The organism is Aeromonas sp. ANP5, assembly GCF_963870295.1.
GTDB lineage: Bacteria > Pseudomonadota > Gammaproteobacteria > Enterobacterales > Aeromonadaceae > Aeromonas > Aeromonas veronii.
The window spans coordinates 1-57,671 of the sequence record NZ_CAWMRY010000012.1; the positions used below are offsets into that span (position 1 = coordinate 1).

At 58.6% G+C, this 57,671-nt stretch carries 49 protein-coding genes, 1 tRNA gene and 1 pseudogene; 32 read left to right on the forward strand and 19 right to left on the reverse strand.

The genetic code is table 11. From position 1 onward, the window contains the following. From AACT07_RS08900 to AACT07_RS08910, 3 genes and pseudogenes are all read left to right on the forward strand, one after another. Nucleotides 1-275 (forward strand): annotated as a pseudogene (locus AACT07_RS08900) (hypothetical protein); the annotation flags it as partial. Between the two features lie 182 nt (nt 276-457). Then, complete coding sequence (gene sbcB, locus AACT07_RS08905) at nt 458-1,885, forward strand: exodeoxyribonuclease I (protein WP_069527297.1); 1,428 nt, start codon at nt 458-460, stop codon at nt 1,883-1,885. A 155-nt stretch (nt 1,886-2,040) separates the two neighbouring features. After that, nucleotides 2,041-2,541 carry a hypothetical protein gene (locus tag AACT07_RS08910; RefSeq protein WP_005360277.1) on the forward strand — a complete coding sequence of 167 codons (501 nt, stop codon included), beginning with the start codon at nt 2,041-2,043 and terminating at the stop codon, nt 2,539-2,541. A gap of 78 nt (nt 2,542-2,619) precedes the next feature. Here AACT07_RS08910 and AACT07_RS08915 read toward each other — a convergent pair whose 3' ends face one another. Next, entirely contained in the window at nt 2,620-4,329 is a 1,710-nt protein-coding gene (locus AACT07_RS08915; RefSeq protein WP_069527299.1) for a glycoside hydrolase family 36 protein, read from the reverse strand. A 165-nt stretch (nt 4,330-4,494) separates the two neighbouring features. On the opposite strand from AACT07_RS08915, the gene AACT07_RS08920 reads away from it, so the two are divergent. The 3 genes from AACT07_RS08920 to cdd all read left to right on the forward strand — a co-directional run bounded on the left by AACT07_RS08920 (nt 4,495) and on the right by cdd (nt 6,616). Beyond that, a complete protein-coding gene (locus tag AACT07_RS08920) occupies nt 4,495-4,851 on the forward strand; it encodes a CidA/LrgA family protein (RefSeq protein WP_005333279.1) in 357 nt (118 codons plus the stop codon). Next, nucleotides 4,848-5,534 (forward strand): LrgB family protein, encoded by a 687-nt coding sequence (locus AACT07_RS08925; RefSeq protein WP_005333281.1) that lies wholly within the window; start codon nt 4,848-4,850, stop codon nt 5,532-5,534. The genes AACT07_RS08920 and AACT07_RS08925 overlap by 4 nt, the downstream gene beginning before the upstream one ends. 197 nt (nt 5,535-5,731) lie before the next feature. Beyond that, entirely contained in the window at nt 5,732-6,616 is an 885-nt protein-coding gene (gene cdd / locus AACT07_RS08930; RefSeq protein WP_005333283.1) for a cytidine deaminase, read from the forward strand. Nucleotides 6,617-6,751: 135 nt separating this feature from the next. Here cdd and AACT07_RS08935 read toward each other — a convergent pair whose 3' ends face one another. Continuing rightward, nucleotides 6,752-8,137 carry a tryptophanase gene (locus AACT07_RS08935; protein ID WP_069527301.1) on the reverse strand — a complete coding sequence of 462 codons (1,386 nt, stop codon included), beginning with the start codon at nt 8,135-8,137 and terminating at the stop codon, nt 6,752-6,754. Nucleotides 8,138-8,596: 459 nt separating this feature from the next. Here AACT07_RS08935 and AACT07_RS08940 point away from each other — a divergent pair, with 459 nt between their 5' ends. The 4 genes from AACT07_RS08940 (at nt 8,597) to asd (ending at nt 13,174) form a co-directional block, all read left to right on the forward strand. Beyond that, entirely contained in the window at nt 8,597-8,761 is a 165-nt protein-coding gene (locus tag AACT07_RS08940) for a DUF2256 domain-containing protein (protein ID WP_082187509.1), read from the forward strand. Continuing rightward, a complete protein-coding gene (locus AACT07_RS08945) occupies nt 8,761-10,281 on the forward strand; it encodes a cryptochrome/photolyase family protein (RefSeq protein WP_069527304.1) in 1,521 nt (506 codons plus the stop codon). The genes AACT07_RS08940 and AACT07_RS08945 overlap by 1 nt, the downstream gene beginning before the upstream one ends. 154 nt (nt 10,282-10,435) lie before the next feature. Continuing rightward, the gene (locus tag AACT07_RS08950; protein ID WP_339373779.1) at nt 10,436-11,743 is read left to right on the forward strand and encodes a D-amino acid dehydrogenase; all 1,308 of its coding nucleotides are present in this window, start codon (nt 10,436-10,438) and stop codon (nt 11,741-11,743) included. A 318-nt stretch (nt 11,744-12,061) separates the two neighbouring features. Next, nucleotides 12,062-13,174 carry an aspartate-semialdehyde dehydrogenase gene (asd, locus tag AACT07_RS08955; protein WP_069527309.1) on the forward strand — a complete coding sequence of 371 codons (1,113 nt, stop codon included), beginning with the start codon at nt 12,062-12,064 and terminating at the stop codon, nt 13,172-13,174. 101 nt (nt 13,175-13,275) lie between these two features. On the opposite strand, the gene fdhD is transcribed toward asd, so the two are convergent. From fdhD to AACT07_RS08980, 5 genes are all read right to left on the reverse strand, one after another. After that, nucleotides 13,276-14,136: a formate dehydrogenase accessory sulfurtransferase FdhD gene (gene fdhD / locus AACT07_RS08960; RefSeq protein WP_253182238.1), complete on the reverse strand. Its 861-nt coding sequence runs from the start codon at nt 14,134-14,136 to the stop codon at nt 13,276-13,278. After that, nucleotides 14,133-16,265 (reverse strand): sigma 54-interacting transcriptional regulator, encoded by a 2,133-nt coding sequence (locus AACT07_RS08965; protein ID WP_005360246.1) that lies wholly within the window; start codon nt 16,263-16,265, stop codon nt 14,133-14,135. Before AACT07_RS08965 ends, fdhD begins: the two co-directional genes overlap by 4 nt. A gap of 440 nt (nt 16,266-16,705) precedes the next feature. Beyond that, nucleotides 16,706-17,104: a hypothetical protein gene (locus AACT07_RS08970; protein ID WP_069527402.1), complete on the reverse strand. Its 399-nt coding sequence runs from the start codon at nt 17,102-17,104 to the stop codon at nt 16,706-16,708. A gap of 96 nt (nt 17,105-17,200) precedes the next feature. After that, nucleotides 17,201-19,345 carry a formate dehydrogenase subunit alpha gene (fdhF, locus tag AACT07_RS08975; RefSeq protein ID WP_083249939.1) on the reverse strand — a complete coding sequence of 715 codons (2,145 nt, stop codon included), beginning with the start codon at nt 19,343-19,345 and terminating at the stop codon, nt 17,201-17,203. Nucleotides 19,346-19,391: 46 nt separating this feature from the next. Beyond that, nucleotides 19,392-19,991 (reverse strand): 4Fe-4S dicluster domain-containing protein, encoded by a 600-nt coding sequence (locus AACT07_RS08980; RefSeq protein WP_005351580.1) that lies wholly within the window; start codon nt 19,989-19,991, stop codon nt 19,392-19,394. Nucleotides 19,992-20,525: 534 nt separating this feature from the next. Between AACT07_RS08980 and AACT07_RS08985 the strand changes: the two genes are divergently transcribed. From AACT07_RS08985 to hypA, 21 genes are all read left to right on the forward strand, one after another. Further along, nucleotides 20,526-20,726, forward strand: coding sequence for a hypothetical protein (locus AACT07_RS08985; RefSeq protein ID WP_069527312.1), 201 nt, complete (start codon nt 20,526-20,528; stop codon nt 20,724-20,726). 89 nt (nt 20,727-20,815) lie between these two features. Next, nucleotides 20,816-21,937 (forward strand): ThiF family adenylyltransferase, encoded by a 1,122-nt coding sequence (locus AACT07_RS08990; RefSeq protein ID WP_069527313.1) that lies wholly within the window; start codon nt 20,816-20,818, stop codon nt 21,935-21,937. Beyond that, nucleotides 21,930-23,018: a HesA/MoeB/ThiF family protein gene (locus AACT07_RS08995; RefSeq protein ID WP_069527314.1), complete on the forward strand. Its 1,089-nt coding sequence runs from the start codon at nt 21,930-21,932 to the stop codon at nt 23,016-23,018. Before AACT07_RS08990 ends, AACT07_RS08995 begins: the two co-directional genes overlap by 8 nt. Further along, the gene (locus AACT07_RS09000) at nt 22,999-25,113 is read left to right on the forward strand and encodes an ATP-binding cassette domain-containing protein (RefSeq protein ID WP_069527316.1); all 2,115 of its coding nucleotides are present in this window, start codon (nt 22,999-23,001) and stop codon (nt 25,111-25,113) included. The genes AACT07_RS08995 and AACT07_RS09000 overlap by 20 nt, the downstream gene beginning before the upstream one ends. 326 nt (nt 25,114-25,439) lie before the next feature. Then, nucleotides 25,440-27,308, forward strand: a complete 1,869-nt coding sequence (gene kup / locus AACT07_RS09005; RefSeq protein WP_047435273.1) for a low affinity potassium transporter Kup — start codon at nt 25,440-25,442, stop codon at nt 27,306-27,308. Nucleotides 27,309-27,913: 605 nt separating this feature from the next. Continuing rightward, complete coding sequence (locus AACT07_RS09010) at nt 27,914-28,579, forward strand: 4Fe-4S dicluster domain-containing protein (RefSeq protein WP_069527317.1); 666 nt, start codon at nt 27,914-27,916, stop codon at nt 28,577-28,579. Beyond that, nucleotides 28,579-30,450 carry a hydrogenase 4 subunit B gene (hyfB, locus tag AACT07_RS09015; RefSeq protein ID WP_069527318.1) on the forward strand — a complete coding sequence of 624 codons (1,872 nt, stop codon included), beginning with the start codon at nt 28,579-28,581 and terminating at the stop codon, nt 30,448-30,450. Before AACT07_RS09010 ends, hyfB begins: the two co-directional genes overlap by 1 nt. Before the next feature lies 1 nt (nt 30,451). After that, on the forward strand, nt 30,452-31,405 hold the full coding sequence (locus AACT07_RS09020) for a respiratory chain complex I subunit 1 family protein (RefSeq protein WP_069527319.1): 954 nt from the start codon (nt 30,452-30,454) through the stop codon (nt 31,403-31,405). Nucleotides 31,406-31,485: 80 nt separating this feature from the next. Beyond that, the gene (locus AACT07_RS09025; RefSeq protein WP_069527320.1) at nt 31,486-33,204 is read left to right on the forward strand and encodes a hydrogenase large subunit; all 1,719 of its coding nucleotides are present in this window, start codon (nt 31,486-31,488) and stop codon (nt 33,202-33,204) included. Nucleotides 33,205-33,213: 9 nt separating this feature from the next. After that, a complete protein-coding gene (locus AACT07_RS09030; protein WP_069527321.1) occupies nt 33,214-33,771 on the forward strand; it encodes a formate hydrogenlyase complex iron-sulfur subunit in 558 nt (185 codons plus the stop codon). Next, nucleotides 33,771-34,586, forward strand: coding sequence for an NADH-quinone oxidoreductase subunit B family protein (locus AACT07_RS09035; RefSeq protein ID WP_005333324.1), 816 nt, complete (start codon nt 33,771-33,773; stop codon nt 34,584-34,586). The genes AACT07_RS09030 and AACT07_RS09035 overlap by 1 nt, the downstream gene beginning before the upstream one ends. Further along, a complete protein-coding gene (locus AACT07_RS09040; protein ID WP_069527323.1) occupies nt 34,579-34,992 on the forward strand; it encodes a formate hydrogenlyase maturation HycH family protein in 414 nt (137 codons plus the stop codon). Before AACT07_RS09035 ends, AACT07_RS09040 begins: the two co-directional genes overlap by 8 nt. Further along, on the forward strand, nt 34,992-35,483 hold the full coding sequence (gene hycI / locus AACT07_RS09045; protein ID WP_069527324.1) for a hydrogenase maturation peptidase HycI: 492 nt from the start codon (nt 34,992-34,994) through the stop codon (nt 35,481-35,483). The genes AACT07_RS09040 and hycI overlap by 1 nt, the downstream gene beginning before the upstream one ends. A gap of 213 nt (nt 35,484-35,696) precedes the next feature. Further along, a tRNA-Sec gene (locus AACT07_RS09050) sits at nt 35,697-35,788 on the forward strand. Nucleotides 35,789-36,102: 314 nt separating this feature from the next. Then, nucleotides 36,103-37,566 (forward strand): L-seryl-tRNA(Sec) selenium transferase, encoded by a 1,464-nt coding sequence (gene selA / locus AACT07_RS09055; protein ID WP_069527326.1) that lies wholly within the window; start codon nt 36,103-36,105, stop codon nt 37,564-37,566. A gap of 4 nt (nt 37,567-37,570) precedes the next feature. Further along, nucleotides 37,571-39,454: a selenocysteine-specific translation elongation factor gene (gene selB, locus AACT07_RS09060; protein WP_069527327.1), complete on the forward strand. Its 1,884-nt coding sequence runs from the start codon at nt 37,571-37,573 to the stop codon at nt 39,452-39,454. Beyond that, the gene (hypF, locus tag AACT07_RS09065) at nt 39,451-41,889 is read left to right on the forward strand and encodes a carbamoyltransferase HypF (RefSeq protein WP_069527328.1); all 2,439 of its coding nucleotides are present in this window, start codon (nt 39,451-39,453) and stop codon (nt 41,887-41,889) included. The genes selB and hypF overlap by 4 nt, the downstream gene beginning before the upstream one ends. Before the next feature lie 5 nt (nt 41,890-41,894). Continuing rightward, nucleotides 41,895-42,146: a HypC/HybG/HupF family hydrogenase formation chaperone gene (locus AACT07_RS09070; RefSeq protein ID WP_033115859.1), complete on the forward strand. Its 252-nt coding sequence runs from the start codon at nt 41,895-41,897 to the stop codon at nt 42,144-42,146. After that, complete coding sequence (gene hypD / locus AACT07_RS09075) at nt 42,140-43,252, forward strand: hydrogenase formation protein HypD (RefSeq protein WP_069527329.1); 1,113 nt, start codon at nt 42,140-42,142, stop codon at nt 43,250-43,252. Before AACT07_RS09070 ends, hypD begins: the two co-directional genes overlap by 7 nt. Further along, entirely contained in the window at nt 43,249-44,253 is a 1,005-nt protein-coding gene (gene hypE, locus AACT07_RS09080; protein ID WP_069527330.1) for a hydrogenase expression/formation protein HypE, read from the forward strand. The genes hypD and hypE overlap by 4 nt, the downstream gene beginning before the upstream one ends. 69 nt (nt 44,254-44,322) lie before the next feature. Then, nucleotides 44,323-44,664, forward strand: a complete 342-nt coding sequence (hypA, locus tag AACT07_RS09085; protein ID WP_024944968.1) for a hydrogenase maturation nickel metallochaperone HypA — start codon at nt 44,323-44,325, stop codon at nt 44,662-44,664. Here the strand turns inward: hypA and AACT07_RS09090 are convergent. Further along, nucleotides 44,642-45,016 (reverse strand): hypothetical protein, encoded by a 375-nt coding sequence (locus AACT07_RS09090; protein ID WP_339373778.1) that lies wholly within the window; start codon nt 45,014-45,016, stop codon nt 44,642-44,644. The two genes, hypA and AACT07_RS09090, sit on opposite strands and share 23 nt — an antisense overlap. On the opposite strand from AACT07_RS09090, the gene hypB reads away from it, so the two are divergent. After that, a complete protein-coding gene (hypB, locus tag AACT07_RS09095) occupies nt 44,903-45,745 on the forward strand; it encodes a hydrogenase nickel incorporation protein HypB (protein ID WP_216093286.1) in 843 nt (280 codons plus the stop codon). The genes AACT07_RS09090 and hypB overlap by 114 nt on opposite strands. Nucleotides 45,746-46,112: 367 nt before the next feature. Here the strand turns inward: hypB and AACT07_RS09100 are convergent, their stop codons facing one another. The 11 genes from AACT07_RS09100 to hybO all read right to left on the reverse strand — a co-directional run bounded on the left by AACT07_RS09100 (nt 46,113) and on the right by hybO (nt 57,164). Next, nucleotides 46,113-46,754: an ATP-binding cassette domain-containing protein gene (locus AACT07_RS09100; RefSeq protein WP_069527333.1), complete on the reverse strand. Its 642-nt coding sequence runs from the start codon at nt 46,752-46,754 to the stop codon at nt 46,113-46,115. Then, nucleotides 46,754-47,542, reverse strand: a complete 789-nt coding sequence (locus AACT07_RS09105) for an ATP-binding cassette domain-containing protein (RefSeq protein WP_069527334.1) — start codon at nt 47,540-47,542, stop codon at nt 46,754-46,756. Before AACT07_RS09105 ends, AACT07_RS09100 begins: the two co-directional genes overlap by 1 nt. Then, on the reverse strand, nt 47,536-48,351 hold the full coding sequence (locus AACT07_RS09110) for an ABC transporter permease (RefSeq protein ID WP_069527335.1): 816 nt from the start codon (nt 48,349-48,351) through the stop codon (nt 47,536-47,538). Before AACT07_RS09110 ends, AACT07_RS09105 begins: the two co-directional genes overlap by 7 nt. Beyond that, nucleotides 48,341-49,351, reverse strand: coding sequence for an ABC transporter permease (locus tag AACT07_RS09115; protein ID WP_069527336.1), 1,011 nt, complete (start codon nt 49,349-49,351; stop codon nt 48,341-48,343). Before AACT07_RS09115 ends, AACT07_RS09110 begins: the two co-directional genes overlap by 11 nt. Further along, nucleotides 49,336-50,946 carry an ABC transporter substrate-binding protein gene (locus AACT07_RS09120; RefSeq protein WP_069527337.1) on the reverse strand — a complete coding sequence of 537 codons (1,611 nt, stop codon included), beginning with the start codon at nt 50,944-50,946 and terminating at the stop codon, nt 49,336-49,338. Before AACT07_RS09120 ends, AACT07_RS09115 begins: the two co-directional genes overlap by 16 nt. A gap of 131 nt (nt 50,947-51,077) precedes the next feature. Beyond that, nucleotides 51,078-51,593, reverse strand: coding sequence for a hydrogenase-2 assembly chaperone (hybE, locus tag AACT07_RS09125; RefSeq protein ID WP_069527338.1), 516 nt, complete (start codon nt 51,591-51,593; stop codon nt 51,078-51,080). Next, on the reverse strand, nt 51,575-52,105 hold the full coding sequence (locus AACT07_RS09130; RefSeq protein WP_069527339.1) for a HyaD/HybD family hydrogenase maturation endopeptidase: 531 nt from the start codon (nt 52,103-52,105) through the stop codon (nt 51,575-51,577). The genes hybE and AACT07_RS09130 overlap by 19 nt, the downstream gene beginning before the upstream one ends. Next, a complete protein-coding gene (hybC, locus tag AACT07_RS09135) occupies nt 52,105-53,808 on the reverse strand; it encodes a hydrogenase 2 large subunit (RefSeq protein WP_069527340.1) in 1,704 nt (567 codons plus the stop codon). Before hybC ends, AACT07_RS09130 begins: the two co-directional genes overlap by 1 nt. Next, nucleotides 53,805-54,992, reverse strand: a complete 1,188-nt coding sequence (gene hybB, locus AACT07_RS09140; protein ID WP_021230238.1) for a Ni/Fe-hydrogenase cytochrome b subunit — start codon at nt 54,990-54,992, stop codon at nt 53,805-53,807. The genes hybC and hybB overlap by 4 nt, the downstream gene beginning before the upstream one ends. Further along, entirely contained in the window at nt 54,985-56,028 is a 1,044-nt protein-coding gene (gene hybA, locus AACT07_RS09145; RefSeq protein ID WP_069527342.1) for a hydrogenase 2 operon protein HybA, read from the reverse strand. The genes hybB and hybA overlap by 8 nt, the downstream gene beginning before the upstream one ends. A gap of 2 nt (nt 56,029-56,030) precedes the next feature. After that, a complete protein-coding gene (gene hybO, locus AACT07_RS09150; RefSeq protein WP_069527343.1) occupies nt 56,031-57,164 on the reverse strand; it encodes a hydrogenase 2 small subunit in 1,134 nt (377 codons plus the stop codon). Nucleotides 57,165-57,671 lie beyond the last annotated feature (507 nt).

Sequence of the window (57,671 nt, forward strand, 5' to 3'; positions counted from 1 at the left end):
ATGTGGAGCCAATAATGGCCATTCAAATAAACAAAATAGCCATGAGCCTTGCCTTAATGGCCACCGCTGGTAGTGCCACAGCAGCCGCCAAGCCCAATATTCTTGCCATCATGGACGATGACATCGGCTACTGGAACATCAGTGCCTACAACCAGGGGATGATGGGCTACCAGACCCCGAACCTGGACAGGATCGCCAATGAGGGTCCTCTTAACCGGTCACTACAGATATCACTAAACAATCATCATATCCTGAGAGATAGATTGGCCTTATAGTCCCGGTGAGCAAGACAGAAGTGCCTAAGATATCGGGAACAACCGCCCAATAAACCGCCACCTGCGCGGCTCGCCCTTCGTTCTGCCTGCGCTATGGTTTACCATGCACACAATTGTGGTGCCTGGCACCGCCCACCCTAGCGCCAGGCGCTACCGTCATCGGATACCTCATCTCGAGCAACATGAGCAAAACAGCACACGCGGGCAACGAGCCAACCTTCTACTTCCACGACTACGAAACCTTCGGCATCAGCCCCGCCAAGGACAGGCCGTCGCAGTTTGCCGGTATTCGTACCGATGCGGATTTCAACCTCATTGGCGAGCCGCTGGTCATCTATTGCAAGCCTCCGGCAGACTACCTGCCGGATCCGGAGGCGTGCCTGATTACCGGTATCACGCCGCAAAAGGCGATGAAGGATGGGCTGTGCGAGGCGGATTTCATTCGCCAGATCCACGAGCAGTTCGCCACGCCGAATACCTGTGTGCTTGGCTACAACAGCATCCGCTTCGATGATGAAGTGACCCGCTATACCCTCTATCGCAACTTCTATGACCCCTATGCCTACAGCTGGCAGAACGGCAACTCCCGCTGGGACATCCTCGACATGCTGCGGGCCTGCTATGCCCTGCGCCCGGAGGGGATCGAGTGGGCCTTTGACGATGAGGGGAAACCGAGTTTCCGGCTGGAGAAGCTGACGGTCGCCAACGGCGTGGCCCACGCCAATGCCCACGACGCACTCTCTGACGTACTGGCCACCATCGAGATGGCCAAGCTGGTAAAAAAGGCCCAACCCAAGCTATTCGGGTACCTGTTTGACCTTCGCAACAAGAATAAAGTGAAGGCGCTGATTGACGTGGTGACCATGAAGCCGCTGGTGCACGTCTCCGGCATGTTCTCCCCCTGGCAGGGTTGTGCAAGCTGGGTCTCGCCGCTCGCCTGGCACCCCACCAACCAGAACGCGGTGATCATGGTCGACCTGACCCGTGACCCCACCCCGCTTATCGAGCTCACCAGCGAGGAGATCCGCGAGCGCCTCTATACCAAAAAAGAGGAGCTGGGGGATCTGGCGGGCATTCCGGTCAAACTGGTGCACATCAATAAGTGCCCGGTGCTGGCACCGGCCGCCACCCTGACGGCGGAGCGTGCCGACGAGCTCGGCATCAATCGGGAGCAGTGCCGCAAGAGCCTGGATCTGCTGCGCGCCCATCCCGAGGTGCGGGAAAAACTGGTGGAAGTGTTCAATCAAGAGTTCGCCGGCAGCAATGACAGCGACCCCGATACCCAGCTCTACGCCGGATTCTTTGGCCATGGCGACAAGTCCACCATGGATCTGGTGCGTGCCACCCCCGCGGATCTGCTGGGTGAGCGGGAGTTCGCCTTTACCGACTCCCGGCTGCCGGAGATGCTGTTCCGCTACCGCGCCCGCAACTGGCCACACACCTTGAGCGAAGCAGAGCAGAAGCGCTGGCGCCTGCACTGCAGCGACTACTTCAGCCGCCGTCTGCCGGACTACGTGCCCCGTCTCGAGGCACTGGCCGAGCAGAACCAGAGTAACGAACGGAACTTTACGATTCTAAAGAGTCTCTACCACTATCTGGAAGATTTATGAGTTGTGAGTAGTTTCACAATAAATCCTTCCCGCCCATCCCCTTCTTCAGGTCATAATGAAGAAGGGGATTTCCCCAAAAACCAATATCTTGCAACATCCTGAGCGGATGTCTCCCAAGCAAGAGATCTCTTTGGCCGAACGGAAGCCATTTGCTGATGCCTCGTCACCACGCACTGCTCGGATTACTGGCCCTGCTGCCGCTGGCAGCCAACGCCGCATACCGGTTCGATGTGCCGGATTATCTTGCTCGCCTGCCCGAGCAGACCTATCGCATCGTAGAACAGAACTTCAATACCCTTTATCAGCAGACTGATTTCACTCCCCTGATCACCAACAGCTACTTCAACGGCTCCCATCTCTACAAGTTTGTCGGGGTACCGCTGGCCATCAGCGCCCAGTCAGGTTTCCAGCTGGAGGTGTTTGGTCAGGTCTATAACCGCGCTTCGCAAGCCTATATGCACCTGAGCGAGGATATGTCCCTCTATCGGGTGATGCGGGTCGATCTGATGGGGAACCCCAATGATCAGCTGGCCATCGGTTTTGGTCTGGGGGTGCCCATCACCCCGTTGCTGACCCTCAAGGCGATCGCCTCCGGCAGTGATATCCCGGGCTATGGCTCCGCCAAATACGCCGTCGGTTTTGAGTGGCGTTACTAAAAAACGTGGCTGATAACCGCTGATTGAAACAATTCAGGCTCCGTGATGGAGCCTGAATTGTGTATGGTGACGCTGTGATCAGGTGTAGCGGATCACCCGCCCCGCTCCCCCTTGCAGGGTGACAGCCGTGCCGACTGCCTGTCCCTGCCAAAAATCGGTTCCCCCTTCCGGCAGCAGAAACTCCTGTGGTTGCCCCTCCCAGTTGAACAAGCAGAGCAGAGTACCGCCCTCGGGCAGGCTTACTTCGCCGCAGGCAAAGTCCATCGACTCGAAACGGGCAGAAGGTGTCCGAGCCGCGCAGAGCGTCAACAACTTGCACAGTTGCACCGCCTGCTCCTCATCGAGATCTTGCAGTCGATCACCGGCCAGCATCATGCCGCCGCTCGCCACCAGCGCTGCCAGATGGAAGCTGTAATCCGCCTTACTTGCCTGCTGGGTCGGCAGATCGCGCAGACAGATGCAGTCGGGATCGAGGGCCCAGAGCTTGTCATTCTGCCAGGCACGGCAGAAGGCCTCGCGAGCGATCTGGCGATAGCGATGACCACTGCGCTCCACATCATCGCTCACCCGCATGCCGTGCACCAGCCCGAGGCTTGGCCAGATGGGGGCGTTGCAACCGAGCAGGAAAGCGCCTTCACCAGCACCGCGCAGGATGGCCGCCATACCGCGTCGATAAGCTTCAACCCGGGTGGCGGCCGGATCGTGGAAACGGCCACCGTGGATGGCGCCCCAGAAGTTGGCATCGAGCTTGAAATAGTGGATGCCCCACTGCTCACGCAGGGTACGGAACACCCGCTCAAGGTGCGCCTGTACCTCGGGGTGGGTACCGTCCAGCACATACCAGGGAGTGCAACGCCAACCGCCATAAGTCACTCGTTCGGAAGGGAGCGGCAGGCCGTCATCCCCCTTCACAAACCAGTCGGGATGATCCTGAAACACCTGCGAGCTTGGTTCGGCAATAAAGGGAGCAACCCAGAGAGCGGGCTCGCAGCCAGCCTGTTTGATCTCGGCAGCCAATGAAGCAACACCTTGCTCGAACTTGGCCGATGGAGTGAGCCAATCGCCCATTTTAGCCTGATAGCCGTCGTCGATCTGCACGTAACGCAGGGCCGGGAAACGCTCGGCACGGACCTGCAGGTTCTCGCGAATATCGGCAGCGTTCACCTCGGCGTAGTAGTGATACCAGGAGCACCAACCGCTCGGGCGATCACTCACCTTGCCGATCAGCGAGCCGTGCTCGGCCTCGATCAGCCGTGCCAACTCGGCCAGCAGATCCTCGCGCTCAGCCCCTTCGAGGCAGATCAGCGCCTCGCTCTGCCAGTGCTCACCGGCTGCAAGTTTTCGCCCTTCACAGTTCATCAGGATCTGCAAGCGGCCATCGGGATAGAGACGAAACTCCCCGCCAAAACGGTGGCAGCTGGCAAAGGCGAGCAGCAGCCACCCCTTGCCATGCTCCACCAGCAACAGGTTGTGAATGGTGTGATAGTCATTGTCATCAGTGATGCGATAGACGCTGGCATCGGGACAACGACCGACATGTTGCGGTGATTGCCAGCTACCCATGGTCTGGGCCAGCATCTGGAATCCTTCGCCATAGATGGCGCTCTCCACCGGCAAACCAAGCTTGCCGTCAAACAGCACCCAGCGGTCAACCGAGGTGGCATCAGAACCGGTGTTGTCGAGTCGCACCCGACACAGGGGCCCTTCCCACTGACGGGTTTGCAGCAGATGGGGTGGCAACGCATTATCATTCGCCAGCTGGCGAACTCGGGACAAGAGGGATGTCATCACTACTCCTTGTAGTTCGAAAAAGGGTTCTATCAGACGATGCTCAACAGATAATCTGCATACAAATCAGCTTCAAACGAACTGATTTCAGTTGTTATTGTTTTAATGCCGCGACCCAGCCTCTCTGGTAAACTGCGATTTTTCTTCCCAGTCGATGAGGTTCACGTGATCGCGCAACGCGCCTTGCTGTACTTTCGTGACTTTATGGTCATCGTCGCCTGCCTGCTGGCAGGTAAATCCGTGGCAGCCATCCTGCCTTTCGCCTTTCCCGGCAGCATCATCGGTATGCTGCTGCTCTTCGTGCTGCTCTCCCTGCAACTGATCAAGCTGCACTGGGTCGAGCTGGGCGCAGGCTTGCTGCTGCGCCACATGGGCGTTTTGTTCGTGCCGGTCGCGGTCGGGCTGGTGGCCTGGCTAGAGCCCCTGCGCCAATCCTTCGGCGTCATCATGCTCTGCATCGTGCTCGGGATCGTGCTGATCCTCGCCACCGTCGGTCGGCTCTACCAGAGGATGAACAAATGATCTTCTGGCTAGCGATCCCTCTGACCCTGGCGCTCTATTTCGCCACCCGCGCCCTCTATCGCCGCCTGCCCTGGCCCATCATCAATCCGGTACTGGTGCCGACTGCGGTGATCATCGGCCTGCTGCTCTGGTTTGATCTGCCCCTTGAGCAGTACGAGCGCGGCAGCAGCCCCATTACCATGCTGCTGGAGCCCGCAGTAGTGGCGCTGGCGCTGCCGCTCTATCAGCAGGCGCGCCAGATCCAGGCCAAGCTCAAGCCCATCCTAATCTGTACCCTCGCCTCCGTCTTGATCTCGGTGTGTACAACCCTGCTGATCGGTCACTTTATGGGCACAGATCCGGCGCTGCTCGCCTCATTGGCTACCAAATCCATTACCACCCCGCTCGCCATGAGCGTCAGCCAGTCCATCGGCGGCATTCCCGCCATCGCGGCCGCCGTGGTGGTGGTGGTGGGGATTGTCGGTGCCCTGATCGGCTACCCGCTGCTCAAACTGCTCAAAGTGACCGATCCGGAAGCGCAAGGGCTCGCCATGGGGGCCTGTGCCCACGCCATCGGCACGGCTACTTCCGCCGAGAAAGGGATCACCCAGGGCGCCTTTGCATCGCTCGCCATGGTGGTGTGCGGGATCCTCACCGCGGCCGTCGCCCCGCTGCTGTTTGCCATCTATCACTGGCTGATCTGATCACCCCATTGACCACCTGTTGACCATTCCGGGGGGCCTGCTGGCCTCTCGGGGTGCGACCTGCCGCACAATTTGCACAAGACAAACGTTTCTATTACCATCCCTCTCCGTTTGCCCGTCAGGGCGTGAGCCTGCTCACACATTTACCCGAGCTTGCTCCCTACAATGGCCGCCCAATTGGCCTTTGAGGACACACTATGCATCCCCGTTTTGCCAAGCCATTCGATACCCTCTCTGCCCCGCTCAAAGCAGCCGTGCAGCCCATGCTGGATAGTGCCGACTTCAACGCCCGCTTCACGCCGGAGCAAGTCGCCACCCTGAAAGCCGCCACAGGTCTCGATGATCGCGCCCTGCGCCTCGCCCTGTTACCGCTGGCCGCCGCCTGCTCGGTAGCGCCCATCTCCAAATTTTACGTCGGTGCCATCGCCTGTGGCCTTAGCGGCACCTGGTACTTCGGTGCCAACATGGAGTTTGCAGGGCAAGGGTTGTTCCACTCGGTCCACGCCGAGCAGTCCGCCATCTCCAACGCCTGGCTGGGTGGCGAGACCGGGATCTCTGAAATCACCGTCAACTACACTCCCTGCGGCCACTGCCGTCAGTTCATGAACGAGCTGAGCACCGCCAAGATCCTGAAGGTCTCTCTGCCCGATGACCTGAGCGCCCTGCAATCCTTCCTGCCCCACTCGTTTGGCCCAGCGGACCTCGACATCACGGATGCGCTGATGAGCCCGCAGGATCACGCAGAGCTTGAGCTTCAAAGCGAAGACCCACTGTGGCAGGCTGCGCTGGCCGCCGCCCGTCAAAGCTACGCCCCCTACAGTCAGGGCTATGCCGCGGTGGCGCTGCAGTTTGCCGATGGCCGCATCTTCTCTGGCCGCTACGCCGAGAACGCCGCCTTCAACCCCAGCCTGCCGCCGATGCAGATGGCCTGCGCCCATGCGGTGCTTAACGGTGAAGATCTCGCCACCATCCGCCGCGCCGTGCTGCTGGAGAACAAAAACGGCCAAATCAGCCAGCGTGACTCCGCCCAGTCCACCCTCAAGGCGCTGGGCTCGGTCGAGCTGGAGTATCAGGCGGTCTGACCCCCGGCTTTGCTTCGATAAACGAAAGCCCCCGCACCTTGGTGCGGGGGCTTTTTTACTGTGCCGTTTAACCGGGAGCAGCCGGTGATCCTCACGGCTTGGCGCGGTTGATCACTCCGTCTGACCGGTTGCTGATCAGACCGGTTTCAGCCGCGCGGTGAAGTGGCGCAGCAACGGCGGCTCGTAGTCAAAGGTGAGCCCGCGAATGTCGCTGGCCCGCGCTTTCAGCGCGATCAGGCAGTCGGCCACATAGTCCATGTGATCCCGGGTGTAGACCCGGCGCGGAATAGTGAGGCGCAGCAACTCAAAGTCCGCCGCCTCCTGCTTGCCGGTAGCGGGATCGCGCCCCAGCAACAGGGAGCCAATCTCCACCCCGCGCACGCCCCCTTCCAGATAGAGCTCGCAGGCGAGCGCATGGGCAGGAAACTGCTCGGCCGGAATATGGGGCAGCAGCTTTTTGGCATCGACAAACACCGCATGACCGCCAGTGGGGGTCTGGATGGGGATGCCCGCCTCGGCCAGCCGCTCGCCGAGATAGGCCACCTGACTGATGCGATAGGTGAGATACTCCTCATCCATCCCCTCGCGCAGGCCGATGGCAAGCGCCGCCATGTCTCGCCCGGCGAGGCCGCCATAGGTGACAAACCCCTCCATCGCCACACAGCGCACCTGCACCGCACGGAACAGGTCGAGATCCTCTTTAAAGCAGCAGAGCCCGCCGATATTGACCAGCCCGTCCTTCTTGGCCGACATGGTGAAGATGTCCCCCAGCGCAAACATCTGGTGCACTATCTCCTTGATGCTGCTCTTGGCATAAGCCGGCTCCCGCTCCTTGATAAACCAGGCGTTCTCGGCAAAACGGGCGGCGTCGATCACCACCGGAATCTGGTGACGACGAGCCAGCTCGGAGACTGCCTCCATATTGGCCATGGAGACCGGCTGACCACCGGCGCTGTTGCAGGTCACCGTGATGATGACACCGGCCACGTTGTCGGCCCCCAGGGTTTCGATGGTGTCGGTCAGACGAGGGAGATCAAAATCCCCCTTCCAGGCATAAGGAGCCGTGGTGTCGAGGGCTTTCGGGGTGAGCAGGTTGATGGCTCGTGCGCCAGCCAGCTCCACGTGGGCCTTGGTGGTGTCGAAGTGGTAGTTGGAGATAAAGACCGGCGCCTTGCCCTTGCAGCGCTTGACCAGCTCGGGGAAGAGGATCTGCTCCGCCCCGCGCCCCTGGTGAGTGGGCATCACATGCTGGTAGCCAAAGATCTCGCGCACCGCGCGCTCCAGCTCGACGAAGTTGCGGCTGCCCGCATAGGCCTCATCCCCCATCATGATGCCGGCCCACTGGCGATCGGACATGGCACCGGTCCCACTGTCGGTCAGCAGGTCGATATAGACATCCTCGGCCAGCAGCAGGAAGGGGTTCCAGCCAGCGGCCTCGAGGGCGGCGCGGCGCTCGGCGCCAGTGGTCTGTTTGATGGGCTCGACCATCTTGATACGAAACGGCTCGGGTATACGACGCATATAAGACTCCTCACCGGCGCTGGGCCAGTGCGTTTGAAATCGGAATTGGCAAATAGGCCGGGACGATCAGGGTCGTCCGGCTGACAAATTCAAACGGCGGGTGCCGCCAATCAGCGGTGAGGAAAGTCGAAGGTGAGAATGGGATCCCGGGTATACCAGTGGGCGAGCAGGCAAGCTGCCCGGGGCGTAGCTGTCATGATTGGCATCACTCCCCTCCATATCGGTTGTAGACAGTCGGTGGCCAACAAGATCCATTGATGGATGCTGCCAACGGCAGCCTCGCCACGTTAACGGCTGGTTAATTTGCAAACAAGGGGCGCACCGACGGGCTGTGCGCCCGCTCACAAAGTGGGCATCTGCGCGGCAAACCGGCAGCGAGGTTGATCCGTCCACGCCCCCGCTTCGTTATTCTCCCTACCCACACGCCACATACCCCATCAGCCAAGGCCGGAAGCCATCATGCATCGCAAACCCCATCTGCCCGAGAAGATCTGCCCCGTCTGCCAGCGCCCCTTCAGCTGGCGGCGCAAGTGGGCGCGCAGTTGGGAGGAGGTTCGCTACTGCAGCGAACGCTGTCGCCACGCTCGTCACCACAGCTGCCAACATAACGGGGAGCCAGTGTGATGGAGCTGCGCCTGATTCTCGGCGATCAGCTGAACGCCGCTCACAGCTGGTTTCGCACCCCGGATCCGGCAATCTGCTACCTGATGGCGGAGCTGCGTCAGGAGACCGACTACTGCCGCCACCATCGCCAGAAGGTGTTGGCCTTCTTTGCCGCCATGCGCGCCTTCGCGGCAGCACTCACCCAAGCGGGCCACCGCGTCTGTTACCTGACCCTCGATGAGAGCGCCCGCTGGCCCGACTTGCCCGGCTTGCTGGAGGCTCAACTCGAAGCACATCAGGCCAGCAGCTTTGCCTGGCAGAGCACGGACGAGTGGCGCCTCGCCAGCCAGTTGCAAGCATGGGCGGCGGGCCTTGCCATCCCTGCTACCGAGGTGGAGAGCGAACATTTTCTCACCCCCCGCGATGGCTGGCAGCGCTATCCCCACAGCAGGATGGAGTTCTTCTACCGCGCCCTGCGCAAGCAATATCAAGTGCTGCTCGATGAGCGCGGCCAACCTCTTGGCGGGCGCTGGAATTTTGATGATGAGAACCGAGCCAAACTGCCGGCTAGCCAGCCAATCCCGGCCCCCCTCACCTTTGCCAACGAGGTGAGCGAGATTGACGCCATGCTGACCCGCCACGGGGTCTGCACCATCGGCGAGGCAGATGCCAGCAAACTGCCGTGGCCTATCACAAGACGTCAGAGTCGCGAGCTGCTGGCCCATTTTCTGGCGTACTGCCTGCCCCACTTTGGGCGCTATCAGGATGCCCTGAGCGAGCGGGGCTGGAGCCTGTTTCACAGCCGCCTGTCGTTTTCCCTCAACAGCAAGATGCTTCATCCGCTTGAGGTGATCCGCGCCGCCGAATCCCACTGGCAGGCCAATCAGGCCACTATCACGTTGGCACAGGTGGAGGGCTTTATTCGCCAGATCCTCGGCTGGCGCGAGTTTGTCCGCGCCCTCTACTGGGAAAAGATGCCCGACTATCAGCGCACCAATTTTCTGGGGGCCAACCGGCCGCTGCCCGGTTTCTTCTGGAGCGGCGAAACCAGGATGACCTGCGTGCGCCACGCCATCAACCAATCCCTTGAGCACGGTTACGCCCACCATATCCAGCGGCTGATGGTGACCGGCAACTTTGCCCTGCTGGCGGGGATCGATCCTGATGAGGTTGATCAGTGGTATCTCGGCATCTATGTGGATGCCATCGAGTGGGTCGAGCTGCCCAACACCCGCGGCATGAGCCAGTTTGCCGACGGCGGCCTGATGGGCAGCAAGCCCTACGCCAGCAGCGGCGCCTATCTCGAGCGGATGGGCCACTACTGCAAGGGGTGCCACTATCAGGTCAAAGCGCGCCACGGCGACGGAAGTTGCCCCTTCAACAGCCTCTACTGGCACTTTCTCTGGCGCAATCGCGACAAACTGGGCGGCAATCCCCGCCTCGCCCTCCCCTATGCCAACTGGGATGGCCAAGCCGCAGAACAACAGCAGGCCATTCTGGCCACCGCGGAGCAGTACCTGATCCAGCTGGAGCAGTTGTAAGCGGGCCATAGCCCCTGACACTGCCTTGAAAACAGCGCAGCGATTTACGCTGGCAATCAGGCGCATCATCGCACCAAACACCAGCCTGTGACTGGCAGACAGACGGAGATCCCAATCCTGCGCAGAGCGGTTGAATATCCTGTGGCGGCTGATTATGGTGGTGGCCACATCAGGAGATCAGTCAAGGAAAGACGATATGGAGATAGTGGTTCTCGGTGGTGGCGTAATTGGGGTAACCAGCGCCTGGTATCTGGCCAAAGCGGGTCACAAGGTGACCCTGCTGGAGCGACAAGGTGGCGTCGCCCTTGAAACCAGCCATGCCAACGCCGGGCAGATATCCCCCGGCTATGCGGCCCCCTGGGCGGCCCCCGGCATCCCCCTCAAGGCCGCCAAGTGGATGTTGCAAAAGCATGCCCCCTTCACCGTGCGCCCCACTGCCGACCCCTTCCAGCTACGCTGGATGCTCAGAATGCTCGCCAACTGCACCCCGACCGCCTATGCCACCAACAAGGGGCGCATGGTGCGTCTGGCCGAATACAGCCGCGACTGCATGAAGGCACTTCGCGACGAGCTCAACATCGATTACGAAGGGCGCCAGCTCGGCACCCTGCAGCTGTTTCGCAGCCAATCCCAGCTCGATGCCAGTCAGCGCGATATCGAGGTGCTGGAGGAGTACGGCGTCCCCTACCAGTCGCTGGATGCCAGCGGCTGCGAAGCGGCAGAGCCTGCGCTGGCGCGGGTGCGCGGCAAAATCGTCGGCGGCTTGCGTCTGCCCGGCGACGAGACCGGCGACTGCTTCCGCTTCACCAAGGCCCTTGCCCTTGAAGCCGAGAAGCTCGGGGTCAAGTTCGTCTTCAACTGCGACATCGACGAGATTGAGCAAACCCGCGGCCGCGCCGTGGCGGTGCGGGCGAGCGATCAGCGCTATCGCGCCGATGCCATCGTCTGTGCGCTCGGCAGCTATGCCACCGGCTTTTTGCGGCCGCTGCTGCGCCCGCTCGGGCTGGAGCTGCCGGTCTATCCGGTCAAGGGCTACTCCCTCACCCTGCCGATGATCAATGCCGAGGCCGCGCCGCGCAGTACCGTGCTCGACGAGACCTACAAGGTGGCCATCACCCGCTTTGACGAGCGGATCCGGGTAGGCGGCATGGCGGAGCTGTCGGGCTACAACCTCGCTCTCAACCCCAGACGTCACGACACCCTGGCGATGGTGGTGGGGGATCTTTTCCCCGAGGGGGGCGATATCAGCCAAGCCGAGTTCTGGACCGGCCTGCGCCCCATGACGCCGGACGGCACCCCGCTGGTGGGGCCCAGCCCCATTCCCGGTCTCTGGCTCAATACCGGCCACGGCACCCTGGGCTGGACCATGGCGGCCGGCTCGGGTCAGCTGTTGTGCGATCTTATCAGCGGCAGCGAACCCGCTATCAGCGATGAGGGGCTCACCCTGGCCCGTTACGGCTAAGCGCCCAAGCTGTCGGGCGTTTCACCCGCTTTATTGACAGGCCACCGCCATAAACGGTGGCCTTTTCGTCTGATGTTGACCTTCTCCCTGCCCGTCTGCCTGAGCGGTGCTCTGGCTGCCGGTTAATGCAGCAAACGGCACAGAATATTGCGCAATTCGACTTGCGCAAGCCGTCACAATCCGTAATGTGGATAGACGCATTTTTCGCAGCGCATCTTTTTTAAATGGCCTGTAAACCGCTTGTAAACAGGCGTCGCCAGACAAGGGGTTACGGGTGTCATCGCAAGTTTCTTTAGCAGCAATCCAGGGTAGGACAATATGAAAAAAGTAGGTTTGGTCGGTTGGCGTGGCATGGTGGGATCGGTTCTGATGAGCCGGATGCAGGAAGAGCAGGATTTCGCCCATATTCAACCCACATTCTTCACCACCTCCCAGGCCGGTGAGGCCGCTCCCAACTTCGGCGTCGATGCCGGTACTCTGCAAGATGCCTTCAATATCGAGGCACTGGCCAAGCAGGATATCATCATCACCGCCCAAGGCGGCGACTACACCAAGGATGTCTATCCGCGCCTGAAAGCCGCCGGCTGGCAAGGTTACTGGATTGACGCCGCCTCCTCCCTGCGGATGGAGAAAGACGCCGTCATTATTCTGGATCCGGTCAACGGCGACGTTATCGAGCAGGCCCTGAACGATGGCATCAAGACCTTCGTTGGCGGCAACTGCACCGTCAGCCTGATGCTGCTGGCCCTCGGTGGCCTGTTCAAGGCCGATCTGGTGGAGTGGGTGAGCGTGGCGACCTATCAGGCCGCCTCCGGTGGCGGTGCCCGCCATATGCGCGAGCTGGTCACCCAGATGGGGATGCTTCTGGATGAAGTGGCGGTCGAGCTTGCCGATCCCGCCTCCGCCATTCTCGACATCGAGCGCAAGATCACCGAGAAGACCCGCTCCGGCACCCTGCCGGTAGACAACTTCGGCGTACCGCTGGCCGGTGGCCTTATCCCCTGGATTGACACCAAGCTCGACAACGGCCAGAGCCGTGAAGAGTGGAAGGGTCAGGCCGAGACCAACAAGATTTTGGGTATCGAGAACGCCGTCATTCCGGTGGATGGTCTCTGCGTGCGGATCGGTGCCCTGCGCTGCCACAGCCAGGCGTTCACCATCAAGCTGAAAAAAGATGTGCCGCTGGCGGAGATCGAATCCCTGCTGGCTGCCCACAACGACTGGGTGAAAGTGATCCCCAACGATCGCGACATCACAGCCCGCGAGCTGACTCCAGCGGCCGTTACCGGCACCCTCAGCATTCCGGTCGGTCGTCTGCGCAAACTCAATATGGGCCCTGAGTATCTGGCCGCCTTTACCGTGGGTGACCAGCTGCTGTGGGGCGCCGCCGAGCCGCTGCGCCGCATGCTGCGTATCCTGCTGGCGCGCTAATCCGCCACAGAAGCAGATACAACAAGGGCGGGGAGTCACACTCCCCGCCCTTTTTCATTGCCTGTTTTTATGACCCGTTTAACGAGTTCACGGCCTTGCCATTACTTGAGCAGGATTCGCTGGCAGCCGCTGTAGATCTCGGCCCGTCCGGGGCGGCAAAAGCCCACCAGGGTGAGCCCGGTCTGCTCGGCCCGCTCGACCGCAAGCTCGGTAGCGGCCGAGATGGCGAGCAGGATCTCCACTCCGGCACTGGCGCACTTTTGCACCATCTCGAAGCTGGCGCGGCTGGTCACCAGAATGGCACCGTCACGGCGGCCCGTGCGGCACAAGTGGCCCACCAGCTTGTCCAGCGCAATATGGCGCCCCACATCCTCGCGGATGGCGAGAATGTTGCCTGCACCATCCAGATGCACAGCTGCATGGGTGGCGCCGGTGCGCTGACCCAATAGCTGAAGCGGGCGCAGTGCGCTCAATACCTTGTCGATATGCCCTACCGCCAGACGCTGACTGTCGGGCAAGCTTGGCTGGGTGCGGATCACCTGCTCCAGACTCTCGCTGCCGCAGATGCCGCAACCGGTGCGCCCCGCCAGGGTGCGCCGCTTCTCTTTGAGGCGATGAACGCAGCGATTGGCCAGGGTGATATGCAGCTCAATCCCCTGACAGCCATCGATCTGCTCGATGTCATGGATATCGAGCAGGCTGTCGATGATCCCCTCGGATAGCGAGAAGCCGATGGCAAAATCCTCCAGATCGGAGGCCGAGCACATCATCACGCTGTGGGCGATACCGTTGTAGACCAGCGCCACCGGCGTCTCGGAGGGGAGCGCCATCTCGCTGTCGCAGGTCAAGGTATCGGCGCGGTAGTGCACCACCTCGCGGTGGATGGCGCAGCGGGCCAGCTCGTTCTGTTCGCTCTGCTCGCTAAGCTCGTCACGCGCCTCAAGATCAATTGCCTCTCTCATGGTGCGACCCCGTCAATGATCTCGGGATCCCGGGCCGAAATGCCGAGCCGCTTCATTTTCGAGAGCAAGGTGGTGCGCTTCATGCCGAGGCGGTTGGCCGCCCCCCGCTCACCTGCGACGATGCCGTTGCAGTCACGCAGGGCAGCGATGATCGCCTCGCGCTCATCAATCGGCCCCTCCTCGGCAAAGAGCGGCGTGGCGGGCTCGTCATAGACCAGGGTCTCAATCTTGTGGTAGCCCTTGAGGGGCATCAGCTCATCGGGCGAGAGGTTGAGCACATGGCCGCGGGTCATTACCACGGCGCGCTCGATGACGTTCTCCAGCTCGCGGATATTGCCGTACCAGGGCAGTGACACCAGCATTTTCATGGCATCGGCGGGGATCGAGGTGATGGTGCGGCGCATCCGCTTGGCGATCTTCTTGATAAAGAAGTTCACCAGCAGCGGAATATCCTCGCGCCGCTCGCGCAGGGGTGGCAGCTCTATGGGAAAGACATTGAGACGGTAGTAGAGATCGCTTCTGAAACGCTTGTTCTTGACCATTGAGAGCAGATCGCAGTTGGTGGCGGCCACCAGCCGCACATCCACTGCGATGGGGTTGCTGTTGCCCACCCGCTCCAGCTCGTGCTCCTGCAATACCCGCAACAGTTTGGGCTGCAAGTCCAGCGGCATATCCCCCACTTCGTCGAGGAACAGGGTGCCCTTGTGGGCCCGCTCGAAACGGCCGATCCGCTGGGTCAGGGCACCGGTAAAGGCCCCCTTCTCGTGGCCAAAGAGATCGCTCTCGATAAGGCCGGTCGGAATGGCGGCGCAGTTCACCTTCACCATCTCGTGGTCGTGGCGGGCACTCAGGGCGTGAATGGCCTGGGCGATCAGCTCCTTGCCGGTGCCGGTCTCGCCGAGGATCAGCACGGTACTGTCGCTCTCGGCCACCAGCCGCACCTTCTCCAGCACGCTCTCCATCACCGCGCTCTGGTAGATGATGTGGGGGAACTCCCCCTGCATCTGCGGCTCGTTGATGCGAATGGTCTTCTCTTTGGCACCGTTGGTGTTGGAGATCTCCTGCTGCGCCTGCACGTTGTTCATGGCAATGGCCGTACGCGCCGCCACCTGCTCCAGCAAGGAGATATCGATATCGGCAAAGAAGTCGGCGTTGGGGTGCGAGAGGATCAACACCCCCAGCAGGTTGCCCCGATAGCGCAGCGGCAGAATGCAGGAGCTGTCGGCCTCGGGCGGCAGGATCTGGGAGGTAAACCGGCAGCGATTGCTGCAGCCGTGACCGTGTTCGCGATAGACAAAAAACGGCTCGCTATGACCAAGGGCCCCCTGCAGACACTTCTTTTCAAAACAGGAGTGATCGATGATGCCCGGCTGCTCGCTCTGGTGCTGATTGACCAGATAGCTCTTGAAGCTGTCGGAGGTGGCGTTGTACTCCGCCAGACACAAGCTGCTGATGCCAAAGTGGTGGTGCAGGATGGCAAACAGGCTCTTGGGCAGCTCGGCGATGCGCACCAGTTTGATTACCGCGTTGGTCACATCCACCAGAATTTTGCAGCTGTCGCGCTCAAGGCGCAGAGAGTTGGCCTGCTCCAGGGTGCGCTCCTTGTCGAGTACGTTCTCCAGCGCAATGGCGATAATGGCCGCCAGCTGGGTCAGCTTGGCGAGTGTCTCCATGGTGAAGCTGTCGAGCTGGGTGTTGATAAACTCGACCCCGCCAAGGTGGCTGCGGGCGGTGGTGATGGGGAGCTGGCAGTAGGAGCGCAGCCCCCCGTAGACCCCTTCGCGATCCAGCGCCGGGCAGCGATTCTCAAAGCGGGCGGCAGCGAGAATGATGGCCTGTTCCGGGGTCTCTTTGGTAGGTCGGGGGGAGAGGTGCAGCTCTGCCTTGGGGCAGACCAGATGCTTTGGGCCGGAATGTCCCATGAAGTAGAAGATGGCCTCCTCGTCCGCACCCATGTTGAGGATCAGGTTGACCCGGGTCACGCCGCCGAAGCTGGCATCTATCTTGTTGAGTTTGTGGATAAAATCATCGAGCGTCACGGCCGACAGGAGGGATTTGGAGAGCAGGAGGAAACCGTCGTCCCAGATGGGAGAGATCTCGTCCAGGGGGATGGCACTCACATTTAGCATTGCGGCCTCACGTTATATCGATTTAGTCACCAGTCAGGCTGTCCATGCCATCGCATCACGACAAGCACCCGTCACCAAAATAAATAGCCGCAGCCCGTAAAAGTGGCTGCCAATAAGAAAAGCGGTGACGAAAATTGTCGCATGTTGCAATTCCAGAGTTGTTATTAACGACCGACAACAAAAAGTAACATCGTTATCGGGGGATATATTGGAATGGCGACTCATCATAGATGAGCTCAAATTTCATTACAATCCGATTTAATATATCTGATGGCCATATTTAACCGGTTATTTCATCAGTTCTTGATCTCAATTAAGGCGCCCGAAAAGTGGGCCGCCGTCAACTGTCAGATCTGCCTCTCCTCTTCGCTGGCTGCTTCACTGGCTGCTTCACTGGCTGCGGGTTTCAAGATGGCGTTTGCTGCCCATTCATCGGCAGTTTATGAGGTGATGATCCGGCTGTGGCAGCACTTCAGGCCACCGAAGATAAAGATGGCTGACAGGCTCTGGAAGGCCATCAGCAGCCAGCTGGCGTTGTCGGCAAGCTCGGCGGTGACGCTCTGGTGAGTGAGGTAGATCAGCATGGTGATCACCCCCAGCAGCAGGCAGTTGATCAAGGTGGTGGAGATAAACCCGATCAGCCAGGCACTGGAAATACTCAAGGCGGAAAATACGCTGCCCATGGCGAGCCTTGCTGCCATAAAACAGCCGAAAAAACCGAAGCCCAGCAGAAATATCATCTCGTCGCGCCAAATATAGCAACCTATTCCCAGCAATATCGCCGCCAGATAGGTGCCAATATAGAAAAGTCCGAATAAGCGACCAATTTCATGTTGCATCATTTACTCCCCTTTCTTTGGGTAATAAAAGGGTGCCCGACTCGATAAATCCGAGTCGGGTTCCCTTATTTGTGCAGAACCTCTTTTTTAGGGTGATCAGCCCTTGGCTGCGCTGCGCAATTTCGCCTTGAGCGCGCTGTATTCAGTCTGAACGTACACTTCCGCCTCAGGCTGATTGTCGATACGCTCTATCTTAACCGCGCAGTACTTGTACTCCGGCGTGTGGGAGACGGGATCGACGTGCTCGATGGTGAGCTCGTTACAGGCCCCGATCCACCACTGGTAGGTCATGTAGACCACCCCGGCGTTGACCCGGTCGTTGTAGTTGGCCCGGGTGATCACCTTGCCACGGCGTGACGAGATCCAGACCAGCGCCTGATCCTTCACCCCAAGCTTTTTGGCATCGCTCGGGTGGATCTGCACATAGCCCGGTTCATCGGCCAGGGTTTGCAGCGCCGAGCAGTTGCCGGTCATGGAGCGGCAGGAGTAGTGACCTACCTCGCGCACGGTGGAGAGCACCAGCGGGTACTCGGCACAGGGCTGCTCCAGCGGCGGCCGCCACTCGGAGGCAATCAGCTGACCCTTGCCGCTCGGGGTGGTGAACACGTTCCCCTCGAACAGAGTGCTGGTGCCCGGGTGATCCTCGGTCGGGCAAGGCCACTGCACGCTCTTGAGATCGGCCATCTTGTCGTAGCTGACCCCGGCATAGAGCGGGCAGAGCGCACGCATCTCGTCCCAGATCTCTTCGGTGTTGTGGTACTCCATGGGATAACCCATGGCGGTCGCCATCAGCGAGAAGATGGCCCAGTCCGGTTTCACGTTCTCGGGGGGCGTCACCGCCTTGTAGATACGCTGGAAGCCGCGATCTGCCGAGCTGTAGACCCCTTCGTGCTCGCCCCAGCTGGTGGCGGGCAGAATGACGTCGGCCATCTCGGCGGTCTGGGTCATGAAGATATCCTGCACGATCACCAGCTCCATCCCCGCCAGAGTGCGGCGGAACTGACCGAGATCTGCCTCGGTCTGGGCCGGATCTTCACCGAAGATGTAGAAGGCCTTGCACTTGCCCTCCTCCACCTTGTGGCCAAGCTCCGTCAGGCGATAGCCGGGCTTTTGGGAGAGTGACGCCACGCCCCACGCCTTGGCAAACTTGGCGCTGATCTCGGGATCGGCCACCGACTGATAACCCGGGAACTGGTGGGGCAGCATCCCCATATCACAGGTGCCCTGCACGTTGTTCTGACCGCGAACAGGCCCGCAACCGGTACCGCGACGACCAAAGTTGCCGGTCAGCAGCGCCAGACCCGCCAGCCCCTTGACCACGTCCACCGCCTGACCGTACTGGGTCACCCCCATGCCCCACAGGATCATGGAAGCTGGCGACTCGGCATAGGTGCGAATGGCGGCGCGGATATCGGCGGCTTTCAGGCCGGTGATCCCCTCCACATATTCCGGGGTGTACTTGGCCACCGTCGCCTTGAAGGTCTCGAACCCTTCGGTGTAGTTGGCGACAAATGCCTTGTTGTAGAGCCCTTCATTGATCAACACGTTGGCGAAGGCGTTAACCAGCGCCATGTTGGAACCGTTTTTGAGCGGCAGCCACTGATCGGCGATGCGGGCGGTCTCCACCATACGGGGATCACACACAATCACCTTGGCCCCGTTTGCCTTCGCCTTGAGGATATGGCGGGCTACGATGGGGTGAGAGTCAGCAGCGTTGTAACCAAATACCAGCAGGCACTTGGTCTCTTGAATTTCGGGAATGGCGTTGCTCATGGCGCCGTTGCCTACAGTTGTCTCCAGACCGGAGACTGAGGGTGCGTGTCACACCCTCGCGCAGTGGTCGACGTTGTTCGTCCCAATCACCGCACGGGCAAATTTCTGCATCACATAATTGGCTTCATTGCCGGGGCCACGGGCAGAGCCTGTGGTCATGATGGCGTCCGGGCCATATTTCGCCTTGATGGCAGAGAGACGGCTGCTGGCGAACGCGATGGCTTCATCCCAGGAGACGGATTCGAGCTTGCCACCGCGCTCGCGGCGGATCATCGGGCTCTTGAGACGGGGGGTCAGCAGGTTGGTGTCGTTCAAAAAATCCCAGCCGTAATAGCCCTTGAGGCAGAGTTGCCCCTCGTTGGTCCGGCCGTTGGCGCCTTCGGCCCCTACCACCTTGTCGTTTTCAACCAGCAGGTTGATTTTGCAACCGGTGCCGCAATAGGGGCACACGGTAATGACTTTTTTCATGACTCACACTCTTGTTTGTTAACGAAAAACGGCTCGGCAAGCCCGCTCACACCCGCGCCGGCATCGCCAGCAGTGCCTCGGCACTGGCCAGCTGCTTCTGGCGGTTCAGGTTTTCAAGATGCTCCGGCGTGACCAGCCGCAGCGCCTGGGTCGGACACACCTCGACACAGGCCGGGCCCGCCTCGCGGTGACGGCAGAGATCGCACTTGAGCGCCTGCGCCTTGGTCTGCGGACGCTTGAAGAGCGAATCTGCAGCCGGGGGCACCTCTTTGAGCACCACCGCCATGGCGCCGTAAGGACAGGCCACCACGCAGGACTTGCAGCCAATGCAGCGCTCCTGCAACACCTTGACGCAACCATCCTCGCTGACGATGGCATTGTTCGGGCAGGCCATGGCGCACGGCTTGTCTTCACACTGGCGGCAGAGCACCGGCGTGGTCACCTTGCTGCCCACGATCACCTTCAGGCGCGGCTGAAAGTAGCTGTCCCTGGAGACCAGATGTCCATCCTCGATGGCAAGATGCAGGCCGCCCTCCCGCTCAAGGGTCCCGCTGCAAGACCCTGACTGGTGTGAAACGGCGCAGGCCACCTCACAGGTACGACACCCAATACAGAGACTGGGATCTGCAATCACGAAGCTGTTCATAGAGAGGGATCCTAAATGGTTCGTTACACCGGGCCGCCCGCCGACAGGCAAAGAGGCGGCCAGCCCCCCACAAAGCATTTATCAGACCAAAAAGGGCCAAGGGTGCGATAAAATTTCACAACCATTTGAAAATAAAGGAGTAATCAGCAATAACACCTTGCTATTTACCGCTACTGACGCGGGTGACGACGGGGTGGGAAGTGTGATCGACACGACAAAAGTGACGAGCTCGACACCGGCTGACAAAGGCGTATCACCCTGCCCCTTTAAGCCAATCGAACAAGGAATCGCCAATCAATAACTAATTTGTTGATCTTGGACAGATTATACAAATTTTATTCTTTCTCTGACTAATTAGATTCTGTAGGATGCTTCATGTGAGACCTAGATGTATATTTTTTAAAATAATTAAAATGGTTGAATTATGTATAACTATTTATGGGAGTGCCAAAGACTTAATATAATTTAATTATTGATGATGTAAAATACAATTTAACATTTAAATCGGCATGAATTATATAGTGAGTTTTTAAAATGGAAAATTTAGATTTGTCTTTTGAGGTTGTAAATAGTAAAGATTTTTCTGCCAAATATACTGCAGGATGTTCAGGAGATCGCAGTGAGTGTTGCACTCGAGTATGTACTCGAGCATGCATTGATGATCAAGAATCTAATTCTAGCATTGATGCTTGGGATAAATATCTTGAAATAAACGCAGGCGTTTTGCAATATTAATTATAAGGTCGCCATAAATAGGCGACCTTATTAAAATATTAATGACACCTTTTAATGCGCAACGCTATCTATTATGGTTATAATATTTCATGCTCAACAAGATATTTAAAGTAAAAGAAACAGTTGATATATTTATCACTGAAAGTGAGTTGGATGAATTCATTACTCTAACGTTTCATGTAATGACAACTAGAGATAGATTGGAAATAAAAACAAATAGGAATGTTGCTAAATTCATAGCTAGCTTCAATGGTGAGACATCGGTTGGGAATATAATTAAAAGCATTGGTTCAATAAAATATGAAGATGCCAAAAAGCTGATCGACTTTCTACTATTACATCATCTTATTTATGACACTTCACAGCAACCAATCTCTAATCCCCGTTTTAATAGACAAGTAACTTTCTGGGATGACTTTGTTTTAGAACGTTCAGGGACAGAGACACAAAACATTTTAGAAAATAAAAAAATTGTAATTTTTGGATGTGGCTCAACTGGTGGGAGAATCGCTGAAATATTAGTGCGCTCAGGTGTTAAAAATATAACTATTGTAGATTACAAGCAAGTCAGGAAATCAGACTCCATCAGACACTGCTATTATAATCCTAGCTATATAGGAAAACCAAAGCCCCTTGCATTAAGTAATTTTTTATCAAAGATCAATAGTGAAGTTAAAGTAAAATCTTATTGTGAAAAGTTATTACCAGAAACAGATCTATCTAATTATATCAATAATGAAATAGATCTTGTTATAAACACTTGTGATGAACCATACATTGGCCATACCTCACTAAAAATAGGTAGATTCTTAAATCAATTAAAAATTCCTCTTTATATTTCTGGCGGATTCGATGCGCATTTGATGAGTTCTGGAGAATTGATATTTCCACCACTAACACCATGCATAGATTGCGCTCAAAATACATTCTCAAAAGCGTTAAAAGAATGGAAGCCAATATACACCGAAGTAGAAAGAGATTCTATAAAAAGTAATTCGTTCAGAACACCTTATATTTCTGGCGGTCCTGGTGGATTAGCAATGATGAGTGGCTTTTCAGCTAATTTATGTTGTATTAAAATATTGCAGTTTCTTTTAGATGATTCCACATTTGATTACAAGTGTGAAAGATATGAGTATCTTCCGAATATGGGTGACATGACAAGATTTACGTTAAAAAAACAAGAAGGGTGCATAATCTGCCATGAATAATTATAGACTTAGACAAAGCGTAGGCATTGTTGTACAGAATAATGTCACTGAATTTTTTAAAGCTAACGTTAGAAACAGCACAAAAATAAAAATTGGATTTACTGATATTATCAATTTATTGCAGTTATTTGATGGAAAAACGCCTTTAAATAGAGTAGCTGAACAGTACCCTGGATTAAATAGAGAGCAACTGAATGACTTTGTAACATTCCTTAATAAAGAACATGTACTGATCCTTAATAATGTGTCATATACTGACACACTTAAAAACGAACAATATAGACTAATAAATACATTGGAAGAGTTTTGTTATTCCTCTAGTGAAGTAATTGAGTGTCTTGATAAAATAACCTCATCAAAGGTAGTTATAATTGGAGCTGGGGCAGTAGGAAGTAATATTGCCGCATATTTAGCTAGTTGTGGTGTTGGTGAGATCATACTAATAGATAATGATGTTGTAGATATAAGTAATTTACATCGACAATTCTTTTTTGAAGAAGATATTGGCCACAAAAAAGCTTTAACATTGGCTACAAAACTTCAAAAAATCAATCCATCAATATCCGTTACACCTATAGATGATAAAATTGATACCACATTCTTCGACCGAAATCAGCTACCTAACGATGTAAATGTTATCATCAATTGCTCTGATGAACCTAGTGTTGATTTTACCAGTGAGATAATCGCTAAATATTGTATGCCTAGAAACATACCCCATATCGTAGGTGGTGGTTACAATCTACATCAAACACTTATAGGCCAAACAATAATCCCATATGAAACAGCATGCTTTAATTGCTTTAGTCTTTATTTGAACAACCAAAGCGCCAAAGAACTGAAAAATGTTAAAAAATTACATAGAGATAAGCGTAAGCTAGGTTCATTTTCTCCTCTCTCTGGAATAGCAGCAACCTTGGCAAGCCTTGATGCTTTAAAGCTGATAATTGATAAAAAACAATTTTTACAGCAAACTAATAAACGTGTCGAATTTAACTTAAGGCATAACGAATTCAACTCACAATTCATACCCAAAGACCCCTCTTGCGCTTGGTGCAGCCATGAAAAAAATGATTTTTGAGTCTATCGAAACACATAACTTAAAGAAAATCGATATTGAAATACCCTTGAACAAAATAACTGCTTTATATGGACGATCCGGAGCAGGAAAAAGTTCTCTAGCATTCTCTACGATACATCAGTTATGTAAAGATGAATTTGATGCTATAGAAAATGGATTTGTAAATGAAAGCGAATATGTACTATCAAACTACAATGGCTTAATTCCTTCTGTTGCTATAGAGCAGAGAAATACAAATAACAACCCAAGATCAACCATATACTCATATCTAAATATATCACAAGCGTTGCTAGCTCTAAAAAATAATTTTTATGATGAAATTCCAGAACATCACCATCTAAAAACAAATAAAGTAACAACTGAATGTAGCGCTTGCCATGGTCGCGGTGAAACGTTTGAACTAGATCTAGTTAAGGTTATAGAGGAACATAGCCCTTTACATAAAGGCCCTTTTATTTGCTGGAAACGCGGTGAGCTATCAGATTATTATCTTCAACTTCTTTTGGCTTATTGTGAAAATAAAGGAATCGATACGTCATTATCATTTTATTCATTACCATCACATCAACAAAATCTACTCTTATATAATAACTCAAATGAAGTTTTACATTTCAAATACAGACATAAAGGGAAAATAAAGAACAGGAAGGCTACTTATATAGGTGTCATGAAATATATTGAAAACATCCGTACAGGTAAGGCTTCTTCTAACTATGAGAATGCAAAAACATGCAATATTTGTCATGGCTCCCGAATAAATAGAACTATTTCAAAACTTAACGTTCTAGGGTTGAACTTTGATGATTTATTATTAATGCCAATATCGGATTTATGTATTAAATTTCATCAAAAAATCGATGGAACACCTTTTTATAACATCCTTTCATCCATTAATGATATGGGGCTTGGATATTTAAATCTATCACGTGCCATACCCAGTCTTTCTGGCGGGGAACTACAAAAGCTGATTTTCAGCAAATTACTCACATCAAACATAACTGGAATACTGATTGTTATTGATGAAATATCATCACAGATAAATAAACAGGATTTCCCATTAATAAAAAAGAAACTTTTAGACCTAGCAAAAAGAAATACTCTATTATTAGTTGAACATAACCAAGAGCTCATAGATATTGCTGACACAAAATATCATATAGGAAAGTTCCCTGGAGCTCTAGGTGGAAATATATGTGAGCACGAAGTAATCTCACCAATGGAAAATTCAAACAAAAAAAATTCAATCTCTGGATTTTATGATTTTCATTCAATCAATAGTAATAATATCGTAAATCAACATGTTCGAATTCCAATTAAAGCCGTCACTGTCATAACAGGCCCATCCGGCTCAGGAAAAACATCGCTTGTAAAAGAGATCTCAGTTAAAATGAAATCCATATACATAAGCCAGAAGACGCCATCTTATTCTGGGCGCTCTTCTGTGGCAACAATCACGGGACTTAACGAGCACATAGCTCAATACTTTTCATCCAAAACAGGGGTCGATTACAATTATTTTTTACCACATAAAAAGGGAGCCTGCTCCTTATGTGAAGGAAAAGGATTAATAAAGATTGAACGCGGGTATGAGAAAGATATATATATAACTTGCAATAGATGCAATGGCCTACTGTTTGATCCTGAAATAAATGAATTGAACGTTTCAATAAATGGAGTAAACATTATTGAAACTTATAACTCAGAACTATCAAATCTGTCATTTTTATTTGAAAGCAATCAAATAAAAAACATCTTAACAACACTTAATAGTCTAGGGTTATCTCACCTAAAACTAAACAGAAAAACACAGTCCCTTTCTGGCGGAGAAATGAGAAGAATAAAACTTTGTGAGTCTCTTACAAGAACTAAGCAAATTGATAGAATCCTTATAATTGATGAGCCAACTGCTGGTTTAGACCCAGAAACCTCATCACAGGTTTTAAATTACATATACGAGAAAGCATCTTTGTTTAACTCTGTGATTATAATAGAACACGCAGAAGAAGCGCTACAATTCGCTGATTATAGAATAGACATTGGACCTGGGTCAGGTAAGTTGGGAGGAAAAATACTCATGCAAAAAGAGATTAGATAACTATAGAAAAGCTCTTGGCCATAATAGTTATAACATTATGGCCTATAATTGCCAATACGTTCGATCTTATATGCCCCCTTGTAGATATTTACTCATACTCACCATCTGATTATTTATATAGCCACAGCTAGCAATAATATGTGTATCATAAAGCTTAACGACTGATAAACAGACTGTGTTCCATGACAAGCAGATCACTATCCCGTTAGCGCCCTTTCCCATCGCAATCCATTAATTCTCTCCCGATTAAATATCACGACTCTCCTGGTAGATCGGGCAGCTGTGCGTTGGCAAACGTGTAAACATCAAACTGACAAGATGAACTCATGAACTGTGATAAACAACAAGCCACTCCCGGCGTTATGCTGGCGGCGATTGGCGTAGTCTATGGCGATATCGGCACCAGCCCGCTCTATACCTTGCGCGAGTGCCTGTCAGGTCAATTCGGGTTCGGCGTCGAGCCAGCCTCCATTCTGGGCTTTCTCTCGCTGATCTTCTGGCTGCTGATCCTGGTGGTGTCGGTCAAGTACCTCTCCTTTGTGATGCGGGCCGACAACGCCGGTGAGGGCGGCATTCTCACCCTGATGTCGCTGGCGACCCGCAACGCCTCCACCCGCTGGACACCGCTACTGATCATCCTCGGCCTGATTGGCGGCAGCTTCTTCTATGGCGAGGTGGTGATCACCCCGGCGATGTCGGTGATGTCGGCCATCGAGGGTCTGAGCATTCTCACCCCCGCCCTCGACCCCTATATCGTCACCCTCTCGGTGCTTGTGCTGACCCTGCTGTTTGCCATCCAGAAACATGGCACCGCCATGGTGGGCAAGCTGTTTGCCCCCATCATGCTGATCTGGTTTATGACGCTGGCGGTGCTGGGGCTGCGCGGCATCATCCACAACCCCGAGGTGCTGGGTGCGCTCAACCCCGTCTGGGCGGTGCGCTTCTTTATCCAGTACCAGACCACCTCCTTCTTTGCCCTCGGCGCCGTGGTGCTGGCCATCACCGGGGTGGAGGCGCTCTACGCGGATATGGGCCACTTTGGCAAAAACCCCATTCGCCTCGCCTGGTTTATCGTGGTGCTGCCCTCCCTGGTGCTCAACTACTTCGGTCAGGGTGCGCTGCTGCTAAGCAATCCGGCGGCTATTGCCAACCCCTTCTTCCTGCTCGCGCCGAAATGGGCGCTGGTGCCGCTGCTGCTCTTGGCAACCATGGCGACGGTGATCGCCTCCCAGGCGGTGATCTCCGGGGTCTTTTCGCTGACCCGGCAGGCGGTGCGCCTCGGTTATCTCTCACCCATTCGCATCGTTCACACCTCCGAGCAGGAGTCCGGCCAGATCTATATTCCGGTCATCAACTGGATGCTCTATATCTCGGTGGTGATCGTCATCATGAGCTTCGAGCACTCCAGCAATCTGGCGGCGGCCTACGGCATCGCCGTAACCGGCACCATGGTGCTCACCTCCATCCTCTCCTGCTCGGTGGCCAAGAACAGCTGGCACTGGAACAAGTATCTGGTGGCCATCCTGTTTGCCGCGCTGCTCTGTATCGACGTGCCGCTGTTTGCCGCCAATCTTGCCAAGATCTTCTCCGGCGGCTGGCTGCCGCTCACCCTGGGCGCGGTGATGTTCACCGTGATGACCAGCTGGAAGAGCGAGCGTTTCCAGCTTATTCGCCGCCTGAACGAGCACGGCAACTCCCTTGAGCCGATGATCGCCTCGCTGGAGAAATCCCCGCCGACCCGGGTAGCCGGTACTGCCGTCTATATGTCGCGGGTGGTCAATGTGATCCCCCATGCGCTGCTCCATAACCTCAAGCACAACAAGGTGCTGCACGAGCGGATCATCCTGCTCACCCTGCGGGTGGAAGAGGTGCCCTACGTCCACAATGTGCGCCGGGTCTGCATCGAGCAGCTTTCCCCCACCTTCTGGCGGGTAGTGGCAAGCTACGGCTGGCGCGAGACCCCGAACGTGGAGGAGATCTTCCACCGCTGCAACGCCGAGGGGCTCAGCTGCCGGATGATGGAGACCTCGTTCTTTATGGCCCACGAGTCGCTCATCATGAAAGACCGCCCCTGGTATCTCTATCTACGCGGCAAGCTCTTTATGCTGCTGCAGCGCAACGCCCTGCGCGCCCCGGATCAATTCGAGATCCCGCCCAACCGGGTCATCGAACTTGGATCCCAGGTGGATATCTGATGGCGGGTTGAATGCCTTTAATGGCATAGAAAACGTCAGTAACTAGAGAGGGAGGCATTGGCCTCCTTCTCTTGTTTCCGTTAACCCCGATGACCGCCCCCTCATCCCCAACCCTTCTCCCGCAAGGGGAGAAGGGAGCAAACCACCACGACCATATGCTGAAAACGGTGCAATTCACGTTCATTGCACCCTGCTCCCGGCATGCTGCCGATATGGTTCGGTTCTCGTGCGTCCGATTACGCTTCGCTAATCGAACCTACGGTTTCAAAACAGGCGGCCTCTATCCGAACAGACAGAGTACCGTAGGGTGCAACAAGCGCAGCGCCGTGCACCGCGAACATATGTCGGAGAGGTGCAATTCACTTCGTTCTTTGCACCCTACTCATGCTGTGTTTTCCAAGGTGACGAACCCTCTTGGCGGCTTCGTCACAAGTGACGAACATCACAGTTCGACATCCATATCAGCGCTTCAACTCAATCACCCAAAATATTTTTATTCATTTAAAAACAGTCACTTAAAACAATTTTTTCAGCAAAAACCAATCTGGCCCGTATCTTGCCAACCAGCCCCTACTTTCTCCGTTCGCGACACGACAAGGTAGGCTATGAACCGCTTCGTTATCGCTGACCCCAAGCTTTGTATCGGCTGTGGCACCTGTATGGCGGCCTGCAGCGAGGTACACAAGGCGCAAGGTTTGCAGCAAGCCCCCCGTTTAACCGTTATGCGACACGAGCAGGCGACCATGCCGGTTCAGTGCCGTCACTGTGATGATGCCCCCTGCATCAAGGTGTGCCCGGTCGAGGCAATTCGCCAGACCGGCGATTGCGTGCAACTCAACGAGTCGCTCTGCATCGGCTGCAACCTCTGCGCCGTGGCCTGTCCCTTTGGCGCCATCCAGAGCGGCGGCAGCCGTCCGGTGGCCGTGGCCACCAGTTACGACACCTATATCCCCTGCTCCATCCGCTCCAGCAACCCCTCAACTTCCGCAGGCCTGCGCTGCTTTGGCGAGGATCTCCTGAGCTGGGAGCCGGGCGTGCGCAGCATCGCGGTCAAGTGTGACCTGTGCGAGTTCCGCACCGATGGCCCGGCCTGTGTCGGAGCCTGCCCCTCCCAGGCACTGAAGCTGGTCAATGACGGCGACACCGAACGCGCCGCCCGTATCCGTCGCCAGCAAGCGGCCGACACCAACCCGCAAGGGGCCTCTGCCTTCTCGGCACCTGCCACGGCGCTACCTGCCTCCGATTTATCCACCACAGAGGGAGCGTGCTGATGTTGTCCCCCCTTGTTATGGCCACGCTCCTGCTCTTTTTGCTGGGCGCTGCCGCCGGTTTGCTCCTGCAAAAGCTGCCCGCACTGGTCAACCGCCTCAATAGCGGCCTTGCCCTGTTGGGGTCGCTCGCGGGTCTGGTCGCCGCCATCCAAATCTTTGCCCAAGGCACCCCCGTCGACGGCCAGCTCTGGCTGCTGGGCTCGGTGCACCTCGACATGCTTGCCGCGCTGATGCTGCTGGTGATTAGCACCGTCGGCGTCGCCGTCGCCCTCTACTCCTTTGCCTATATCCGCGAATATCAGGGCAAGGGGGATGTGGCCATCGGCGCGCTGATGAACCTCTTCCTGTTTGCCATGGTGGGCATGGTACTGGCCGACAATGCGCTCGGTTTCTTGCTCTGCTACGAGCTGGTGACCCTCACCACCTACTGGCTGGTCAAAACCAACCCCGAGGCCGCCAAACAGAGCCGCCTCTACTTGGTGATGAACCATATCGGCATGGCGCTGGTGCTGATCGCCTTCTGGCTGCTCTGCCGCGAATCAGGCTCGCTGGAGTTCGCCGCGCTGCGCGAGCACCATCTGGCGGGCGCCCTGGCCTCTCTGGTGTTTCTGCTCAGCTTCTGCGGCTTTGGCCTGCGCGCCGGTTTCGTGCCGCTGCACGGCTGGCTGCCGGTGGCCGAGCCCGTTGCGCCGTCCCATATCTCGGCGCTGATGTCAGGCGTGATGGTGAAGCTGGGTCTCTTTGGCATCTTGCGGGTCAGCATCGATTTTCTCGGCGCCAGCCAGCTCTGGTGGGGTTATATGGTGCTGATCTTCGGTGCCTGCTCGGCAGTGCTCGGGGTGCTGTTTGCGCTGGCCGAGCACGATCTCAAACGACTGCTCGCCTACCACACGGTAGAGAACATCGGCATCATCCTGATGGGGATGGGCATCGGCATGATCGGCATCGCCAACCAGCAACCGGCACTGGTGGTGCTGGGGCTGCTCGGTGCCCTCTATCACCTGCTCAACCACGCCATCTTCAAGAGCCTGCTCTTTATGGGCACCGGCTCTGTGATGTTCCGCCTGCACACCCGTGACATGGACAAGATGGGGGGCCTGGCCAAACTGATGCCCTGGACCGCGCTGGCGTTCCTCATCGGTGCCATGGCCATCTCGGCGCTGCCGCCGCTCAACGGCTTTGTCAGCGAGTGGTTTATCTACCAGTCGCTCCTTTCCATGACCAAACTCGGCACCTCTGTCGTTGCGCCGCTCGCGGTAGTGATGCTGGCGGTGACCGGCGCCATGGCAGTGATGTGTTTCGTCAAGGTGTACGGCATCTGCTTCTGCGGCGCACCGCGCAGCGAGAAGGCGAGCCACGCCCGCGAAGTGCCGGGCGCCATGGTGGCAGGCACCCTGCTGCTGGCCGCGGTCTGTCTGGTGCTGGGTCTGGGCGCCCCCTGGATTGCCCCCCATATCGCCAGCTATGGCCAAGCCTTGGTAAACGGCCAAATGAACGTGGCCACCGGCGCCACCCTGCTGCCACTCGATAGCAGCCAGGCGATCCTCTCCCCGCCCGTTATCGCCATCACCCTGCTGGGGCTGTTCCTCATTCCGCTGCTGGTACTGGCCATCTTCAAGGGGCCCAAGCTGGGTCGTCGTCACGCTGGCACCCCGTGGGCCTGTGGTTACGCCTACGAGGAGCGCATGAGCCTCACCTCGGGCGGTGTCACCCACACCTTGCGCCAACTCTGCGCACCGCTCTATCGCAAGCAGCCGCAGCTCGATCTGGCCAGCGCCCTGCACGGGGTGAGCGCCTCCCCCTCTGCCGCTGGCTGGCTGTTGCACGGCGTGGTGCTGGCGCTCTTTATCCTGATGGCTGTAGGAGTCTGATATGCCTGTTCTTGAAATGCCGAGCTGGGGCATGGTTGCCCTCGCCCTGACCCAGGCCATCGCCATGCTGGCGCTGGCGCCGCTCGCCACCGGTTTCAACCGGGTGCTGCGGGCCAAGATGCACTCCCGTCAGGGGCCGGGCCTGCTGCAGGATTACCGGGATATCGCCAAGCTCCTGCGCCGTCAGGAGGTGACCCCGGAGCCTGCCGGCATCATCTTCAACCTGATGCCTGCGCTACTGATCGCCGCCCTCTTGCTGGTGGGGATGGCGCTGCCGACCCTGACTCACGAGTCTCCCTTCCCCATCGCCGGAGATCTCATCACCGACATCTATCTGTTCGCCATCTTCCGCTTCTTCTTTTCGCTGGCGGGGCTCGACAGCGGCAGCATGTTTGCAGGGATCGGTGCCCGCCGCGAGTTGACTCTCGGCATTCTGGTGGAGCCCATTCTGGTGCTCGCCTGCTTCATCATGGCGATGATGGTGGGCAGCTCGGATCTGGGCAACATCAGCAACTATGTGGCGACCCAGCCACTGGCCGCGCCCATCGCCACCCTGCTGGCCGGTGCCGCCTGCGCCTTCGCGGTGTTTGTCGAGATGGGCAAGCTGCCCTTTGACTGCGCCGAAGCCGAGCAGGAGCTGCAAGAAGGGCCGCTCACCGAGTACTCCGGTGCGGGCCTGGCCCTGCTCAAGCTCTCCATCGGCCTCAAGCAGCTGGTAGTGGTGCAGCTCTTTCTGGTGATTTTCCTGCCCTTCGGCAAGGCGGCCAACTGGAGTCTGCCTGCGCTCATCGGCGCGGCGCTGATCCTCGCCTGCAAGCTGCTGGTGGCCTTTTTGCTGGCCGGCATCATCGAAAACGCCATGGCCCGTACCCAGTTCGTGCGCACCCACAAGCTCACCCGCTACGGGTTGGGGCTGGCCCTGCTGGCGCTGCTCGCCTATCTGGTCGGGATCTGAATCATGCCCGCCAGCACAGCAACTTTTTCCGATTTCATCATTTGTGAATGCTCATTCCCGAACATTAAAGTGAGAACTGCATGACCATCGCCATTTCGGATCGCATCGGCTGCGACTACATCCAGCAGGTGCGAGCACAACTGCCCCACGCCATCGTCGACGAGGAGTGGCAAACCGCCGATCAGGCCACCATCACCGTCAAGCCCACCAGTCTGGTCGAAACTGCCAGCCTGATCTTCCACCAGCTGGGGGGCTGGCTTCCGCTCTCCTTTGCCAATGACGAGCGCAGCCTCAACGGCCACTTCGCCGTCTACCACGTCTTCTCCATGGAGAGCGACACCAAGTGCTGGATCACCGTCAAGGTGCTGGTGGATGCCGATACCCAGGAGTACCCCTCCATCACCCCGACCATTCCGGCGGCGGTATGGGGCGAGCGGGAGATCCGCGACATGTACGGCCTGCGCGCCATCGGCCTGCCGGACGAACGCCGTCTGGTGCTGCCTGACGACTGGCCGGAGGATATCCACCCCCTGCGCAAGGACGCCATGGATTACCGCCAGCGCCCGATGCCCACCACCGACACCGAGACCTACCCCTTCGTCAACGAGCTCGGCAGTGATGCCAACCGCATCGTGCCGGTCGGCCCGCTGCACATCACCTCCGATGAACCGGGCCACTTCCGACTGTTCGTCGATGGCGAAGACATCATCGATGCCGACTACCGCCTCTTCTATGTCCATCGCGGCATGGAGAAGCTGGCGGAAACCCGGATGGGCTACAACGAAGTGGCCTTCCTGACCGACCGGGTCTGCGGCATCTGCGGCTTTACCCACAGCGTCGCCTACACCACCTCGGTGGAGAACGCCATGGGTATTCCGGTGCCGGAGCGGGCCAAGATGATCCGCGCCGTGCTGCTGGAGGTGGAGCGTCTGCACAGCCATATCCTCAACATCGGCCTGTCGAGCCACTTCACCGGTTTCGACACCGGCTTCATGCAGTTCTTCCGGGTGCGGGAAAAATCCATGACCCTGGCCGAGCTGCTCACCGGCGCGCGCAAGACCTATGGCCTCAACCTGATTGGCGGGGTGCGCCGCGACATCTTCAAGGAAGATCGCATCAAGGGTGCCCAGCTGGTACGCGAGCTCCGTGATGAGCTCAAACCCCTGGTCGCCATGCTGCTGGATACCGCCAACATATCCTCCCGCCTCATCGGTATCGGCAAGCTCGAGCCGCAGATTGCTCGCGATTTCAGCTGCGTCGGTCCCATGGTGCGGGCGAGCGGCTTCAAGCGTGACGTGCGCCGGGTTCACGACTTTGCCGGTTACCGCGAGCTGCCGATGGAGATCCAGACCAAGGCGGGTTGCGATGTGCAATCCCGGGTGCTGGTGCGCATCCACGAGCTCTACGACTCCCTCGACATGATTGAGTTCGGCCTGGAGCACCTGCCGGAAGGGCCGCTGTTGACCGAAGGCTTCACCTATCAGCCGGGCAAGTTTGCGCTGGGCTTTACCGAAGCGCCCCGCGGCGAGAACGTCCACTGGAGCATGACCGGGGACAACCAGAAGCTGTTCCGCTGGCGCTGCCGCGCCGCCACCTACGCCAACTGGCCAGCTCTGCGCTACATGCTGCGCGGCAATACCGTGGCGGACGCGCCGCTCATCATCGGCAGTCTGGATCCCTGCTACTCCTGTACCGACCGGGTCACCCTGGTCGACCCCAAGAAGGGCAAATCCACCGTGGTCTCCTACAAGGAGATCGAGCGCTACGGCATCGATCGCAAAAACTCTCCGCTGAAATAAGGGGTCATCATGATCAAGCTGTTCAAGACCATCCTCAAGGCTGGCACCCCGACCGCCAAGTACCCCTTCGCCCCTATTGATGTGAACCGGGATTTTCGCGGCAAACCGAAATATCAGGCGGATCAGTGCATCGCCTGCGCCGCCTGCACCAAGGCCTGCCCGGCCAATGCGCTGGTGATGGAAGTCGATATGGAGACCGGCGAACGGCGCTGGGAGATCTCCATGGCGCGCTGCATCTTCTGCGGTCGCTGCGAGGAGGTCTGCCCGACCCGCGCCATCGCCCTCGCCCCCGAGTTCGAGCTGGCGGTGACCAACAAGGCGGATCTCTATGAGGAGGCCCGCTTCGCGCTGGCCCCCTGCACCCTTTGCGGCACCTACTTTGCCCCGAGCAAGCTGGTGGCGCTGGTGGAGGACACCCTAAAGCAGGCGGGCACGCCGCTGGCCACCCCGGAGCGACTGCACCACTGCCCCGACTGCAAACGAAAACAGAGCATGCTGAGCCAGCCTGACTCGGCCCTGATCACACCGATAGCCACACCGATGGCCGCACAAAAGGAGTGGATGTGATGAGCAAGATCAAAGGCATAGAACCGGTTGTCGGCCATGCCCATACCCGCGCCGTGCCGCTGGCACAGGATCCCGAGATCACCAAACTCAAGAAGACCCTGCTCAAGGACATTCGCCGCTCGGCCTATGTCTACCGGGTCGATTGCGGCGGCTGCAACGCCTGCGAGATCGAGATCTTCGCCACCATCACCCCGCTGTTCGATGCCGAGCGTTTCGGCATCAAGGTGGTCGCCTCCCCCCGCCACGCCGACATCCTGCTCTTTACCGGCGCGGTGACTCGGGCGATGCGGGTGCCGGCCCTGCGTGCCTACGAGGCGGCGCCCGATCCCAAGATCTGCATCGCCTACGGCGCCTGCGGCTGTGACGGTGGCATCTTCCACGACCTCTACTGTGTATGGGGCGGCACCGACAAGATCGTGCCGGTGGATGTCTATATCCCCGGCTGCCCACCCACACCGGCGGCCACCATCTACGGCTTTGCGGTGGCGCTCGGTCTGCTTGAGCAGAAACTCAAAGCCACCAGCCACGAGGTGCAACCGGGTGAGCGGGTCGAACTACGCCACACCGGCATCCCCAACGAAATCCGGGTGATGATCGAACGCGAGGCGCGCCGCATGGCCGGTTACCGGCAGGGGCGGATCATCGCCGACGAGTTTATGGCCCTGCTCGAAGGGGCAACCCAGCAGGATGTGGATCTGCGCATCCAGAGCTACCTCGATCAGCACGACGATCCGCGCCTCTCGGAGATCGTCAACAACCTCGCAAACGCCTGCCTCAACCGGGCTGCCGGCAAGGGAGAGGCGGTGCATGGCTGACGAGGTTTTTTTCTACCGCCTCTCGCGCAAGTTCGTCGACGAGCAGTTCAACGTCCCCGAGGAAGCCAAAGAGGTGATGTACTACGGCCTCGCCATCGGCCACCACCTCGGCATTGTCGATTGCCTGCGAGCAGACCTGGTCTGCTCGCTGACCGGTTATCGCGACTGGGTAGCCAAGCTGCCAGAGGGGAGCGAAGCGCGCCGCAAGATGGAGGGGTTTCTCACCTTTGGCGAGATCACCATCTATCGCGAGCACTGCCATATGCTGGCCTGCGCCTTCGACCGACTGCGCAAAGCCGAAGGCGTGCTCGATGAGCAGGAGCTGGGCTGGACCAACACCTTTATGGATCAGCTCACCGCCCTCTTTAACGACCCCCATATGTACCTGATGGTAAGGAGCCGCTGATGGGCTGCAATCTCGTGTTGACCGTGGGCAATGCCATGATGGGGGACGACGGTGCCGGCCCCTATCTTGCCGACAAACTGCAAGCCGCCCCCCTGCCCGGCTGGATCCATATCGACGGCGGCATCGCGCCGGAAAATGTGGTCTACAAGGTGCGGGAGCTGCTACCGGAGCGGGTGGTGCTGGTGGATGCCGCCGAGATCGGCGAGAAGGCGGGAACCCTGCAGGTGATCCCCCCCGAGACCATCGCCGAGATGTTTATCTTCTCGACCCACAATATGCCGCTCAATTTCCTGATCGACGAGCTCAAGACCTTTGTCCCCGAGGTGATCTTTGTCGGGGTACAACCGGCCATCGTGGCGTTCTCTTTCCCGATGACCGAGATGGTGAGCGAGGCGATGGATTATCTTTATCAGCACCTTGATGCCGCCAAAGATACCGACTTGTTAATAGAGAAACTGGAGCAGTGGAATATTGACAATTCCAAGAGGTGATTATTTATCGAGTTGTTAACGACCGTTATTGACCTACGGTTCCGGCAATGTGATCGAGGCCCGATGTTAAATTAAAAGCATCGGGCTAATTGTGCTGAACTTGATATAAAACAAGGTTCTTTGATTTTTTCAAAAAATCGCTAACTCTCGATTTTTTATGACAAAAAAAGCGTTGCCAGTCACAGAAATTTGCCACAAAATGGCGACCGTTACGGAAGTTGATGGGGTCTGGTGGCCTCCTCGGTCTTCAAAACCGATGTGAGCCGAGAAGGCTTTGGCAGGTTCGATTCCTGCCTCTTCCGCCAAATTTATCTATTGAACAAATACTCTCCCGCTGAATTTTTCGGCCTGAATGTTATTTCCATTGTTTGTTCAATATGTTTGAAGTAATACCTTAAAAAAGGTGCTTGCCGCTTGCCAATATAATCCGAACTCAGGTTATCTCGCTGGCCAAAAATTAATTTATCAGCATCGATGCAGCATTAATTTATACCCGCTCATTGATGCACCCAGTTTGCACTCATCCGCAAATCGCCAGCACTGCCATAACCCGTCAGCTCGGCCTCTCTATCGGCAAACCGGTGCGCATCCCGAACCCACGCACTGCACTGGTAATCCCATGCCGAACTCGTCTCACGCGCCAGCCATCCCCCATCGCCAGCCCGCATCAGGTACGGCTGCCGACGATTCACAGCCAGATTCACAGCAACAAACCCGCCGTCTGCCCCAAGTGGAACAGCTGCTGCAGCAACCCTTTCTCGCCGGATTTATCGAGGCGCTGAGCCGCCCACTGGTGACTCAGGCGGTGCGCGACACCCTGAGCGAGCTGCGCCAGAGCGAAGATTTTCGCCAGCATGGCGTCGCCCCCGAGCAGATCGAGGCGCTGATTGCCAAACGCTGCCAACAGCAGTTGCGCCAGCGTCAAACCCGGGTGATCAACGCCACCGGCACCCTGGTGCATACCAATCTGGGGCGCTCACCATTAAGTCACGAGCTGTGGGACGAGGTGCGTGACCTCAACACCGGCTACAACAATCTGGAGCTGGATCTTGCCACTGGCAAGCGCGGCGGGCGCAAGGGGCTGATCGCTCCCCTGCTCCGTTGCCTCACCCAGGCCGAGGATTCGCTGGTAGTCAACAACAACGCCGCTTCGCTCTTTTTGCTGCTGCAGGAGGTGGCCAAGGGGCGCGAGGTGATCGTCTCCCGCGGCGAGCAGATCCAGATTGGCGGCGGCTTTCGCATTCCCGATATTCTGGCCCTCTCCGGCGCCAAACTGGTGGAGGTGGGCACCACCAATATCACTACCGCCAAAGATTACCTCGATGCCATCACCGATCAGACCGAGCTGGTGCTGATGGTGCACAGATCCAATTTCGCCATTCGCGGCTTTACCGAGTCCCCCGATATCGGCGAGGTGGCCCGCTCCCTGCCCGATCATGTAGTGCTGGCGGTGGATCAGGGCTCGGGATTGACCACCGAAGAGTTTGCGCCGGATGAAACCTCGGTGCGCCAGTACATCAAGGCGGGGGCGGATCTGGTCTGCTACTCAGGCGACAAACTCTTGGGGGGCCCGCAATCGGGCATCATCAGCGGCCGCAGCGACCTTATCAAGCGGCTGGAAAAACACCCCATGATGCGCACCTTCCGCCCGAGCCGCATCGTCTACTCCCTGCTGGAACGCCTGCTCGTCCACAAGCTCAACAAGTCCCCCATCGGCGAAGGGATTGCTCAGCGCACCCTGAGCAACCCGGCCGCCATGGAGGCGCGGGCCAATCAGCTGATGGCCGCCCTGCCCGGCTGTTTTGTGCCGGTCCCCGCCCAGCTGGTGGTGGGCGGCGGCACCCTGCCGGACGAGTTCTACCCTGCACCGGCGCTGGAGTGCACCGATCCACGCCCGGCCCAGCAGTTGCTCGATGCGCTGCGCGACCTGCCGGTGCCGGTCATCGCCACCGTGCGCCAGCAGAAGGTGCTGCTTAATATGGCCACCCTGCTGCCAACGGAGATGGCGCTGTTGATCGCCCAACTCAGGGAGTTGCTGCTGCCCACCCCGTTCAATGCAACAAATGCGACCGAGGAGCCCTGATCCCATGCCCCCCTATCGCGCCGTTATCGGTCTTGCCGGCCACGTGGATCACGGCAAGACCCAGCTTATCAAGGCCCTCACCGGCATCACCACGGCCCGTGCCCATGAGCAGGCCATCGGCATGACCCAGGATCTCGGCTTTGCCCACTTCGACGACGGTCAGGGCAACACCATAGGCGTCATCGACGTGCCCGGCCACGAGCGCTATATCCGCAATATGGTGGCGGGGCTCTGGAGTCTGGATCTGGTGCTGCTGGTGATTGCCGCCGACGAGGGGTGGATGCCGATGACCGGCGATCACCTGCGCCTGCTCAAGGCGATGGGGGTGCCGCGCCTGCTGGTCTGCATCAACAAGTGCGATCTGGTCTCCCCCGACGAGCTTTTACTGTTGGAAGAGAGCCTGCTGGAGCGGGTGATGGACGAGAGTGGCATGGTGCCCGATATCGTCAGCGTCAGCGCTAAAACCGGTGAGAATATGGCTGCCCTGCACACCGCCATCGTGCGCCAGCTTGCCAATCTGCCAGCCTCACAAGCGGCTCGCGAACAGGGCGCACCGCGCCTCTATGTTGATCGTGTCTTTACCGCCAACGGCACCGGCACCGTGCTCACCGGCACCTTGCAGCAGGGCTGCCTCAAGGTGGGGGACAAGCTGCGCCTCTACCCTGCCGATCGGGAAGTGCAGGTGCGCTCCCTGCAGGCCTATCACCAGAGCGTCGACGAGATTGGCGCCGTCTGCCGGGTAGCGGTGGGCCTTAAAAAAGTGCCTCACAAGGAGGTGGCCCGCGGCCACTGCCTTACCAGCGCCGCTGGCCAGTGCGAGGCGGCAACCCACCTTATCGTGCGGCTCTGCGAGGTCGGCGGCAGCATCCGGGAACAGCGCAACCGCGAGGTCGAAGTGGCCCTCGGCAGCTGGCATGGCCGTGCGCGCTTTGTACCAATAAAAGAGACCCGGCTGGCGCGGCTGATCTTTGCCAGCCCCATCCCCTGCTTCTTTGGCCAGCCGCTTGCCATCATTCGTCACGGCAGCAGCGAACTGCTGCACGGCGCCCGCATCGTCTGGTGCGGAGACATCCACCCCGACAAACGCAAGGCGCTGCACACCCTGCTGGGCGAGCTGCCTGATGACTTGGAGCACTACAACCCCGCAGCCTTGCAGCTGGGCCTCAATGGCTATGTGCTGGCCAGCCGCTTTGACCAGCTGCCCGAACAGGTCACTCCCCTCGGTGAGTGGCTGCTGGACAACCACTGGCTGGCTCAGAGCCGTGATCAGCTGCTCGCTACATTGGCCAGCGAACCGTTGAGTGCCGCCGAGCTGGCAACCCGCTTTGGCATCGCCCTACCGGTCACTCAGGCCCTGCTCCAGCAGCTCAAGAGCGAACAGCTGATCCGTCTGCACCATGACAAGTGGCAACCGGGCAGCGGCGAGTCGGAAGATGATCTGGGGGAAGAGGCGCAGCTGGTGCTCAAGGTGGTGCGAGATCAAGGCAAGGAGGGTTACGAGCCCGGTAAACTGGGCCCCGGCGGCGTTGAGCTGGATCCCTTTATCACCCGCAAGCTGCCCGCGGTTCTGCAGCAGGGCTTGCAGCAAAAAGGCGCGTTGCAAAAGCAGCTGAGCAACCTGGCGCGACTCAAGTATCTGGTGCAGCTCGATGGCCCCATCTACTACGACGCCGCCCTTTACAACCAGATGGTCGCCGCCGTGCTGGCGGGCCAGCAGGTGGGAGATCTGATCGACATGGCATCCCTCAAGGAGATCACCGGCTTGTCGCGTAAATACGCCATTCCGTTCTGCCTGCGCATGGAGATGGATGGCTGGGTGCGGCGCGAGGAGAACGAGCGCCGGGTGCTGCGTTTGCCGCAGACTCAAGATGAGATGGAGCCGGCATGAGCACTGCCACCGCACCCTCTGGCTCTGCCAATCCTGTGACCAACCGGCTGCGCCGCGAATTTCATATCGACGGCATCGTGCAGGGGGTGGGCTTTCGCCCCTTCGTCTATGGGCTGGCACTGCGCCACGGCCTTGCCGGCTATGTGTTGAACGATGCCAACGGCGTCACCATTGGCGCCGAAGGATCGCCCGAGCAGCTCGCCAGCTTTGCCCGCGAACTGCGGGAACTGGCGCCGCCGCTTAGCCGCATCGATCATTTCAGCGAGCGGGAACTGCCCCTTGCTCATGATCCCGACTTCGATGGCCAATTTCATGGCCAGTTTCGAATTAAAGCGAGCCAGCAGCAGAGCGCGGCCACGGTCGCCATCTCGCCGGATCAGGGGATGTGCGAAGCGTGCGCCACGGATGTGGCCAATCCCAACGATCGCCACCACAACTACCCCTTTACCAACTGCACCCACTGCGGCCCACGCTACACCATCATCCGCCGCCTCCCCTACGACAGACCCCATACCGCCATGGCAGGCTTTGCCATGTGCCCGCACTGCTCTGCGGCCTATGAAAACCCGCTGGACAGACGTTACCATGCCCAGCCGGTGAGCTGCCCCGAGTGCGGGCCGCATCTGACCTGGCGCAGCGGCCTCGGCGATGCCCTGGCCGAGCGCGAGGATGCCCTGCAGGCCGCTGCCAGCGCCCTGCAGGCGGGGGCGCTGATTGCGGTCAAGGGGATGGGGGGTTATCACCTGATATGTGATGCCCGCAATGAACAGAGTGTTGCCAGATTACGAATGCTCAAACGGCGCGCGCGCAAACCGCTGGCGGTGATGATGGGCTCCCTTGCCGAGGCCAAACTGCATGTCACTGGCTGCGAAGACGAGTGGAAGCTGCTCTCCTCTCAGGCCAGACCCATCACCTTGCTGCGCAAGCGCAAAAAAGATGATCGGCCGTCAGAATCCCAACTGACAACTGCGCCGCTGGCCGAGGGGATCGCCCCCGGCATCCCCTACCTTGGGGTCATGCTCCCCTATACCCCGCTGCACCAGCTACTGCTGGATGCCTGCGCCATGCCGCTGGTGGCCACCAGCGCCAATGGTCGCGGCAGCCCAATCCTTATCGAGTGCGAGGCGGTGGTCAGGGAACTCGGCCGCGATATTGACGGCATCCTGGATCACAACCGCCCCATCCTGCACCCGTGCGACGACAGTCTGGTGCAGTGGGCAGGCGGGCGGCGCCAGACGTTGCGGCTGGCCCGGGGCTATGCCCCCTGCACCCCCAGCCTGCAAGAGGCGGTCAAGGCGCCGCTCTTGGCAGTCGGAGCGCAGCAGAAGAACCAGCTGGCGCTCGCCTTCGGCCGCCAGCGCATCTACAGCCCCTATATCGGTGATCTGCACAGCCTGCCGATGCAGGAGCACTTCGAGCAGACCCTGGCCACCTTTCGCGAACTCTACGATCTCAAGCCAGAACTGCTGGTCTCGGATCGCCACCCGGGCTACCTCAGCCATCAGTGGGCCAAACGCTATTGCCACGATCAGGGTGCAACCCATCTCGAGGTGCAGCACCATCACGCCCACCTGCTGGGGGTGATGGCCGAGCACGACATCACAGGCCCGGTGCTGGGTGTTGCCTTTGACGGCACCGGCCTTGGGGATGACGGCACCCTCTGGGGCGGCGAGCTGCTGCTGGCCGATGTTCAGGGATTTGAGCGGGTTGCCCACCTCAAACCCTTCAAGCTGATCGGCGGCGAGGCGGCCATCCGCGAGCCGGTGCGCCAGCTGCTGGGGCTGCTGTTTGAATCGCACAGCCCTGAGCAGATCAGCGCCCTCGATATTCCTTTGATCAAGCAACTGCCCGCTGAGCGGATCAGCAATCTGCACCAGCTCTGGCAGCTGGGTCGCAACACCCCCTACACCAGCTCCATCGGTCGGCTGTTCGATGCGGTGGCGGCGCTGCTGGGGCTGATCGACACCCCGGATTACGAGGGCGAAGCCGGGCTCCTGCTGGAAGCGACCGCCTTGCAGCTCACCCCCGACGAACAACCCTTCCCCCTCGCCTTTGATCTCAGCCAATCAACAGAGGGGCCACTGCAGATCGAGTGGGCAGAGCTCATCAATACCCTTATCAGCGAGCAGAGAAAAGGCACCTCCACCGCTAGCCTGGCCGCCGGCTTTATCCGCGCCATCAGCAATCTGGTTGTTACCCTGGCCGAGCGCTTCCCCGGCTATCCGGTGGCACTCGGGGGCGGCGTCTTTCAAAACCGGGTGCTGATGGACCAGTTGGTGCACGCGCTCGAAGCAGCCGGCCGGCAGGTATTGGCCAGCGAAACCCTGCCACTCAATGACGGTGGCATCGCCGCCGGTCAGCTCTGGTTTGCCATCCACCATCTTGCCACGCACCACCCTGTCACAACCGGTTGTGCCACCTTGTCGGAGTCCTGAAATCCATGTGTCTATCCATCCCCTCTCAGGTGGTGCAGTTGCACCCCGAAGATAACTGCGTCACCGTCGATACCCTGGGGGTGCAGCGGCGCGTCAGCTGCATGCTGCTCGAGGAGCCCCTCCAGGTGGGCGACTATGTGCTGCTCCATATCGGCTTTGTGATGAGCAAGATTGACGAAGCGGAGGCGCAGGCCAGCCTCGAGAGCTTCCGCCAGATGGTGGCCCTGATGCCCAAACAGGATATCTTGCCATGCTGACCTTGAATGACCTGTTCCAGGGCTTTCGCCAGCCCGAAGTGATCCGCGCCCTCGCCGCCCAAATTACAGAACTGGCCAAAGATCTGCCCGAACCACTGCGGGTGATGGAGGTGTGCGGCGGCCATACCCACACCATCATGAAGTACGGCCTGCACCAGCTGCTGCCGGCCAGCATCGAGTTTGTCCACGGCCCCGGCTGCCCGGTTTGCATCATGCCAAAAGAGCGCATCGATCAGGCCATCGAGTTGGCTAGCCAGCCCAACGTCATTCTGGTGACGTTGGGGGACATGATCCGGGTACCGGGCTCCAAAGGCACGCTGGCCCAGCAACGGGCCAAGGGGAGCGATATCCGCCCGGTCTATGACCCCCTCGATGCCCTGCGCATCGCCAAAGAGAATCCGGAGAAAACCGTGGTCTTCTTCGCCATCGGTTTCGAGACCTCTACCCCCATGACGGCCGCCTTGCTGGCTGCCGCTGAAGCTGAGGGGATTGAGAACCTGCTGTTTCATATCAACCATGTGCTGGTGCCCCCCGCCATTCACGCGGTGATGGCCGACGGGGTGGCCAAGGTGAACGCCTTCATCGGCCCCTCCCACGTCAGCGTCATCACCGGCGCCGATATCTACCTGCCCATCGTCGATCGCTATCAGGTGCCTGTGGTGGTGAGCGGCTTCGAGCCGGTGGATGTGATGGAGGCGATCTTGATGATGGTGCGCCAGAAGGTGGAGGGTCGCTACGCGCTGGAGGTGCAGTACAGCCGCGCCGTCACCGCCAGTGGCAATAAAGCCGCCCAGCGGCTGGTCGAGCGCTTTTTCGAGACCCGCGAGCACTTTCGCTGGCGAGGTCTGGGGGATATCAACGCCTCCGCCCTGCGCCTGCGCGATGCCTTTGCCAAACGCGATGCGGAGCGCTACTTCCAGCTTGCTCAGACTCCCATCGATGACCACAAGGCGTGCCAGTGCGCCGATATCCTGCGCGGCCTGGCCAAACCGAACCAGTGCAAAGTCTTTGGCCGGGGCTGCACCCCGACCCAGCCCATGGGCAGCTGCATGGTCAGCTCCGAAGGGACCTGCAATGCCTACTACCGATATATGGGGATCCAATGAGAGAAATTCAGTTAAGCCACGGCGGCGGCGGTGTGGAGATGAACCAGCTGATCAATCAGCTCTTCTTTCGCCACTTTGGCAACGAGATCCTGCTGCGCGGTGAAGATGCCGCCCTGCTGCCGGTAAACGGCCCCGTCGCCTTCACCACCGACAGCTTTACCGTCTCGCCGCTCTTCTTCGAGGGGGGCGATATCGGCAAGCTGGCCATCGCCGGTACGGTCAACGATCTCGCCATGATGGGGGCCAAGCCCGAGTATCTGAGCTGCAGCTTTATCATCGAGGAAGGCTTCCCCTACGCCGATCTCGCCCGCATCGTCGAGTCGATGGCGGCCGAACTTGCCAAGAGCGGTGCCCGCATCGTCTGCGGTGACACCAAGGTGGTGCCCAAGGGGGCGGCCGACAAGATCTTTATCAACACCAGCGGGGTCGGCACCTTTCCGCGGCCTGAGCAGAGCCGGGGCATCTCGGTACGCAACCTCAAAGCCGGTGACACCATTCTTGTGTCGCGGGATATCGGCAGCCACGGCGCCTGCATCCTGATGGCCCGTGACGCCCTGCAACTGGGCTCCGATCTCAAGAGCGACTGCACCACCCTCTGGCCGCAGGTAGAAGCGCTGCTAAAAGCGGGGATTACCCCTCACGCCCTGCGCGATGCCACCCGCGGTGGCCTTGCCGCCGTGCTCAACGAGTGGAGCAGCGCCTCCGGCGTTGCCATCGAGCTGGAGGAGTCCGCCATTCCGGTGTGCGATCCGGTGCGCGGCCTGTGCGAGCTCTACGGTTTCGAGCCCCATGATCTCGCCAACGAGGGAACCATGGTGCTGGCCCTGCCTGCCGAGCAGGCGCAGGACGCGCTGGGCATCTTGCGGCAATTCAACTCCGCCGCAAGCCAGATCGGCGTGGTGCAGGCGAGCGATCGCCACAAGGTGATCCTCAACAACCCCTGGGGCAGCCGCCGTTATCTGGAGCTGCCGCAGGGGGAGCTGCTGCCGCGTATCTGTTGAGCAGCCATGCCGTTCCGTCATTTACAGGGAGGAGTCACTGCTCCTCCCCATATCGGTTAAGGAGCCACCATGCACGAAATGTCTCTGGCCATGGCCGCCATCGATCTGGCGGCTGAACAGGCCACCCAGCGGGGCTTTACCAAGGTGACCGCCCTCTGGCTCGAGGTCGGCAGCTTCTCCTGCGTCGACCCGGACACCATTGCCTTCTGTTTCGAGGCGGCCGCCAAGGGCACCGCCGTCGAGGGGGCCCAACTGCACTTTCAGCACCAGGCGGCAGAGGCCTGGTGTTATGACTGCAACCAGACGGTCACCCTCACCGAACGCGGGCAGGCCTGTCCCGAGTGTGGCGGATACAAATTACGAGTCGCGCAGGGTGATAGCCTGCGCATCACCGACATCGAGGTAAGTTGATATGTGTAGCGTATGCGGATGCGGCCAGGCGCGGATCGCCGGCCATGAGCACGATCATGAGCATCATCACGAACATGAACATCACCATGAACATGGTCATGAGCACGACCACCATCATGGTCATGACGCCCATCACCATCATGATCACGAGCAGAGTGCGCCGCGCACCCTGATCATTCACCACCACTATCACCATCAGGGGGATGTCCATCACCACTACCACGGGGTGCGAGCTCCCATAAGCCATGAGGGGCATGATCACCCCCATGAGCACCACCATGATCACCCCCACGACCATCATCATGATCATGTCCACTCTCATGACCACGGCCATTCCCACGCGCATCCCCATGATCACAGCCATGACCATGACCACCAGCAGGGTGATCTGCACTACGGCAAAGGGGAAGCGGGATTGTCGGTCCCCGGTATGGGGCAGCGCCAGCTGATCGCCATCGAGATGGATGTGCTGGCCAAGAACAACGCGCTGGCCGCCCACAACCGCGAGCACTTCACAGCTGCCGACCAGCTGGTGCTCAATCTGGTATCTAGCCCGGGTTCAGGCAAAACCACCTTGCTGTGCGAAACCTTGCGCCAGCTGGCTGACAAGCGCCCTTGCGCCGTGATCGAAGGGGATCAGCAGACAAGCAGAGATGCGGATCGCATCCGTGCCACCGGTGTCCCTGCTGTGCAGATCAACACCGGCAAGGGCTGCCATCTGGATGCCAAAATGGTTCACGACGCCTGCCACCAGCTGCCCGCCAATCAAGGGGGCATCCTCTTTATAGAGAACGTCGGCAATCTGGTCTGCCCCGCCAGCTTCGATCTCGGCGAGAAGTACAAGGTGGCGATCCTCTCTGTCACCGAGGGGGAAGAGAAGCCGCTGAAATACCCGGACATGTTCGCCGCCGCCCAGCTGATGGTGATCAACAAGATCGATCTGCTGCCATACGTCAGCTTTGACGTGGCCCGCTGCATCGAGAACGCCAAACGGGTCAACCCCTATATTCAGGTGATCCAGGTCAGCGCCACCACAGGCGAAGGGATGGATACCTGGCTGAACTGGCTGGCCAGTGCTTGAAATCAACCGGTTAAACGTCGCTGATAACGGTAGAAAACAAGAGAGGGAGGCTGATGCCTCCCTCTCTTTTATCTGCGCGCTTTGCCAACGATTCTCTCTGTACAGAATGGCCAGCGTTTCATACTCGCATCCCCTCACCCTGGCCCTCTCCCCAGGGAGAGGGAATCGGTTTGTGAATACCGACAGCATGCTGCAACTATACGACTCCCTCAAACGCCTCAGGGGGCGGCTTCGAGTATAACAACCAGCCATATTTTCAAACCCCAAGATTTTCCAAACCCTAAACCCTGAGCGTGGTGAGATGGCACCTTCAACTCCCTTCTCCCCTTGCGGGAGAAGGGCTGGGGATGAGGGGGAACACCAATCTTCAGGCCACGCTGCGGGCCATAGACTCCGCCTCAGCAGGCGCCTCACCAAAGCGCAGCACCCGATGGCAGATCTGGCGCAATAATGCCTGCTGGTGACTGAAGACAAGTATCCCAAGCCCGCGCTGCTCGCACTCAACCATCAGCTCCCGCCAGAGCTGACGCTGGATTTGCGGATCCAGCTGGGCAGTCACCTCGTCGGCAATCAGCAACCGGGTGCGGGGAGCGAGGGCACGCAACAACGCGATGCGGGCCAGCTCACCACCGGAGAGTTGACCGGGTTTACGACCGAGCCATTCAGGCTTGACCATAAAGCGGGCAAGCATGGCGTCATCGGGGCGCCATACATCCCACAGCGCCTGCCCGGTGGTGCGATAGGGATTGAAGGTGAGTTCCGGGTGCTGGGGCACCAGCTGGATAGGGTTATAGCCTTTTACCTGTTCAGGAACCGGCTGCCCATCCAGCAGGAGCTGCCCGCCAGCCCCAACCGGTTGCCAACCCGCCAATACCCGCCCCAGCGTGGTCTTGCCATGGCCACTCGGCGCAGAGATACCGAGTCGTTCGCCCGCCTTGACCATCAGCGATAATCCCTGCCAGAGAGGGCGTTCCCCCTGGGCGATAGTGAGATTTCGTACTTCCAACATCAGGAAACCTCCGGCACAGAAAAGAGCGCGTTGAACTCGGGCAGCGCCTGCCAGTGGGCACGGAGCATCTCGCTCCCCTGCCCCTGGCGCAGATGGTGGCAGCTCAAGGTATCGCTCACCTGCCCCTGATGCAGCGCGACTATGCGGTCGGCGAAGCGGACCGCCAGCGCCAGATCATGGGTCACCCAGAGGATACCGCTGCCTTGCTCTGCAATCTCGCGCAACTGGGTGAGGAGTTGGCAGGCCAGCCCCTCATCGAGCCAGGCGGTGATCTCGTCTGCCAGAATGTAGCGGGCACCGCCGAGCGCCGCAGTGCAGGCCAGAATACGCTTGGCCATGCCGCCGGAGAGCTGGCGCGGGAATCTGTCCAGGGTGGTCGCGGGCAGCTGGTAGCGCAGCAACTGCTCGCCGAGCCGCTCGCGAGAACCGCTCTGGCCGCAGAGGCGCGCCGCCCGGCCCAGCTGGCGCTCTACCGTCAGCAATGGATTGAGGGCGCTTACCCCCTGTGGCACATAGCAGAGGGTGTGCCCGCGCAGACGGGCCCTACTGGCATCGCACAGGGGCACGCCATCGAGGGAGATGCTGCCGCGCATGCGCAGATTGTCCGGCAGCAGAGTCAGAGCGCTTTGCAACAGCAGGCTCTTGCCCTCGCCGCTCCCCCCCACCAGCGCCACTATCTCCCCCGGCGCCAGTTGCAGGCTGATATCGGTCAGCAAAGGCTGCCAGCTGCGCCGCCCCAGCCAGGAGTAATGGGCCGCCTCTATGGTCACCTGATCAAAACTCAGCATGGTTCACTCCTGTGCCACAACAGCTGTTGCAAGGCGCGGGTAGCCTGATCAAACAGCAGAACCAGCAGCAACAACATCAGTCCCGGGAAGAGGGCCAGCCACCAGCCACCGCCGGCCAGATAACGCAGGGCATCGGCCAGCAGCAGACCCAGCGAAGCCTCGTGGGCCGCCAGACCAAAGCCGAGAAAGCTCAAGGCCGCGCTGTGTAGTACCGCATGGGGAAACATCAGCAAGGTGCCGATAAACCACTGAGGCAACAACCCCGGCAAAAGGTGGATGCGCCAGCGACGCAGCGCCCCCATCCCCTGACAGCGGGCCAGCACCACATAGTCGCTGCAGGCGATCCGCCGCGCTTCTGCGCAAAGGATCAGCGCCAACTTGGGCCAGTGGGTCAGTGCCACCGCCAGGATCACTCCGCGCATACCGCCCCCCACGGTAAAGCAGATGAGGATCAGCAGCAGCATATGGGGCAGCGCCAGCATGGCGTCGATCACCATTCGCACCGCCGCATCGCACTTGGGATGAACCAGCGAGAGGCTCGCTGCCACCATGGCCAGCAGACCGCTGCACAGGGCCGTGCTGATCCCCAGCTCCAGACTGGTGAGGGTGCCCTGAAAGGCCCGCAACCAGAGATCCCGCCCCATCTGATCGGTGCCGAACCAGTGGGTCAGCGAGGGAGGCTGCTGGCGCGCCAGCAGATCCATCGGCACATCCTGATGAGAGAGGCTCCAGCCGTAAGTGGCCAGCAGTGTCAACCCGAGCAGGGCAAAAACCAGCCGCAGTATGGAGGGAAGCGGATTAAACAGCATGCTCGCCCTCCCAGCCCCGATTGATGCGGGCCAGCAGCAAACTGGCCACCGTGTTGCCAATAAAGACCAGCAGGGTGCAGAAGAGCACGATTCCCATCAGCAAGGGGATATCGCCCCTGAGCCCCGCATCCACAGTGGCCTGGCCGAGCCCCGGATAGGAGAAGACCTTCTCGGCCAAGAGCGACCCGCCGAGCAGCTCGCCTAGCGAGGCAAACTGCAGGCAGAGCGCCGGGGTCATTGCGTGGCGCAGCACATGAAAACGCAGCATGGGCCAGCCGCCATCCCCCTGAGCGCGGGCGTAGCGGATAAAGTCGCTCTCCAGCACCTCGGCCACCCGCCCCCGGGTATGCAGGGCGATATTGCCCACCCCGAGCAGCGCCAGGGTGGTGACCGGCAGCAACAGATGGCGTGCTCGCATAGCCCAATCAGTTTCATCGGCGGAGAGGCCCGGCGTCCAGGCGCAGCAGACTGGCAACAGCGGCCAGTGCACCGCAAACAGGGCGAGCAGCAACAGGCCGACCCAGAAGGTGGGCAAGGAGGCAAGCAGGTAGGCAAAACGGCAAATCAGGCGATCGGGCCAGCGGTTGAGATAGCGACCGGCGCAGAGGCCCAGCACAATGCCGAAAAAACCGGAGAGCAGCCAGGCGCCCGCCAGCAGCAGGAAGGAGGCGGCAAAGCGCTGGCCAATTACCTCACCCACCGGTGCGTTGTAGAGCATGGAGTAACCGAGATCCCCCTGCAGCACCTGGCTAAACCAGTGCCAGTAGCGCAGCCAGAGCGGTTGATCCAGCCCCCAACGGGCGGCGATACGGGCGTACTGCTCCGGCGGCACATGGAGCAGGTCGTTGCCGATATAGGCCTTGATGGGGTCGATGGGGGAGTAACTCAGCAGCACAAAGGTGGCGACCGAGACCAGACATAACAGCCCTGCCAGACGCAGCAGGGCTTTTAGCAACAGATAACCTGAATGACTCAAGGGCGAACTTAGCGGCACGTCCACCGCCAATCCTGCAGGTTGTTGAGCAGGGACCAGCTACCGTGGATTTCCGGCGCCCCCTTGCCAAGATCGATGCAACGGTTGGCGAGATAGGTGTGCTGCACATTGAGCAGCCAGGCCCAGGCGGCATCTCCCTGCACTCCGGCGCCCGTTTTGCCATCCCACTCCACCTGCTGCCAGAACGGCACGGCCGCCTGCCAGTTCGGGGCATCCAGCGCCTGCTTGAGGTGGCTATCCACCACAGGGTTGCTGTAGTAGCCCGGGTTGTAGAACTCCACGCCACCCGAACCGCTCTGGTAGTGGTGATAGAGCTCCATGGGATCCAGACTCCCCCACCCCATCAGTACCGGGTTGGCGTGCATTTCGCGCTCCACCTGCTCCCAGCTGCCGGACTTGAGGCTCACCTCAAGGCCGATGGGTTTGAGCATGGCCCGCACTGCTTCCGCCAGATCCCGGCGGGTGCTGTCGCCACTGGTGTACCAGAGGGTAAAGGCGGCGCGCAGGTCACCCTTGCGGCGAATGCCGTCACTGCCCATCTTCCAGCCGGCCTCGTCGAGCAGAGCGTTGGCGTGGGCCACATCCCCATCCTTGAAGGCGGTGGCTTTGTTTAGCCATGGCAACCCTTCCACCGCGCTGTAGGCGGGGATGGCGTGCCCCTCCAGCAGCTGGTCGGCCAGCAGTTTGCGGTCGATGGCGTAGTTGATGGCGCGGCGCACCGCCACATCCGAGGTCACGTCGTTGCCGATGGGATAACCCTTGGCATCCTTGCCGCCTGCTGGCGGGATGGGGAAGACGATGCCGCGGTTCTCCACACTCGGGCGCACCCACAGCTTGAGGGAAGCAGGCACGGTAGGCGCCAGCGACGGGGCGATGCGCACCACATCGAGCTGGCTGCTCTGGGCGGCGGCATAGGCGCTCTCTTCATCGATAAAGACAAACACCAGCCGCTTGAAGTCATTGTTGCCACCGGCGTAATAGGGGTTCGCCTCTACCACCAGCTGTTGACCGGGCAGGAAGCTCACCAACCGGTAAGGGCCGGCACCGACCGGCTTTTGGGCATATGCTTTTGCGTCGTAATCCTTCTTCGACACTATCCCCAAGGATCCCAGCACGTTGACGAAGGTGCTCTGGGGAGCACTCAGGGTGATGGCAACCTCGATGGGCGAGAGCACCTTGGCCGAGACAAAGTTGCCCATGTCGATCTTGCCGCCACCCTTGGCCGCGCTGTTGAAGGTAAAGGCCACATCTTCGGCGGTGAGCGGCGCGCCGTTGGAGAATTTCAGGTCAGGCTTGAGGGTAATGATCCACCCCTTGCCATCCTTGCTCGGGGTCACCGATTGGGTGAGCACATTCTGCCAGCTGAGATCGGCGTTCTGTTTGAGCAGCGGACTGTGCAGCAGCAAGTAGCTGCCGTGGCTCCAGCCAAGCAGAGGGTCAAACCCTTCGGTGGGTTCGGCTCCGATGGCGAGCTTGAGCTCGGCAGGCACAGGTTGGGCAGCGGCCAGCGCCGCGTGAGAAGCAGTGCCCAGCAGCAGAGTCAACAGGACGGTAGCGCTAGATCTAGCGTAATGGCGAAGAGAATTGCGTGGAACAGTCATGGGGATCCTTCTTGTTTTGTACCACTCACGGATCATCACTCAAAAAAGAGGTGGAATGCGTGATTTAGCATGGGAGTGAGGGGCCAAAATGGCCCCCTATTCTAAACTTGATTTCGCGTGAAACCTAGCGACTATGCCGGTTGACCGCGCCGGGCACCAAATAGCCGTCTGCGGCCCAGATCCACGCCGCTAACCCCTTGCTGCACCGGCAAGGAGAGCAGCATCTTGAGGGTGCTGCTCACCAGCGCTCGCCCCTCCCCGGCACCGAGATGGGGATCGAGCGGCGACATCAGGGAGCAGGCTAGCAGCTGTCCCGTCTCGGGCAATTCACCCACCATAAAGGTCATGTTGCCGCAAGGGAGCTGCAGGGCGAGCCGATCGCTGCTGCTGCGCACCGGCCACAGTTGATCCGGCCCCGGCAGCACCACCACGCTAAGCATCCAGGGGGTGAGCACGCAGCCGAGCCACTGGCCTTCAAACAACACACACTCCGCCACGATTGGCATGCTGGCGTGATAAAAGGGCAATGCCTGCATCTCTTCGCGAGCGATCCGCTCATACTGGGCTACCAGCAGGGGCGCGGGATCGCGGGCAAAACCGATGAACTCCTGCACGGCATCAACCTCGCTTAAATGGGACTGCGCCATAGGCCCTCCCGTGCTTGTTCAGCTTTCTCCTGCTCAGAGAGCGCAATGGCGGGCGCACCAACGGCAGCCAGTAGGGTCAAAATCCGATCCGTGGCCTCCCCCATGGCAGCCGCCACCACGGGGGTGAGGCCGATGCGGGGCTCCAGAGATTCGGGCTCGACCCCGATCAGGGTGAGCTGCTTTGGCGACTCCCCCGTCATGTGCAGCGCCGAGAGCACATCCGCCAGCCCCAGCTGGTGCGGGGAGATCTTGCGGCCAAACAGGGTCGGGATCTCCTCATCCTTCAGGGTCACCACTGTGCCCGGCGGATTACCGCTGCGCACCGCATCCACCAGAATGATGTGATCGCGACTGGCCATCGCTTCGAGCAACTCCATGCCGGCGGTGCCGCCATCGAGCAGCTCGATACCGGGGGCGAAACGGTATTCGCGCCCCAGCGCCTCGACGATGCGAACCCCCACCGCCTCATCGCTCAAGAGCAGGTTGCCGACGCCCAGGATCAGGATGTTCATCACAACACCTTCACCTGAGTTGTTTCGCCATTTTGAGTATCCACCACGTGCACCGCGCAGGACATGCAGGGGTCGAACGAGTGGATGGTACGCACCACCTCCAGCGGCTTGGCGGGATCCGCCACCGGGGTGCCTACCAGAGATTGCTCGTAGGGGCCGGGCTCGTCATTGAAGTTGCGCGGGCCCGAGTTCCAGGTCGATGGCACCACCGCCTGATAGTTCTCGATCTTGCCGCCCTTGATGACGATCCAGTGGGAGAGCATGCCGCGCGGTGCCTCTTCAAAGCCCACTCCGCGAAACTCCTTGTCCGCCGGGATCTCCGCCTTGATATAGGCGGTGGTATCCCCCTTGCCGATGTTGTCCACCAGCGCCTTCCACTGGTGCGCCAGAGTATCTTTGAGCACACAGCAGCGCACCGCACGGCCGATGATGCGACCCATGGTGGAGTGCAGCTGTTCGGTCTTGATGGCAGAGCCGGTGAGCGCCTTGTAGATGCCATTCAGCTGATCGAAGTGCACTACCGTCTCCGGGTGTTTGGCGGCGAGTTTCACCAGCAAGTCTGCGAGCGGCCCCACCTCCACCACCTTGCCGTAGAAGGTGGGGGATTTGACCCAGGAGTATTTGCCATCATCCTGCCAGCCGGTGTAGTTGGGCTCGGTCTTGCCCTCCCAGGGCTTGAGGGGGGCGTCATCCTTGTACCAGGCGTGCTTGTTGCTCTCGGCGATACCCTCTATCAGCCAGCCATCCTGATGACTCTCGATGGGGCGATATCCCGCCAGATTGCCATTCTCGATATAGCCGCCCGGCATCAGGAAGCTGCCGCCATTGGCATCGGTGGGGAGCTCCGGCACGCTCAGGTAGTGCTTGGCCCCCTGCCCCAGACTCAGCCACTCGGGGTAGTGCGCGGCGATGATGGCGGTATCCACTTTGTAGACCTGCTCGATAAACTCGCCAAGCCGGTCGATAAAGCTCTTTACGTAGAGCAAGCGCTCCAGGTTGAGCACGCTTGGTGCATCCAGATTGATGGGGTTGGCCACGCCGCCCACCGCCAGATTCTGGATGTGCGGGCTCTTGCCCCCCAGAATGGCGACGATGCGGTTGGCATCGCGCTGGCACTCCAGCGCCTGCAGGTAGTGGGCCACGGCGATGAGGTTCACCTCCGGGCTCAGTTTCATCTCCTTGTGACCCCAGTAACCGTTGGCAAAGATGCCAAGCTGGCCGCTCGCCACCAGGGCGCGGATCTTGTCCTGCACCTTGGTCAGTTCATCGGCACTGTTGAGGGACCAGGTCGATACCCCCTTGAGCATGTCCGCCGCTTTTTGCGGATTGGCCTCAAGGGCAGCGGTGATGTCCACCCAGTCCAGCGCGGAGAGCTGATAGAAGTGGACGATGTGATCGTGGATGTTATGGGCCGCGATGATGAGGTTGCGGATGTACTGGGCGTTGACCGGCACCTTGGCGCCGATGGCGTTCTCCACCGCCCGCACCGAGGCGATGGCGTGGATGGAGGTACATACCCCGCAGATGCGCTGCACTATCATCCAGGCATCGCGCGGGTCGTTGCCCTTGACGATCTCCTCCATCCCGCGCCACATGGTGCCGGACGACCAGGCTTTGGTCACTTTACCGCCTTCGATTTCGCAGTCGATACGCAGGTGCCCCTCAATGCGGGTGATGGGGTCTATGGTGATACGTTGGCTCATACGTTGGCTTTCCCTCGGGCCTGATAATCTTGGTGAACACGTTCAAGTGATGGCAGTACCGGCAGCAGCCGGATCAACAGCAAATAGGCACACACCTCGATGGCAACGAAGCCCAGGGAGATCAGCACCTCCTCCGCAGAGGGGAAGTAGTGGTAGCCATTGCCGGGGTTGAAGGCGAGCAGGGAGTAATCCAGTCGCCAGAGAGCGGCGCCCAGCAGCATACTGAGGGCCCCCAGGAACAACATGCGCGAATCCCGGCGGCTCTTATCCCAGTGGAACACCAGCAGCGGGAAGATCATCAGCGCAATCTCGCTCCAGAACATGATGGAGAAGCGATTGAACTCGGAGAGATACTCCGACTTGTCGTGGATGACGATCTCGGCAAAGCGCAGCGCCACAAACAGGATCAGGAAGATATCGATCACCTGGGTCAGTTTGTAGAAGAGCGACTTCTCGTTGGGGCCCCGCCCCGCCAATCCCGCCTGCACCAGAGATCCCTCGAACACCACGATGGAGAAACCCATGATAAAGGCGGTGAGCAAAGAGAAGACCGGCAACAGCTCGTAACTTTGCCAGAGCGGATGGATCTTCTCCCCCGCCACTATCATCAAGGATCCCATAGAGGATTGGTGCATGGTGGGCAGCAAGGCCCCCAGCGCCAGCACGAAGAACATGATCTTGTTGAGGCGAATGAGTGACGCCTTCCAGCCGAACTTCTCCAGCAGCACGGGAGCGAACTCCAGCGCCATCACCCCGATATAGATGGTCATGCAGACCGCCGTCTCGAACAGCACCGAGGAGGTGTTGAAGTGCCCAGGCAGGTAGAAGTACGGCAGGTTCCAGTAACGCCCCACGTCGATGGTGATGGAGAGGCCACCGAGCGAGTAGCCAAACAGGCTCGCCAACAGGGCCGGTCTCACCAGCGGGTGGTACTCGCCCCGGTTGAACACATAGACAGCCCAAGCCAGCGCCCAGCCGCCACAGGCGAAGCCGGTACCGATCAAGAGATCGAACGAGATCCAGAGCCCCCAGGGGTAGCCGCCGTTCAGGTCGGTGACCGAGCCCAGCCCGAAGACGAGGCGTTTTAAAATCAACATGCCGCACAGCACGGCAAAGGGGGCCAGCACCAGCACAGGCCAGCTGACCAGCTTGCCGCCGAGGGGATACGCCTTGTGGTTACTCATGATCCTTGCCTCCCTTTGTGGTGCCCTGATCCTTGATCTGCGCACTCCCCTGATCATGGCCATCATCGTGATGATCGTGACCATTCTTGGTGTTGCGGCGGATCAGCACCGAGAGGCCGGTCAGCACCACCATGGGCAGCACCATCCCCTTGTAGAGGGTGTGCTGGATATGCTCGGAGCGGGCACCGGAGGAGAGCTCCGGCAAGTCGGGCATGTCGAGCTTGGTATAGGGCACCCCGGCCAGCACCAGCACCTGGGTGCCGCCCCCCTCCTTCTCGCCATAGACGTAAGGCTGGTAGTTGGGCACCTCGTGCAGGTAAGGGTCGTTGGCAGAGAGGGTCTGGCGCGGATAGGCATATTCACTGCCCGGCTTTGCCAGCAGTCGACGCTTGGCCTCGGCCATCAGCTCCTCGCGGGTGCCGAAGATCACGGCGCCGGTGGGGCACACCTCGACACACCCAGGCAACTTGCCCTGATCAATCCTCTCCAGCCCTTTCTGGTTGCAGAGCTCGCACTTGTGGATCGCCCCCAGCGGATTGTCGTAGTCATATTTGGGCACATCGAACGGGCAACCCACCATGCAGTAGCGACAGCCGGTGCAGACGCTCGGGTCGTAGTGAACGATGCCGGTCTTGGGATCTTTTTTAAGAGCCTGCACCGGACAGACAGAGACGCAGTTGGGATCGACACAGTGCATGCACTGCTTCTTGATGTAGGCATAGCCATCCACCAGCTGATCCTTGTGCTCGCCAGTGCCGCTCTTCCACACCTGAATGATGTTGTTGGTGTAGGGGGTCAGCTTGTCGTTGTTGGACCAGGTTTGCGCCCCGGCTGGGTTGGCCGGGTTGCCGTTAAGGCGCTGACACTCCGCCACACAGGCCTGACAGCCAACGCAGAGGGTAGAGTCATACAACATGCCGAGCGCGCCGGGAATGGGCGGCTTGTTCTTGGCCGCCGCCAGTGCGGTGCCGGGTACGGCTGTGCCCGCCGCCAGCGCACCGACGGAGGCGAATTTGAGGAAGTTGCGTCTGTTCACGGTTACTCCTCCCGTGATGGGTGCTGCCCGGCTTCGTGGCGCTTCTGCTGGCGACCGAGTTCACGCACCGTCATCAGACTCACCCCCACCAGCACCCCGAGGGAGCCACCGATAAGGCCGGTCGCGGTGGGCGAGGTATAGCCCCCCTCCTGGATCTTCACATCGGGTTTATCCACCCTCGGAGTCGGGTTCTCTACCTTGGCAAGCTGGAAGATCCCCTTGCTAAAACCGACCCCCTGCTCGTTGCAGCCATAACAGGGGTGACCGATGCCGACCGGCCAGATGCCGCCGCCCACATCGCAGAACTCCAGAGTCGAGCAGTTGCCGTAGGTCTCCGGCCCCTTGCAGCCCAGATGGTAGAGGCACCAGCCCTGACGGTGGCCCTCGTCGCCAAACTCCTTGGCAAAACGCCCCGCGTCGAAGTGCGGACGACGCTCGCAGTTCTCGTGGATCAGCCGCTCATAGGCAAACAACGGACGCTTCTTGCTATCCAGCGCCGGCAGCTTGCCGTAGGTGATGTAGTAGGCAACCGTGGTGAGGAAGTTGTGGGGATTGGGCGGGCATCCCGGGATATTGATGATGGGGGTGCCGATATTGCCGAGGGCCTCTTCCAAGCTGACAGCGCCGGTCGGGTTGCCGCCACTGGCAGGGACGCCACCCCAGGCGGCACAAGAGCCGATGGCGATGACGGCAGCGGCATCACTGGCGGCACGGCGAATATGGTCGACGATGGGCTCACCGGCCACCATGCAGTAGACGCCGCCATCCTTGAGGGGAATGGAACCATCCACCACCAGCACGTACTTGCCCTTATAGCGCTTGATAGCGTTGTGCTTGTTCTCTTCCGCCTGATGGCCAAAGGCCGCCGAGAGCACCTCGTGGTACTCCAGCGAAATGGTGTTGAGGATCAGGTTCTCGATGGTGGGGTGGGTGGCGCGCAGCAGCGATTCGGTACAACCGGTGCACTCCTGCGCCCCAATCCAGATCACCGGCGGCCGTTCGGGGCTGGTGAGCGCAGTGGCCATCTTGGCGACGGCATGCTGACTTAATCCCAGAGTTGCGGCCATCCCGGCACACAATTTCATAAAATCACGGCGATTAATTCCATGAGCCGATAAAAAATTATCCTCGACCATTCTACTTATTCCCGTAGTGAGCACTTGTTTGATAAATGCTTAATAGCGGAAATGCTAAGGACTCACCCACCCTGCAGTATTGATCTCTATCAATTTCGACCGGCTTACCCCTATTTTCATAGCGAGCCACATCACAAATGAAATTAATTACCCCCAAAGAGATATTTAGCATCCCCGTAAATTTTATGAACTTAATTGGATATTAAATAATTAATCACTGCATATCCTCTCTTTCACTGTGAGCCAAATTAACATGATTGAAATCTTGGCTATACCGCTCATTTCACAATACTGATGCCCACCAATAAATGATCCATTGAATATATCTTTACTCATTCCATTGCATATTTCATGCAGTCATCCACGGGACAACCTCCTGACTTGCCTCCCCATACCAAAACTGTCTCACGGCCAGCTGCCACCGGTAGCAAGCACGGCCTTCACGGCACGATTTACCTGCATGTCGCTTGGTTTCAGTTTGCATTTTACCTGCGCTTCAGTGCGACA

Bases quoted from the DNA above. Each gene is read 5' to 3' on its own strand.
- sbcB (WP_069527297.1), top strand. From the start codon at position 458: ATGAGCAAAACAGCACACGCGGGCAACGAGCCAACCTTCTACTTCCAC.
- AACT07_RS08910 (WP_005360277.1), top strand. From the start codon at position 2,041: ATGCCTCGTCACCACGCACTGCTCGGATTACTGGCCCTGCTGCCGCTG.
- AACT07_RS08915 (WP_069527299.1), bottom strand. From the start codon at position 4,329: ATGACATCCCTCTTGTCCCGAGTTCGCCAGCTGGCGAATGATAATGCG.
- AACT07_RS08925 (WP_005333281.1), top strand. From the start codon at position 4,848: ATGATCTTCTGGCTAGCGATCCCTCTGACCCTGGCGCTCTATTTCGCC.
- cdd (WP_005333283.1), top strand. From the start codon at position 5,732: ATGCATCCCCGTTTTGCCAAGCCATTCGATACCCTCTCTGCCCCGCTC.
- AACT07_RS08935 (WP_069527301.1), bottom strand. From the start codon at position 8,137: ATGCGTCGTATACCCGAGCCGTTTCGTATCAAGATGGTCGAGCCCATC.
- AACT07_RS08940 (WP_082187509.1), top strand. From the start codon at position 8,597: ATGCATCGCAAACCCCATCTGCCCGAGAAGATCTGCCCCGTCTGCCAG.
- AACT07_RS08945 (WP_069527304.1), top strand. From the start codon at position 8,761: ATGGAGCTGCGCCTGATTCTCGGCGATCAGCTGAACGCCGCTCACAGC.
- AACT07_RS08950 (WP_339373779.1), top strand. From the start codon at position 10,436: ATGGTGGTGGCCACATCAGGAGATCAGTCAAGGAAAGACGATATGGAG.
- asd (WP_069527309.1), top strand. From the start codon at position 12,062: ATGAAAAAAGTAGGTTTGGTCGGTTGGCGTGGCATGGTGGGATCGGTT.
- fdhD (WP_253182238.1), bottom strand. From the start codon at position 14,136: ATGAGAGAGGCAATTGATCTTGAGGCGCGTGACGAGCTTAGCGAGCAG.
- AACT07_RS08965 (WP_005360246.1), bottom strand. From the start codon at position 16,265: ATGCTAAATGTGAGTGCCATCCCCCTGGACGAGATCTCTCCCATCTGG.
- AACT07_RS08970 (WP_069527402.1), bottom strand. From the start codon at position 17,104: ATGCAACATGAAATTGGTCGCTTATTCGGACTTTTCTATATTGGCACC.
- AACT07_RS08980 (WP_005351580.1), bottom strand. From the start codon at position 19,991: ATGAACAGCTTCGTGATTGCAGATCCCAGTCTCTGTATTGGGTGTCGT.
- AACT07_RS08985 (WP_069527312.1), top strand. From the start codon at position 20,526: ATGGAAAATTTAGATTTGTCTTTTGAGGTTGTAAATAGTAAAGATTTT.
- AACT07_RS08990 (WP_069527313.1), top strand. From the start codon at position 20,816: ATGCTCAACAAGATATTTAAAGTAAAAGAAACAGTTGATATATTTATC.
- AACT07_RS08995 (WP_069527314.1), top strand. From the start codon at position 21,930: ATGAATAATTATAGACTTAGACAAAGCGTAGGCATTGTTGTACAGAAT.
- AACT07_RS09000 (WP_069527316.1), top strand. From the start codon at position 22,999: ATGAAAAAAATGATTTTTGAGTCTATCGAAACACATAACTTAAAGAAA.
- kup (WP_047435273.1), top strand. From the start codon at position 25,440: ATGAACTGTGATAAACAACAAGCCACTCCCGGCGTTATGCTGGCGGCG.
- AACT07_RS09010 (WP_069527317.1), top strand. From the start codon at position 27,914: ATGAACCGCTTCGTTATCGCTGACCCCAAGCTTTGTATCGGCTGTGGC.
- hyfB (WP_069527318.1), top strand. From the start codon at position 28,579: ATGTTGTCCCCCCTTGTTATGGCCACGCTCCTGCTCTTTTTGCTGGGC.
- AACT07_RS09020 (WP_069527319.1), top strand. From the start codon at position 30,452: ATGCCTGTTCTTGAAATGCCGAGCTGGGGCATGGTTGCCCTCGCCCTG.
- AACT07_RS09025 (WP_069527320.1), top strand. From the start codon at position 31,486: ATGACCATCGCCATTTCGGATCGCATCGGCTGCGACTACATCCAGCAG.
- AACT07_RS09030 (WP_069527321.1), top strand. From the start codon at position 33,214: ATGATCAAGCTGTTCAAGACCATCCTCAAGGCTGGCACCCCGACCGCC.
- AACT07_RS09035 (WP_005333324.1), top strand. From the start codon at position 33,771: ATGAGCAAGATCAAAGGCATAGAACCGGTTGTCGGCCATGCCCATACC.
- AACT07_RS09040 (WP_069527323.1), top strand. From the start codon at position 34,579: ATGGCTGACGAGGTTTTTTTCTACCGCCTCTCGCGCAAGTTCGTCGAC.
- hycI (WP_069527324.1), top strand. From the start codon at position 34,992: ATGGGCTGCAATCTCGTGTTGACCGTGGGCAATGCCATGATGGGGGAC.
- selA (WP_069527326.1), top strand. From the start codon at position 36,103: ATGCCGAACTCGTCTCACGCGCCAGCCATCCCCCATCGCCAGCCCGCA.
- selB (WP_069527327.1), top strand. From the start codon at position 37,571: ATGCCCCCCTATCGCGCCGTTATCGGTCTTGCCGGCCACGTGGATCAC.
- hypF (WP_069527328.1), top strand. From the start codon at position 39,451: ATGAGCACTGCCACCGCACCCTCTGGCTCTGCCAATCCTGTGACCAAC.
- AACT07_RS09070 (WP_033115859.1), top strand. From the start codon at position 41,895: ATGTGTCTATCCATCCCCTCTCAGGTGGTGCAGTTGCACCCCGAAGAT.
- hypD (WP_069527329.1), top strand. From the start codon at position 42,140: ATGCTGACCTTGAATGACCTGTTCCAGGGCTTTCGCCAGCCCGAAGTG.
- hypE (WP_069527330.1), top strand. From the start codon at position 43,249: ATGAGAGAAATTCAGTTAAGCCACGGCGGCGGCGGTGTGGAGATGAAC.
- hypA (WP_024944968.1), top strand. From the start codon at position 44,323: ATGCACGAAATGTCTCTGGCCATGGCCGCCATCGATCTGGCGGCTGAA.
- AACT07_RS09090 (WP_339373778.1), bottom strand. From the start codon at position 45,016: ATGGGGATGCGCGTGGGAATGGCCGTGGTCATGAGAGTGGACATGATC.
- AACT07_RS09100 (WP_069527333.1), bottom strand. From the start codon at position 46,754: ATGTTGGAAGTACGAAATCTCACTATCGCCCAGGGGGAACGCCCTCTC.
- AACT07_RS09105 (WP_069527334.1), bottom strand. From the start codon at position 47,542: ATGCTGAGTTTTGATCAGGTGACCATAGAGGCGGCCCATTACTCCTGG.
- AACT07_RS09110 (WP_069527335.1), bottom strand. From the start codon at position 48,351: ATGCTGTTTAATCCGCTTCCCTCCATACTGCGGCTGGTTTTTGCCCTG.
- AACT07_RS09120 (WP_069527337.1), bottom strand. From the start codon at position 50,946: ATGACTGTTCCACGCAATTCTCTTCGCCATTACGCTAGATCTAGCGCT.
- hybE (WP_069527338.1), bottom strand. From the start codon at position 51,593: ATGGCGCAGTCCCATTTAAGCGAGGTTGATGCCGTGCAGGAGTTCATC.
- AACT07_RS09130 (WP_069527339.1), bottom strand. From the start codon at position 52,105: ATGAACATCCTGATCCTGGGCGTCGGCAACCTGCTCTTGAGCGATGAG.
- hybC (WP_069527340.1), bottom strand. From the start codon at position 53,808: ATGAGCCAACGTATCACCATAGACCCCATCACCCGCATTGAGGGGCAC.
- hybB (WP_021230238.1), bottom strand. From the start codon at position 54,992: ATGAGTAACCACAAGGCGTATCCCCTCGGCGGCAAGCTGGTCAGCTGG.
- hybO (WP_069527343.1), bottom strand. From the start codon at position 57,164: ATGGTCGAGGATAATTTTTTATCGGCTCATGGAATTAATCGCCGTGAT.